The organism is Kitasatospora sp. Xyl93 (assembly GCF_055383135.1).
Map to the genome: position 1 here is coordinate 3,743,881 of NZ_AP029185.1, position 55,069 is coordinate 3,798,949.

Sequence of the window (55,069 nt, forward strand, 5' to 3'; positions counted from 1 at the left end):
GCTCGACGGTGGTGTTGCGGGCGGCAGCCAGTTCGACGAGCAGTTGCTCGCGGCGACGGGCGGCGGCGGCCACCTCCACCTGCTGGGCGGCGAGCCGCTGTTCGGCGCGGCCCCGGGCCGCGCCGACCTCGGCGGCGGCCCTCCCGGCGGCCTCGGTGGCGGCCCGGGTGGCGGCGGAGGCACTGCGGGCGGCGGCGGCCGTGGAGGTGGCCGCGTCCAGGATCTGCCGGGTGCGCTCGCCGACCTGGCCGACCGCGGCGGCCCGGTCGCCCGCCTCGCGCGGGCCGTGGGCGCCGAGCAGCGCGTCGAGGGCGGACAGCTCGGCGCCCGCGCCCTGCCGGTACGTCTCGGCCGCGAGCCGGGCCGCGTCCTCGGCGGCGGCCGCCCGCTCGGCCTCGGCGGCGGCGGCGCGCTGCGCGGCGGCGTCCTCCTCGGCGCGGGCCCGGGTGAGGGCGAGCTGGGCGCCGTTGTAGGCCTCGACAGCCTGTTCGGTGGTGCGCGCGGCCCGGTCCAGCTCGGTCCGGGCGGCGGTGAGCGCGTCCTCCAGGGTGTCGGCCGAGGAGGCCTTGCGCTCGGCGTCGGCCCGGGCCCGGTCGATCTCCTCGGTGGTCGGGTACGCCTCCTCTCCCCCGGCCCGGCCGGTCGCCGGATCGACGGCCCGGCCGGTCGCCGGGTCGACGGCCACCGGTTCGCCGGGCGTCGGCACGGCCTGGGCGGCGGGGAGCAGCCCGAGCAGGACGGTGAGGGAGAACAGGACGGTCGGCAGGAGCCTGCGCGCCACGCGACATCCCTTCTGACGGGTCCGGAGGGGACGGCGTCGGACGGTGCGCGGCGTCCGGGCGGGCGGCGGCCCGGGGATCGGCGGGGTCCGATGAATCATCCCATCACGTGACAGAACGGTCACATGAGGATCATGTTCTCAATTCCGGCTGGCTCCATGCCTGGAAAGCGCTCCGCCGGTCGGGTGACCATCGGATGATCCGACCCATCCTCGACCGTGGCCCGCACCCCAGGTCGGGCGCGGGAGCAGGAGCAAGTGCAGGAGCAGGCGGAGCGGCGGGCTACCGCCCTGTCCGGCGGGTGTGCGTCCGCAACCGGGGGTGCCGCGCGGGCCGGCTCTCCAGCCCGGTCGGAGCGACGGCGACGGCCCGGCTGCGCCCGGCCCGAACGGTACGGCGGCGCTGCTGCGCCAGCCGGGAGCGGACCGGAGCGGCCTCGACCACTCCGGACGCCGGGTCCGCCGCACCCCCGGCCCTTCCGACCGCCCCCGCGGCGGCGGCCGAGCGGCGGTCGGCCAGCCGGGCCTGACGGCGGGCCAGCGCCCGGGCGGCGTGCGCGTCGAGGTGGGCGGTGGCCCGGGCGGCCATCCGCTCGGCCACCCGGTGCGCGGCCGGGTGGTTGGCCGGGACCTTGTCGGGCGCCCCGGCGATCAGGTCGAAGAGCCAGGTGCGGGCCCGGTCCGCGCGCCGGTGCAGCAGGCGCTCGCGCCGCAGCGCACGCGCCCGGCGGCGGGGGCGCGCGGCGTACCGCCAGCGGGCCCACGGGCTGCTCGGGCGGCCCAGCCGGATCGCACCGATCCAGGACAGGCCGGGGACCATGATCCCGAGCAGGCCGGTCCACACCTTGCCCTTGAGCAGGGTGATCACCGAGGCCAGCGCGTTCACCGAGATGACCGTGATCAGGCCCCACCTGGTCTCCTCGCCCGGCACCACGCCGAGCGGCACGTACCCGACCAGCAGCAGGGAGGTGAACAGGATGCCGAAGATCACCGCGTCCACCGACTTGCGGCCCTGTTCGCTCCAGTACACGTCGTCCAGGTGCAGGATCAGCGCGAACTCGTCCAGCACCAGGCCGCAGCCGATGCCGAAGGCCAGCCCGAACCAGTCGATCCACGGGTGCCCGCCGTAGGTGGCGAACACCCCGATGCCGCCGAGCAGCAGGAAGCCCAGGCCGAACACCATGTGGTGGATGTGCAGGCCGCCCGGGGTCACGTTGCCCGGCCACCAGCGCACCTGGGCGCGGATCATCCGGACGCTGAAGCGGATGAAGACGAAGGAGGTGATGAATCCGACCAGCAGCAGGAACAGCGGTTGCTTGTGGGCGGCGACGATGTGGTCGCGGTAGCCGTCCAGCAGTGTCGTCATGGGTCTTACCTTCGTTCCTGGTGCTGCGTGCTGGCTGCCGTGACGTGGCCCGGGCCCGGATCGCCCCCGGCGGCGGGCCGGCGTCCGGTCAGAAGCCCCGGGTGCGCTTGGCCGCCCGGCGCGGCATCACCGGGTAGAGCGACGGGCGCTCGGCGCCGACCGGCAGCTTCAGGAACAGCCGGGCTATCTCCCCGCCCAGGTTCACCCCGACGGCCAGCGCCATCGCGATCGCCGCCGCCCGGAAGACCGACACCAGGCCGGCACTGGAGTGCCCCTGGGCGAAGGCGAGCATCCCGAGGTAGAGCGCCGAACCGGGCATCAGCGGGCCGATCGCCGCGGTCACGTACGGCAGCGCCGAGCCGTTGCGGTAGCGCGCCATCAGCTGGCCGAACAGGCCGACCAGTCCGGCCGCCACGCCGGTGGCCGCGATCGGGTTGACCCCCGCGTTGTACACCAGCGCGCCGTAGCTGGCCCAGCCGATGCCGCTGTTGACGGTGACCAGGGCCAGCGTGCGGCGGTCGGTCTGCAGCAGCGTCGCGAAGGCCAGGGTCAGCAGCATCGCGGCGACCATCTGGACCGGCGGGTAGCTGACGCCCGCGAGGCTCTCGTCCGGGCGCAGGTTCGCCTCGAAGCCGACCCCCAGGTAGAGGATCACCATCACCCCGATCACGATGCCCGCGACCAGGTAGACCACCTCCAGCAGACGGGCCGCGGCGGTGATGTAGAAGCCGGTCAGACCGTCCTGCACGGCGGCGACCAGGGCGCGCCCCGGCAGCAGGGCGAACAGCCCGCCGGTGATCACGACCGACCCGCGCAGGCCCCAGTCGTTGAGCGACAGGACGATGCCGGACGCGGCGGCCGGCATCGCCGCCGCCACGAACTGGTAGAACTCCGGCAGCCGGCGCCGGGCCAGCGCCGAGGCCAGCCGGTCGCCGAGGACGGCCGCGACGAAGGCGCTCGCGAACACCAGCCAGGCCTTGTCGTCCATCCGCCCGCCGACCAGGAAGGTGGCCGCGCCGGCCAGCAGGCCGGTGGTCAGGGCGAGGAACCAGGCCGGGTACGGGTGCCGGTTGCGGCGGATCGCCGCGAGCCGGCGGTAGGCGTCGTTGACCGTCACCTTCTCCGCGGTGATGTCCGCGACCAGCTCGTACACCGCGTCGAGCCGGGTGTAGTCGGAGGTGCGACGGCGCACCACGCGGTCGGCGGTGACCGGCGGCTCGACCAGCGACGGCTGGTACGAGATGCCGATCAGGGTGAAGGTGACCTGGGGCTCGCAGCGGTCCAGCCGGTAGGCGTGGGCGATGCCGAGCATCGCCGCCTCGACGTCCTCGGCCGCCTCGCCGCTGGCCAGCAGCAGCTCGCCGATGCGCAGCGTCAGGTCGAGGATGCGCGGGACGTTGCGGGTGACGGACGCGGAGGGGTGCATCTCCCGGGCGGTGCGCTCGAAGGCGGGCCGCTCGGACATCGGGGTGCGCAGCAGGGTGCGCATCCGGTCCGGCCAGGGGACCTCGCCGGGGGCGCCGGCGGTCAGGTCCGGGACGGGGATGCCGGTGGGCGGGGTGTAGCCGGCCGCCCGCCACTCCTCGGGGGTGAGGGTGTCCTCGGCGACCGAACGGCGGCGCACCGGGCGCTCGGCCTCGGCCCGCCCGGTGTCGAGCCGTCCAGCGTCGGCCCGCCCGGTGTCGACGCGTCCGGTGTCGGCCCGGCCGGTGTCGAGCCGGGCCGACGACGCGGGCACCGGCTCGGGAGTCCGCTGCGGCTCGGGGGCCAGCAGGCCCTTGGTCTCCGGGACGGGCGGGGCGAGCGGGACGACGACGGTGGGTTCGACCGGCGGGGCGGGGTGGCCGAGCAGGCCCTCGGTGGGCGGGGCGTCGGCAGGGTGCACCGGCTTCGGGGGTGCCTGCCGCGCCTGTCGGACCGCCCGGCCTCCCCTCGCCCGCTTGCCCGCACCCGGTCGGCCCCGCTTAGGCACTTCCGCTCCTTGCCGCCCCTGGTGGCCGCCGGCCACCGCTCGATCTCGGGTTACACCTTGCCTGATCGAACAGCCGGACGCACATGTACGCGGCGTCACGTGGCCGGAGCGGCGGACGCCTACCCGGCGCGGTGGCGGGCGGTGCCGGCCGCGCCGGAACGGCGGGCCCGCAGCAGCTCGATCGCCACCGGGATCACCGAGACCAGCACGATGCCGACCAGGATGGCCTCGATGTTGTCCCGGACGAACGGGATCTGCCCCAGGAAGTAGCCGAGCACGGTGACGCCGCCGCCCCAGAGCACGCCGCCGATCACGTTGAACAGCACGAAGGTGCGGTAGTTCATCCTGCTCACCCCGGCGACGATCGGGGTGAAGGTGCGGACGATCGGCACGAAGCGGGCCAGCACGATCGCCTTGGGGCCGTGCCGGTCGAAGAAGGCGGCGGCCTTCTCGACGTTCTCCTGCTTGAAGACCCGGGAGTCGGGACGGCGGAAGAGGCTGGGGCCGACCTTGCGGCCGAAGAGGTAGCCGACCTGGTCCCCGGCCACCGCGGCGGCCACGATCAGCACGCAGATCAGCCAGAGCGGCTGGTGCAGGTAGGTGCCGCCGGCCACCAGCAGGCCGGTGGTGAACAGCAGCGAGTCACCCGGCAGGAAGAAGCCGATCAGCAGACCGGACTCGGCGAAGACGATGGCCAGGATGCCGATCGGGCCGAAGGTGGAGATCAGGGTGGTCGGATCGAGCCAGGACGGGCCGAGGGCGAGGCTGGTCACGGTGCGGGCACTCCGGGAGGTCGAGTCTTGGCAATGAGACAGTAAAGCATTGACAAAGACTCGGCTCGGGGCTGGATGGTTCCCGGCCGGACGTGCGGGCGGCCAGGGGCGGGAGGCCGGCGGGTCCCGGGCCGCGTACGCGCGCACGGCCCCGGCGGGGCCGGGAGCCCGCCGGGGCCGTGCGGTCGTCGGTCGGTCAGAGCCCGTAGCGCTCGACGGTCTCCTCGTGCCGGGCGAGGTCCGCGCCGGCCGCCTTGGCCAGCTCCGGCCAGGCGAGCGGGTGCGCCCAGCCGTCGGTCAGCCGCCGCAGCAGGGCGTCGGCCTCGGCGGCCGAGGCGGTCGGCGGGACGCCGAGGGCGGCGTAGACGCCGGGCAGGGTGTCGCCGCCGTCCGCCGGGTCGGTGATCCGGTACTCGTCCCCGCTGTACACCCAGACCGCGTACCCGGCGTCGTGCAGCTCCTCGCGCAGTGCCGACCACGCCTCGTCGCCGGGCCAGCCGCCGTCGATCCAGTAGGTGGTGTACCCGGCCGGGTCGAGCAGGGTGAGCAGTTCGAAGACCGGGCGCCAGCGGTGCCGCTCCTCCTCCGGGGCGTCCTCGGCCGGCGGGCGCTCCAGCAGGGCCGGGGCGAAGACCACGACGTCGCCGTGGTTGAGCGTCAGGTCGTCGCCGAGCACCGGCAGGATGCGCGCGGTGGCCGGACCGGTCCGCAGGGCGGGCAGGTCGGACGTCGCGCCGTTGGTGCGGGTGGCGCGGACGGTGACCAGCTGCCACTCCTCGTCGACCGGGCCCTCCGGTTCGTCGAACTCGATGTCGAGCAGCGCGCCGGTGGAGCGGACCACGGCCCAGTCCCGGTTGGCGGTGGCCGCGGTGATCAGGTGCCACAGGTCCGGCTCCTGGACCGTCCGGTGGCCGTCCTCCTCCTCGCCCTCCTCCTCGGCGGCGCCGGCCGGTGCCGCGCGCTCCAGCAGCTCCTGGTACATCCTCTGCGCGGTGGCGTGGTCGCCCAGCTCGGTGGCGGCGTGGGCGGCGAGGCGGCGGGTGTTGAGCACCTCGTCGTCCAGCGCCAGGATCGCCCGGCACTGCTCCAGCGCCTCGGCCCAGCGGCCCTCGGCGGCGGCCCAGCGGGCGCGTATCCAGTGCCCGTCGGCCGGGGCGGAGACGGCCACCCGGTCGGCGAGGCGGCGGATGCCCTCGGCGTCCCGGGCGTCGATCAGCATCTCGCCGAGCGCGCCGGTCAGCTCGCGGTCCTCCGGGTCGTCCTCCAGGTACCGCCACAGCACGTCGGCCGCGGCCCGGGCGTGGCCGAGGCCGCCCAGCACCGTCGCCAGGAGCACCGCCAGTTCGGTGGCGCCGGCCTGCACGCCCTGGTACCGGTCCAGGGCGACGGAGAGCAGGTCGGCGCCGGTCTCGTAGGGCACCCGGAGCTCGGCCAAGTGCGCCGCCAGCCTGCCCGGCGGGACGGGCAGCTCGGGCTCCGGCAGTGCCTCGGCGGCCGCGCGCAGGGCCGCGACCTGCTCCGACACGCCGTCGGTGCGCCGCAGCCGGGTGAGCTTGCGCTCCCCGGTCGCGGCGAGGGTCAGCGCCACCGTGCGGGCGCCGCGGGCGAGCGCGAGCCGACCCGCCGCCAGCAGCAGGTCGACGCACGGGCGGTGTGCGCCGACGCCGTCCAGGTACCCGACCCAGCCGGCCAGGACGGCGCCCAGCTCGGCGTCGTTCTCCTGGACGCCGGCCGCGACCAGCAGCTCGACCGTCTGCGTCCAGGCTCCGCGCAGGTCCGCGTGCCGGTCGGCCTCGGCCCGCTCGGGCAGCAGGGCGAGCGCCTCCTCGGTGCGGCCGAGCGAGGCGAGGGCGCGGGCCCTCAGCAGGGCGCCCCAGCGCTGGTCGCGCTCGTCCAGCCGGCGGCCCTGCGCCTGCTCGGCCCGCTCGGCCGTCGCGAGCAGCTCCAGCACCTCCTCGTGCCGGCCCAGCAGGTGCAGGGTGCCGGCCCGGGCGTGGTGGAAGCGGAGCGAGACCTGCTGGCCGGCCGCCCGCATCCGGTTGGCCGCGGAGTCCAGGTAGTCCAGCGCCTCGGCCGCCCGGCCGTCGTCCTCCAGCGCGTCGGAGTACTCGCGGGAGAGGCAGTCGTAGCAGGCCCGGGCGGGCTCGATCCGGTCCAGCGTCTCGCCGACCACGGCGAGGCGCTCGGCCACGTACCCCGGCCCGTCGACCCGGGCGTGGCAGATGGCGAAGTCCTGCACCACGCAGACGGACTGCGGGCAGCCCGCCGTCTCCTCCCGGTGCGCGAAGTCCAGCAGGTCGACCGCCTCGGGAAGCACCGCCTCGCCCTGCTGGCGCTTGTTCAGCAGGTTCTGCATCCGCCAGTGCCGCAGGTAGACCTCGACCCAGGGCAGCCCGAGGGCCCGGGCGGCGGCCACCGCCTCCGGGTAGAGCGCGTCCAGCTGCTCGTTGCGCCCCGCGGTGGCGTGCTCGGGCAGCTCGACGATGGCGTCGGCCAGCCGGTGGTGGCCGGCCTCGGCCAGCTGCCGGTGGGTGTCGCGCACCCAGGCCCAGATGTCGGCGGTCATGTCCGTTCCCCCTGCGTCGTGCTGATGAGTTGTCTACCGCACCCCACTGACAATCCGCCGGTCACGGCTCCTCCGAGAGGGCGCCGGGGCTGTCCGGGACCTCCGGCAGGCCGGCCGGGACGGCGGCGGTCAGGGCGGAGACCGCGGTGCCGATGCCGGCCAGCGCGGCGGTGAGGTCGCCCTCGGCCGGGCCGGACGAGGCCGCGGCCATGATCACCTTGATCGAGCGGAGCAGCCCGGCCGCGGTCGCGCTGCCGGTGTGCCCGGCACGGTAGGCGGCCAGCAGGTCCTGCACCGCCGGACTGGCCAGGTTGAGGTACAGCCGGGCCCGGACCCCGCCGTCGGTGCGGGCGGTGAAGGCGCGGGCCAGCCGCAGGGCGGCGGACGGTATCCGGGCGTCCGCCTGGTCATCCTCGATCCGGGCCTTCAGCTCGGCCTCGCGGTCCGGCACCAGCACCAGCGGCAGGCCGGGCGGGTCGAAGCGGGCCGGGACGAGCTGCTCGCCCGGGTCGGCGAGGGCGCCGGCCAGCCAGGCCGACTCGTGCGCCGGCAGCGGGCGCTCCGGGTCGCGGAACAGCTCGCGGTCGCCCTGCTCGCTGCCCAGCTCGACCACCCGGCAGCCGCGCAGCTGGGCGTAGCGGCGCAGGAACGGCAGGACGGCGTAGCGGTCGCCGCGGGCGATCGGCACCCGCATCGCCCGGTACAGCATCTCCTCGAAACCGCCGCCGCTGCCGAGCGCGACGTGCACCGCGCCGCCGCCCGCCGCGCGCAGCGCGCCGGCCGTGAGGTCGCCCTGCGAGGTGGGCACCGGGACGTCGTCGGCGAGCAGGGTGAACAGCCGCTCGTCGCAGAGCGCGGCTCCGAGCAGGTCGTTGCCGTGCCGGGTGAGAATGCGGCGCCAGGCGGCGGGCCGCATCCGGGCGGTCTCGTACAGGCCGTCCACGATGGCGTCGGTGAGGGCCTGCCGGAGCGCGTGGTAGTGCTCGTCGCGCTGGAGGTCCTCGCGGCTGGCGGTGGGGGTGAGCCGGTTGGACTCGACCACGCCGCCGATGAACCCGGCCCAGCGGGGCAGCAGGTCGCGGGCGTCCTCGGCGAGCAGCATGCCGCGCAGGTAGACGGCGAGGTCGCGGTTGTCGCTGCTGCCGTAGGTGCCGCCGTCCTGGACCCAGAGCAGGCCGACCGCGTCGGTGCCGCCCCCGACGGCCCCCTCCCCCTCGGCCTTCGCCTCGACGGGCAGCACCGGGAAGGCGGTGAGCGGCTCGAAGCGGCGGCCGAAGGCGGTGGCGAAGCGCATCCGGGCGGCGTACTGGTCCCCCTCCACGGCCTGCCGCCAGGGCACCTCGACGGAGTTGACCGGCTGGTCGTCCTCGCCGACGTAGACCGGGATCGGCAGCAGCACGCAGTAGCGGCCGAGCACGTCGCGCAGGACGTCCTCGTCGGCGAGGTGGCCGTGCTCGGCCTTGAGCGCCAGCTCGACCACCGTGCCCGGGCGGGGCCGGGCGGGCACCGGCTCGACCCGGTACTGCTCGCCGCCGCGGCTGCGGTAGCGGTGGCCGAGCCGCGGTTCGCGGTGCGAGGTGGTGGTGACGGTGACCTCGTCGGCGACCGAGAAGGCGGAGAGGAAGCCCAGGCCGAAGGCGCCGATCAGCTCCTGGTTGCCGGTCAGCTCGCGCAGCATCCGGGTGTAGCCGGTGCCGACGGTGGCCAGGTAGGAGTGGATCTCGGGCTCGGTGAGGCCGGCGCCGGTGTCCTCGATGGCGACGGTCCGCCGGGCGGCGTCGGCGCGCACCCGGATCAGCGGGTCGTGGTCGCCGTCCGGGTCCTCCAGGAGCCGGCGGGTGTGCGAGTCGTGCGCGTTCTGGACGAGTTCGCGCAGGGCGACCAGCGGGGTGGAGTAGAGGTGGGTGGCGAGGACGTTCACCAGGCCGCCGAGATCGACCTCGGTCGTGCGCAGTTCCTCGGCGGGGGTGGGCTCGGGCGGGGCACCGTCAGACATGGGGCCCCAGTGTGCCAGTGCGACTATCCGGCGACCATTTCTTTCTTCCGGACCTCGCCCCGGCGAATGACGGGGAACGACGGGGAATGACGGAATGCGGTCAGCTCCTCATTGACCAGCCCTCCACCATCGGGGGAATTGCCATCCGTCCGGTGGAGTTCGTCCACCCCACTGGTGAATGCTGAAGCCGCGACGTCAGGCCTTGGCGCCCCGGAGCGGCCACTCCGGACGACGCCACCATTCGCACGTCCAGTTCAGGAGACCAGCGTGTCCCGTATTCGCACAGCCGCCGCCGTCACCGCCCTCGGGGCGTTCCTCCTCGCCGGTCTCGGTGCCGCCACCGCGCACGCCGACGACGGCGCCGGTGCGATCGACCGCTCCAACGGCAGCGCGGTGAACAACGCCGGCTCCGGCAACATCATCGGCGACGTCCACGGCAACGTGGTCGGCACCCAGCAGACGGCCACCGGTTCGGGCGCTAGCAACCAGCACAACGGCGTCGCGGTGACGGGCAACAGCGGGAACGTCGGCGTCCTCCAGGGCAACGGCAACGGCGACGCCGGCGCCCAGGCCCCCCGCCCGGTCCGCTAGCCGGGCCCGTCCCCGGGGATCCCCAGCACCGCCCGGCCGAGCCGCAGCAGGCAGTCCCCCAGGTCCGGCCGGGCGCTGTGCGGGCGGTTCCGCACCCCGTCGTTGACCAGCGCGAACAGCGCGTGCACCCGGATCCGGGCGGCCGCCGGGTCGCAGTCCGGGTGCACCTGCCGCAGCAGCCCGACCCAGGTGCGCAGGAAGTCCCGCCGGAAGTCCACCGCGGCCCGGCGGTCGGGCGGGGCCAGCCGCTCCGTCTCGCTGAGCATCGCGCCCAGGTAGTCCCCGTTGCGCAGCGCGAAGCCGACGTACGCGCCCAGCCCGGCCCCGAGCGCCGCCCCGGGCCCGGCGGCGGCCGCGATCGCGCCGTCCACCTCGTGCCAGAGCCGCTCCCGGCTGCGCACCAGCGAGGCGGCGAGCAGCTCGGCCTTGCTGTCGAAGTGCCGGTACACACTGGGCCCGGAGATGCCGACGGCGGCGCCGAGCTGGTCGGTGCTGACGTTGTCGAAACCGCGTTGGTGGAACAGCCGCACGGCCGCCGCGAGCAGTTCCTCCCGGCGCGCCCGCGGCCTGGCCCCCGGCGCCGGTACGACGACTGGCCCCGCGGCCGTACCGTCCAGGGAGACCGCGAGGACGGCCGCGACCAGCTCGCGCAGCAGCGCCTCGGCCCGTCGGGGCTGCGGCGCCGCCGACTGGTAGGAGAGACCGGCGCAGGCCGACAGCGCCGACCAGCACAGCAATTCGGCGTCCCGGTCCGCGAGTTCCGGCCGTTCCGCGCGCAGCACCGCGACCATCAGGGCGACGTCGGCGCGCAGTTCGCGGCGCAGCGCCGCCCGCCGGGCCGGCGGCAGCAGCCGGGCGTCGCGCTGCACCAGGGTGCCGAGCGGGCGGTGGCCGACCGCGACGGCGGCCAGCGCGGCACCGAGGTCGGCGGTGGTGCGGGCCGGACGCAGGCCTTCGGCGAGCGCGTCCAGGCCCAACCGGACGGCGCGGTCGAGCAGTTCGGGCTTGCCCCGGAAGTGCCGGTAGAGCGCGGGCGCGGTGATGCCGACGCCGGCGGCGACCTCGGTCATCGAGACCTGGTGGTAGCCGCTCCGGTGGAAGCGGTCGGCGGCCACGGCCAGGATCTGGGCGCGCCGCCCGGGCGGCCGTCGGACCACCATGACGAGCCTCCCTCCCCTTCGGCCGGGTGCCTGGCCGGTACCGGGCGCCGGTACCGGGCCGGCACCGGAGCGACGCCGGGACCGGCCTGGGCCGGCGTCGACGGAAGGCTAGCAAGGATTCACTTCGCACCCCCGCCGGCCGTACTCCGCACGGCGTTCTTGCCCCTGGCCGACTCTGGACAGCCGAAGCTACCCCGGATTAACTTGTGGGGCCATCACCAGGCATGTTCCGCCCCGGCCGGCAGCCCCGGCCGGTGCCGTCGAAGGGAGCGCCGCCGTGCGCCGCACCGTGTTCAACGAGGACCACGAGGCCTTCCGGGAGACCATCCGGGACTTCATCGCCAACGAGGTCGTCCCGGTCTACGAGAGCTGGGAGGCCGACGGCCACCCGCCGCGCGACTTCTACCGGCAGCTCGGCGCGCTCGGCGTCTACGGCATCGAGGTGCCGGAGGAGTACGGCGGCGCGGGCGAGAGCGGGTTCAAGTACCAGGCGGTGATCGCCGAGGAGACCGCCCGGGCGGGCGTGAGCTTCGGGTCCTCCGGCGTGCACACCGGCCTGGTGCTGCCGTACCTGCTGGAGTACGCGAACGAGGAGCAGAAGCGTCGCTGGCTGCCCGGCTTCGTCTCCGGCGACATCATGACCGCGATCGCGATGACCGAGCCGGGCGCCGGCTCCGACCTCGCGGGCATCACCACCACCGCGCGGCTCTCCGAGGACGGCACCCACTACGTCCTGAACGGCGCCAAGACCTTCATCACCGGCGGCGTGCTGGCCGACCTGGTCCTGGTGGTCTGCCGCACCGCCCCCTACGACCCGGACAACCGCCGGGCCGGGCTGTCCATCCTCTGCGTGGACACCACCTCCGAGGGCTACACCGTCGGCCGCAAGCTCCAGAAGATCGGCCTGCGCACCTCGGACACCGCCGAGCTGGCGTTCAGCGACGTCCGGGTGCCGGTGGAGAACCTGCTCGGCGAGGAGGGCCGGGCCTTCTCCTACCTGACCCACAACCTGGTGCAGGAGCGGCTGGCGATCGCCGTCGGCGCGTACGCGGCGGCCGCGGCGGCGGTGCGGTTCGCGGTGCAGTACGTCAAGGACCGCAAGGTGTTCGGCAAGGCGGTGGCCGAGTTCCAGAACACCAAGTTCACCCTGGCCGACTGCGAGGCCCAGGTGGTGGCGCAGCAGTCGATGGTGGACCGGGCGCTGGAGCTGTACCAGGACGGCGAGCTGACCGTCGCGGACGCCGCCGCGGCGAAGCTGTTCTGCACCGAGTCGGCCTCCACCGTGATCGACAAGTGCCTGCAGCTGCACGGTGGTTACGGCTACATCCTGGAGTACCCGATCGCCCGGCTCTACACCGACAACCGGGTGTTCCGGATCTACGGCGGCACCAGCGAGGTCATGCGCAGCATCATCGCCAAGTCGCTCGGGCTGTAGGCCCGTTCGGGTCGCCGGGGAGACGGCGGGGCGAGCCCTTGGGCCCGCCCTGCCGGGGCCGCCCGGTCGGGCCCGGCCGTGTCGGGCCCGGCCCTGTCGGGCCCGCCTAGTTGGGCGAGCCGTGCTCGGTGCGCCAGGCCTCCCAGCCGGCCGTGGACGCCACCCGCGCCTCGTGCAGGGCCCGTTGGGCGAGGGCGGTCGGCGGGGTCTCCAGGCCGCGCAGCCAGCCGCGGCCCGCGGTGACCAGCGCCACGCAGACCATCGTCGCCCCGGCCGCACTGAGCGCCGTGCCGATCGCGGTGAGCACCGCGCCGCCGGCCAGCAGCGAGCGGTTGACCTGGAACCCGCTGAAGATTCTCTGGTTGGTCGCCATGCCTCCACGATGCGGGCAGTCGGCGGGGCCTGCACCTCGGGCTGCTCGGATGGGACGGCCCGGCCCACGTCGCACGGCTCCCCGCCCGCGCCGGCGACCTCACCCCGGAGTCACGCACGCGCCGGACGGCTCCGGCGCCTCCGGGTGCGGGGCGCCCGGGCGTCCGCGACCCTGGGCACACGGAGCGCCCGCGGAGCGAGGAGGAGGCGCGATGCCCGATCTCGAACAGCTCGCCGTGGAGCACGCCGCCCTGGCGGCCGAGAGCCCGCACGGGCGCAGCGCCCATCTGGTCCTGCACGACGGGATCCTGCGGCAGACCGTGATCGCGCTGACCGCGGGCACCGCGCTGGACGAGCACAACCCGCCCACCGCGGGCAGCGTCCAGGTGCTGCGCGGCCGGGTCTCGCTGACCATCGCCGGCCGGCGGCTGGAGCTGGCGGCCGGCCGCCTGGAGCCCGTCCCACAGGAGCGGCACGGGCTGCTGGCGCACGTCGACTCGGTGGTGCTGCTGACCGCGGTCACCGCGTAGCGGGCGCGGCCTCCACGGGGTTGAGGACGCTGTCGCAGACCAGCCGCAGTCCGCGCAGGAACTCCTGCCCGCTGGGCGCGAGTTCGGGTGCGGCCAGCCACTGGGCGCAGTACCCGGCCAGCAGGGTCTGGTAGAAGGACCCGCGGGCGACCTCCTCCGCGGTGTCCGGCACCTCCGGCAGCCCCTGGAACAGCGCGGCCAGCCCGAGCCGGCCCTCCTTCTGGGCCGCCGCGAAGGCCTGCGCCAGGTCGGGGGCGTGCCCGGCCTGGGCGAGCGCCTCGAACTGGGCCGCCCAGAGCCCGCGGTGCGTGACGAAGACGTCCCGCAGGCCGTCCCAGACGGCCGCGAAGCGCACCTCCGGGTCGTCCGACACCTGGTTGGCGGCGATCACCACCGCGCCCAGGGCGTCCCCCATCTCCCCGATCGCCTCGATCATCGCCGCGTTGAGCAGCGCCTCCTTCGAGCCGAAGTGGTAGCCGATCGCGGCCAGGCTCACCCCGGAGGCGGTCGCGATGTCACGGGCGGTGGTGCGCCCGTAGCCCTTCTCGTACAGGCAGGTCTTGGCACCGGCCATCAGGTCTTCGCGGTTTCCCATGCCCCGATCCTACGGAAGTACTGGACGAATGTCTCGCACGACCGTCTGATGCTTTCGTCTTGCACGAGCGATTTACACATATGTACTAGACAAGCGTCTGACTCATCCGTACGGTCTTGCCCATGACCGCAACCACCGGCCGCGCAGGCCGTCGCGAATGGATCGGCCTGGCCGTCCTCCTGCTCCCGACCCTCGTCCTCACCATGGACATGGGCGTGCTCTTCTTCGCCGTCCCCTACATCTCCACCACGCTGGCGCCGAGCGGCACCCAACAGCTGTGGATCATGGACATGTACTCGTTCGTCCTGGCCGGACTGCTCATCACGATGGGCGCGCTGGGCGACCGGATCGGCCGCCGCCGACTGCTGATGATCGGCGCCGCCGGGTTCGCGGGCGCCTCGCTGCTGGCCGCCTGGTCGCACGACGCCGGGCAGCTGATCGCGGCCCGGGCCGCCCTCGGCGCCGCCGGGGCCACCGTGATGCCCTCGACCCTCGCGCTGATCCGCACCATGTTCCACGACCCCAAGCAGCGGCAGATCGCGCTCGGCGCCTGGGGCGGCATCCTCACCGCCGGGGCCACCCTCGGCCCGGTCGCCGGCGGCCTGCTGCTGGAGCACTACTGGTGGGGCTCGGCCTTCCTGCTCGCCGTCCCGGTGATGGCCCTGGTGCTGCTGACCGCGCCCGTCCTGCTCCCCGAGTACCGCTCCGCCGCCCGCGCCGGCCGCTTCGACCTGCTCGGCGCCGCGCTCTCGCTGGCCGCGGTCCTGCCGCTGGTCTACGGCGTCAAGACGGTCTCCGTCGAGGGCTGGAGCCCGCTGCCCGTAGTCGCCGTCGCCACCGGACTGCTGCTGGCCGGCGCCTTCGTGCGGCGCCAGCGCACCGCCGCGAACCCGCTGATCGACCTGGGCCTGTTCCGGATCCGCACCTTCAGCGGCGCGATCAGCGTCAACACCGTCGCGATGTTCGCGATGATGGGCTTCACCCTCTTCACCTCGCAGTACCTCCAGCTGGTCAAGGGCATGAGCCCGCTGACCGCCTCGCTCTGGTCGCTGGTGCCGAGCGTGGGCGTCGGCGCGGCGGTCGGGATCAGCTCGGCGCTGGCCGGGAAGGTCCGCCCGGCGGTGCTGATGGGCGGCGGCTTCCTGGTCGGCTCGGTGGGCTTCGCGATGATGACCCGGGTCGGCGCGCACTCCCCGCTGCCGCTCGTCCTCACCGCGGCCGGCGTGCTGGCCGCCGGGACGGTCGGCACCATGACGATGACCGCCGAGATGGTCGTCTCCGCCGCTCCGGTCGAGCAGGCCGGCGCCGCCTCCGCCACCTCCGAGACGGCCGTCGAGCTCGGCAGCTCGCTCGGCATCGCCCTGCTCGGCGCGGCCGGCGCCGCGGTCTACCGCCACCGGCTGGACGGCGCCCTGCCGGCCGGGGTCGACGGCGAGGCCGCCACGGCCGCCCAGGACACCCTCGGCGGCGCGGTCACCGTCGCCGCCCAGCTGCCCGGCCGGCTCGGCACCGAGCTGCTGGAGACCGCCCGCACGGCCTTCACCGACGGCCTGCACGTCGCGGCCGTGGTCGGGCTGGTCGCCACCCTGGGCGCCGCGGTCTTGGCCTACCGCCTGATGCGCCACCTCCCGGCCGCCGCCCCCGCACCCGCTCCCGCCCCGGAGACCGTCGCGGCCTGACCCGTCCCGGCCCGATCCACGCGAGTCATCGAGAGCCCCCGTCCACCCCGGGCGGGGGCTCTCCGCCGTCCCCGGCCGGGGCTCTCCGCCGTCCCCGGCCGGGCGGCAGCGCGGCGGGCCGTGGAGTGGCCGGCCGCGCGGCGGGAGTGGGTGGGCCTGGCGCACATGCGGTGTGCGGGCCCGGAACGGCGGGCACCGGGGCGGTCCGGCGTGCCAGGGTGGCGGCATGGGTGCTGACCACGGGCGGGTACGCGGGAGTTACGACACGGTGGCCGAGGAGTACCTGGGGCGGATCGGGGGCGAGCTGGCGCACAAGCCGGTCGACCGGGCGCTGCTCCGGGTGGTCGTCGAGGAGGCGGCCGGCGGGCCGGTGGCGGACCTGGGGTGCGGCCCCGGGCACGTGGCCGGGTGGCTGGCCGAGCAGGGCGCGCGGGTCGTCGGGATCGACCTCTCGCCCCGGATGGTCGAGCTGGCCCGGCGCGAGCAGCCCGGGGCCGTCTTCCGCGCCGGGGACCTGCTGGCGCTGCCCGCCGCCGACGGGGAGTTCGCCGCCGCCGTGGCGCTCTATTCGGTGATCCACCTGGAGCCGGCGGAGCTGACCCCCGCCTTCGCCGAGATGCGCCGGGTGCTGCGGCCCGGCGGGGTGCTGCTGGTCTCCTTCCACCTGGGTTCCGAGGTGCGGCGGATGGAGGAGTGGTGGGGCCACCCGGTCGACGTGGACTTCCACTTCCTGGAGGCCGACACCGTCGCCGCCCACCTCACCGGGGCCGGGTTCACCGTCGAGGCCCGGCTGGAACGGGAGAGCCTGCCCGAGGAGGCCGCCACCCGCCGCGGCTACCTGCTGGCGCGCCGGCCCCGCTGAGCGCCCGGGCCCGCGCCGTTCGTCCACCGAGCGCACGGGCCACGGTCGGCGGGTGTGAGCTTCGGCACCCGGATTCGGCCGTTCGGACGTCGCGTTGCTCGCGATCCGCCCGAACGGCACCTGGTTTTTGGCCAGCGTTTCCCGGCTGGTGTATCCGTTCGCCGTAAGGGCCAGGCATACTGGCCAGCACGGGCGCCAACGCCCGCCATGACCCTAGAGACAAGAAGGGACCGGTGGCCAGGGATGCTGCGTAACGGTCTTGAGCCCTGGCACATTCTCGTGGTGCTGGCGGTCGTCATCCTGCTGTTCGGATCGAAGAAGCTGCCCGAGATGGCCCGTGGTCTGGGCAAGTCCATGCGCATCCTGAAGGCCGAGACGAAGGCCATGCGCGAGGACGACACTCCGGCGGACGCCGCGGCGGGCACCGCGCAGAGCACCGCCGCTCCGCAGCAGAGCGCCGACCGCCCGGCCGCTGTCACGCCGACCAACGTGACCAAGGCCACCGAGACCAAGCGGCCCGAGACGACCGCCTGAGTCCCCGTCTTCTCCGGAGAGCCCCTGGTGAACCACCAGGGGCTCTCCCGCGTTCCGGCGCCCTCCGTGACCGCTCCCGTCGACCGCACCGTCCATCGCTCCGTCAGCCGCTTTGCCCGCCGACGGCGCCGGAGCTGCTGGGCGGGCCGGGCCGAGTGCCCTCCACCGAGCGGGAGGGAGAGGTGCTGGGGCACCTCGCCGACGGGTCGTCCAACGCGGAGATCGCCGGGCGGAGACACCTGGGGTGACATTCGGTGAAGACCCACGTGTCCGGCCTGACGACCAGGAGCGGGCCCCGAACCGGATACGGCCGGCGGTACCGGACGTCCAGCGCGGGCCGGCCTGAGCGGAGCAGTTCGACGGGCGGGCGGCGGCAGCGGCGGGCAGGCTGGGCGGGATGTCCGGGAAACCGCTGCCGCCGGCCGACCTGAGGGCCTGGTTCTGGCTGATCGGCGCGTCCGCGCTGCTGATGGCCGGGTACTTCACGCTGCCGCTGGAATGGCTGGGCGAGCGCCGGCCGCTGGTGAGCTGGCTGGTCTTCGCGGGGGCGCTGGTCGGGATGAGCTGGCTGATGCTGGCCAAGATCGTCGGAGTGCTGCGGGGCACCGCCAGGCGGCCGGTGGTCTGGCTGGTCTTCCTGATCATCCTGGCGCTGACCGTCTTCGCGGGCACGTACTACGTACTGGGCGCGCACAGGGCGGAGTTCGCCGGGCTGGAGACCCGGCTGGACGCGCTGTACTTCACGGTCGTGACGATGGCGACGGTGGGGTACGGGGACATCACCCCGGAGGGGCAGACGGCGCGGCTCGTGGTGACGCTCCAGATCGGGTACAACTTCGTGTTCCTGGCGGCGGCCGCCGGGACGGCGTCCCGGGCGATCCGCGGGAACGTCGAGCGGAGGATCCGCGGGCAGGACTGAGCGCCACCCGACCGGAGCAGCTCGGCCACATTCTTCGCCAGCCCGCCATCAAAGGGTTTTGCTCGACAGCGAGTTGGCGGACGGCCCGGCGCACGGCCGAGGGCTCCGGGCCGGCCGCCGGCACCCGGCCCGCACCGCGGTACGGCCGCCCGGGCCGTTCTGATCCGCGGCGACGCGGTACCCGTAGAGTGGCCTCACGAAATTCTCATGTGCTCGGTCGATCGGACGATGCGTTCCGCGGGCGGCCAGGGAGACCAAGAAGTCCGGGAGGATCCGTGGAAGGCCACGAGGTGCGCAAGCTCGCCGAGCTCGAGGACCGGCACTGGTGGTACAAGGAGCGGCGGATACTGCTGGCGCGGGAGCTCGCCAAGTTCAGCAAGGCGGGCACCGCCCTGGACATCGGCGCCGCGGGCGGGGGCAACACCCGGGTCCTGCGGGCGCACGGTTGGAAGCCGATCGCGGTCGAGTACGGGGCGGAGGGCGCCGAGGTGGCCCGCGACCGCGGACTCGCCGTGATGCGGGCCGACGCCCGCAAGCTCCCCGTCGCCGACGGCGCGGTCGACCTGGTGGTCGCCTTCGACGTGCTGGAGCACATCGAGGAGGACGACGCGGCGATGGCCGAGATCCACCGGGTGCTGCGCCCGGGCGGGGTCGCCCTCATCGCGGTGCCGAGCGACATGAAGCTCTGGTCGGCGCACGACGTCGCGGTCGGCCACGTCCGCCGCTACACCCGCAGCACCCTGCGCGAGGTGGTCGTCGACAGCGGCTTCACCATGGAGACCCTGGACAGCTGGAACGTGCTGCTGCGCCCGGCCGCCGCCTGGCGCCGGAAGAAGAGCACCGGCAGCGACCTGGACGACGTTCCGCCCCTCGTCAACAAGGCGCTGAGCACGGTGATCGCCGCCGAGCGCTACCTGCCGGTCAAGAAGCTGCCCGGCGTCTCCCTGCTGACCCGGGCCCGCAAGCCCCTCACGGCCGCCAAGTAGCAGGCGCCGCCGCGTGGGGACGCCGCCCTGCCGCGTTCCGCCTCGCGCCGCATCGCGCTCCGTCGCGCTCCAACGGCCCCTCGTCTCGCGAGGGGCCGTTTGGCGTGCGCCCGCACCGCTCCGACCCCCGAGGGGCCGACCCGGCCGGCGCCCGCGTCCCGCGTCCGGACGCCGGGCCACCCCACAGTGCTGTCCACAGGCTGTGGACAGCGCTGTGCGTTCAGGAGCGGCTGGTGTCGATGACGCAGAAGCGGTTGCCCTCGGTGTCGGCGAGGACCACGAAGTCCGGGTCCTCGGGGTAGCGGTCCCAGTCGACCCGCTCCGCACCGAGGGCGAGCAGGCGCTCGACCTCGGCGGCCTGGTCGGCGGCGTCCCCCGCGTAGAGGTCGAGGTGGACGCGCGGGTGCTCCTGGACGGGCGACTCGCTGAGCCCCAGGGCGAGTTGCACGCCGCCGCGGCCCGCGGCGGGAACGAGGACCGTCCAGTCGTCCTCGACCAGGCCGCCGCGCGGGACGCAGTCGAGGGCGGCCCTCCAGAAGGCGACGGCGCGGCGCATGTCGGAGACACCGAGGACGAGGGAACCGATCGTCAGCATGGCGCCATTGTGGCCTTCGAGGGGCGCGCACGGACCCGGAACGCCCCGGAACAGGCCCTCCGTCAGTCGTCCTGGAGGTCGGCGGCGGTGTGCAGGGTGGCGAACAGGGCCGACAGCCTGGCGTTCCAGTTGGCGTACGTCGCGACGTCGACGGCGTGCTTCTTGCCCAGGTCCCTGACCACCTTCTGGGCGCTCCTGAGTTCCTGGGCGGCGTCGTCCGGGTTGCCCTCGTTGACGCGTGCCGCTGCGGTGTCGAGGATCTTCAGCAGGTCCGTCTGCTTGTCCCGCTCCTTGCCGACGTGCGCCTGGGCCACCGCCTGGCGGAAGGACTGGATCTGGAGCGCGGCGGGCTGGTTGCGCGGGACGGGCTGGGTCGACGCCGGGGCCGCCGAGGGGGTGGTGGGCGCGGCGGAGGTCACCGCGGAGGACGCGGTGGCGGTCGGCGTCGGAGCGGTGGCGGCCGTGGAGGCCGGGGCGGTGGCCGCGGCCGGCTTTGCGGTGGCCGCCTGGCCGGCCGGTTCGTCGAAGGCGGTGAGGGCCAGCGCGGCGACGCCGGCCAGGCCCACCACGCCCAACGCCCCGAGCACCAGCGGCTTTCGGCGGCTCCGGGCGGGAGCCGGCGCGGATGCCGACGCGGGACCGGGAGCCGGCGCCGCGACGGGGACCGGCGCCATCACCGAGGTGGCGGCGGCCGGCGGCTGGGGCGGCAAGACGGTGGTGTGCTGCTGGTTCGGCACCGCCGCGTGGGGCACCGGCGGCAGCAGCCGGGTAGCCGCCCCGGCCGCGCTCGCGAGCAGCTCCGCCGTCGGGTCACCGACCATCAAGCCCGGTACGGTGCCGAGGAGTTCGGCCCGGGCGGCGGCCGCGTCGGCCGGGCGGTCGGCCGGGTTCTTGGCCAGCAGCCGCAGCACCGCCGCGTCCAGCGCGGGCGGCAGGCCCGGGCGGTGGACGGACGGCGGCAACGGCTGTTCGCTGACGTGCTTGAAGGCGATCGCCACCGGGGTATCGGCGGTGAACGGGGTCGCGCCGGTGAGCATCTCGGTCAGCACGCAGCCGACCGCGTACAGGTCCGTCCGCCCGTCCAGCGCCGAGGCGGTGGCCTGTTCGGGCGAGAGGTAGGCGGCCGTACCGAGCACGCTCGCGGTCTGGGTCAGGTTGCTGGAGGAGCCAGCCCGGGCGATGCCGAAGTCGACGACCTTCACCCCGCCGTCGTCGGTGATCATGATGTTCCCGGGCTTGATGTCCCGGTGCACCAGCCCGGCCGCGTGCGCGACCGACAGCGCCTCGCAGACCGCCGCCGCGATGCCGACGGCGCGCTCCACCGGCAGCGTCCGCTGCTCCGCCAGCAGTGCGGCCAGCGAACGGCCGCTGACCAGCTCCATGACGATGAACGGGGTGCCCTGGTCCACGCCCGAATCGAAGACCATGACGATCCTCGGGTGCACCAGCATGGCCGCGTGCTGGGCCTCCCGGCTGAAGCGCTCGGCGAAGCGGGGGTCGTCGGCGAGGCCGCCGTTCAGGACCTTGACGGCCACCTGGCGTCCCAGCACCCGGTCCACCCCGCGCCAGACGGTGGCCATGCCGCCGACGCCCAGCATGCCGACGAGTTCGTAACGCCCGTTCAGCGCCCGTCCGATCACCTGGAGCTCCCCTCACGTGCCCTGCCCGGGGTTCCGGGCCGCCTCGTGCACCTGTGCACGATAGCCGCACTGCCGAACGGGCCGACCGGGGCGGAGGGCGCGGAGGGTGGCGGTCGGGGGACCGGGCAGCGGTCCCCCGGCCGCCGGCACGGGGGTGCGGCCCGCCCTGACTGCGGGAGGGCGGGCCGCACGTTTCCGGGCCGGCCGGACCGGCGGGCGCGTCCGGGGTGCGCCCAGCGGTCCGGCCGGGGCCGGCCGGGTGGTCGGCGGGCACGGGGGAGCCGACCGGCCACCCGGGGTCTTCGGGTGGTACTGCTACCCGCTGGTGGTGCGGGTGGTGCTGTTCCGGGTGGGCGCCGAGCCCGGGGGGAGTCGCCCGCCGCCCACCCGGAGTTCTGGGGGTTACCTCGCGGCCGACTGTTCGTCGTCGGACCGGTCGGACTTGCTCGGGTGGACGTCCTGGGTGGCGGGAGCGGTCGGTACGGGCGCGACGGTCACGCCGGTCTTGCCGCCCGGCCTGGCACCGGTGCCGCCCGTGTCGTCGCCGTTGCCACCGCCGCCGTTGCCACCGCCGCCGGTGTTGCCGCTCCCGTTGCCGCTCCCGTTGCCGCCGCCGTTCCGGCCGCCGTCGGTGTTCCCCTTGCCGGCTCCGGCGTTCGCTCCGGAACCGGCACCGGTGCCGGTTCGGGCCGGGTCGCGGCCCGGGGTGGTGGCGCCCTGGTGGTCGCCGTCCCCGTCACCGATCGCGGCCGCGCAGTAGTCCGCCACCCGGTCCGCGCCGCCGGCCGCCGCGACCAGCGGGCCGTACAGCGCCTCGCCGGTCAGCCGGGCCGGGCGCTCGCCCTTGGCCGTACGGTCGGCGAAGCCGGTGCAGAGGCCGAGCAGCGCGGGCGGGACGGCCGACCGGCCACCGCGCCCCTCGGCCGACGGGGTGCCGGGCGTCGCGGGGTCGGACGGGACGACCGCCTGCGGTCCGGCGGAGGCGGTGCCGGACGGACTGGCGGAGCCGGACGCCACGGCACCGAACGGGGCCACGCCGACGGACGGGCCGGCGGCCGCCGGGCCCGACGCGGAGCCGGTGGCCGCGCCCTGGCCCGAGAGCCTGCGCTCCGGCGCGGACGGACCGCCGCCCAGCGCGGACGGCAGGTTGCCGGTGCCGGCGGCGACGGCCACACCGCACAGCGCGGTGGTGCCGAGCACGACGGCGGTGGCCTTCGTGCTGAAGGCCCTGGCCAGCGCGGCGGTTGCCATCGGTCGTCTCCGGACGGGGGTCGGTGTCGGTTCGGGCGCGAGACTCGCCTTCCGGAACGCGGCCAGGGCGGCCTCCTCCCCAGCCAGTTCCTCGGCCGTCGCGGGGGCGGCGGCCGCGGCGAGCACCCGGGCGAGCTGCCCGGGACCGCCGTCCGGTCCGGTGAGCGAGGCGTCCTGCCCGGCCGACGGGCCGCCCACGGCACCGCCGAGCAGCTGCTCGGCGGCATCACGGTCGATCCGACGGGATCGGTTGGTGCTCATCTCATGTCCTTCAGCGTCGCGGCCCGGTGTTCTGTCACACCCTGCGGAGAACTTTTTTTCGCGGGTTTCCCCGCGGGTCGCCCGGCGGCCTCTCCCCCGCTCGCTCCGGTGGCGTCTCCGCAGGCTCCGGGGCCCGGTCCGACCCCGGTTCCGGCCGCCGCCGCGCCACCCCGGGCGGCCGGGATGCCGACCCCGGACCCCAGCGGTTCGACCAGCTTGGCCAGCCGCCGCAACCCCCGGTGGGCGGCCATCCGGACGGTGCCGGCCCGCTTGCCGAGCACCCGGGCGGCGCTCTCCGCGTCCAGTTCCATGACCACCCGGAGCAGCACGGCCTCGGCCTGGTCGCGCGGCAGCCGGGAGATCAGGGCCAGCGCGTCCGCGGTGCCGACCGTGGTCAGCGCCGCCCGCGCGGTGTCGTCGCCCGCCGCCAGTTCGACCAGCTGCTCGAAGGGCAGGTCGGTGACCGGACGGCGGCGGCGGGCGCGCAGGTGGTCGAGGGCGCGGTGGCGGGCGATGGTGGCGGCCCAGCCGCGGAAGCCGTCCCCGTCGCCGGAGAAGCCGTGCAGGTCGCGGGCGATCTGCAGCCAGGTCTCGGAGGCGATGTCCTCGGCGTCCTGCACGTCCTCCGGCCGGCCGCCGACCAGGACCCGCAGGTAGCGCAGGAGGGCCGGCTGGACGGTCCGGAACAGCAGCCGGAACGCCTCCTCGTCCCCGCCCTGCGCGTTCCGGACCGCCTCGGTCAGGTCGGGGGGAACGGGGGCCGGGCCCGGTGGCGGGTCGGCGGGTGGTACTGGTCCGGACCGGCCGACGGGGCGGTCGGTGCCCGCTCCGGGGCGCTCTGCACTCTGCACCCCCCACATGATGCGCCATTCGGCGACCACTTCGGCGCCGGCCGAAGGACCGGCCCGGCCGGGGCCAAGGTCCCGGGGACTGCTGCCGTTCGCCCACGGCCCGGCGGGACCCGCCCCGCCTAGGTTGTCGGTAGGCGAAGCAGTCCGGCCGCCGATGTGCGCCGGACGCCGGGTCCGCCGCCGCGTCCGGCCCGCCGCCGCACTCCCGCCGTGACCGATGGCACACGCACGACCCCTGTGGGCCCCGGACGCACGACCCTGCCTGGTTTGAGCCGTCCCGCCGGGGACCAGCACCGACCGGGGGCCGTCTACGACGGGGGCCACCACCGGCGGCCCGATCAGCGGGAGGACCGGCACCCACGACCGGCCGTACGAACGACCGGACCGTACGAACGACCGACCCGACCGACCGGCACGACCCGCATGCACGAACCCACACGACCGACCGGCAGGGAAAGAGCACGATGACGACCGCCCACGAGCTCCACGCGGAGGGCCTGCGCGAGCACCTCGCGCCCGCGCTGCGCGCCCTGGGCCTCACCGGGTGGCGCCGGACCTTCAGCCTGCCGGACGAGTCCCACTGGCTGCTGCTCGGCGTGGTCGAGCGCCCCGCCGCCGACCGGGTGTCCTTCACCTTCGACCTCAGCGTGGTCCGCCGCACCGACTGGACCGTCATGGACCTCCCCGGCCACCGGCCCGATCCGCGCACCCGCTACGGCATCGAGACCTGGCGGGCCCGGATCGGCGAGGTGCTGCCGGTCGGGGAGGACGTCTGGTGGGAGGTGCTGCCCGGGCCGCGCCGGTGGCTCCCGCTGGACGACGCCGTCGCCGCCGTCCGCCACTACGGCCTGCCGGAACTGCGGCGCCGGGCCGAGGCGGACCGCGCCCCCGCCGGGGAGACCTACCTCCTCCCCGCCGAACTGGAGGCGGTCAACGCCGCGCTGCTGACCGCCGCGGTGGCCCGGGTGCAGCGGGCCGAGCTGGCCGACAAGGCGCTGGTGCTGACCGGCGCCTGGACCCGGGGCGACCGCGTCGCCCGGACCGTCCTGGACGGCGTCGCGCGGGGCTTCCTGTCCGCCGGGGACGAGCGCTTCGGCACCGTCCGCTGCCTGGACACCCTGGGCCGCGAGCTGTGGGCCTTCCCCGACTGGGAGTAGCCCCCCGCCGAGAGGCAAGGAACCGCAGGTCGGAGCCGGTGTCACGGCGCGCACCATGACAACTGTCACGCGGATGAGGCAACGGACGGCACTGCTCTGACGGAGGGTCGGACGGAAAGACTGGAGGCACGACGCGGGCAGCGGCCCGCGGCCACCAGTCGGGGAGGAACCACCGTGAGCCAGACCGTCAGCGCCGCTGCCACCAGCACCGCCGCCACCAGCACCGCCACCGCGGGCGCCGCTCACGCCGGGGCGCCCAGCCCGATGGCCTCCGGGCTCCGCCCGCTCGCCCTCGACGTGGCCGCCCCGCTGGCCGGCTACTACCTGCTGCACTCGGCCTTCGGCCTGAGCGAGTTCGCCGCGCTGGCCTGGAGCAGCGCCTTCCCGGCCGCCCGGACGATCCTCGGCCTGCTGGGCGAGCGCAGGCTCAACCTGTGGGCCGCCCTGATGCTGACCGTCAACCTGGCGGGCCTGGCACTGACCTTCGTCACCGGCGACGCCCGGCTGATGATCGCCAAGGACGGCGGACTGAGCGGCACCGTGGCGCTGGCGATCCTGGTCTCCGGCCTGATCGGCCGGTCGGTGATGACCCCGATGCTGATGCCCTTCCTCACCAAGGGCCGGCGAGAGCGCACCGCCGCCTGGCACCGGCTGGTCGAGGGCCGGGCGGCCGGCTCGCGGGCCTTCCGCCGCCACGAGCGCCTGTTCGCGGGCGTCTGGGGCACCGCCCTGCTGGCCGAGTGCGTGGCCCGGGTGGTCGGCGCCTTCACCCTGCCGGTGTCGACCATGGCCTGGCTGTCCACCGTCCTGCTGATCGGCGCGATCGTGGCCGGCTCGGTGTTCGGCCGGATCGCGACCGACCCGATGGAGCGGCTGGTCCGCGCCGAGGCCGAGGCCCCGACCGCCGCCTGACCACCCGGTTCGCCCCACCCCGGCCCGCCCATCCGGCCCGACCACCCGCCCCGGCCACCGGCCCGCCGCCCCCATCCGGGCCGCCACCCCTGAACGGCCGGGCCGCCACGCCCTGAACAGCCGGTTCCCAGGGCTCGAACGGCGAGGAACCATCCGGATCTCCCGGGAGTCGTTACATAACGACGGGGTAACGGGACCCCTGACGAGGAAACGGGGAGCCCCATGAACCGGACGACGCACGCGCCGAGCAGGACCGAGGACCGCACGCTCGTCTGGGACGGCTGCCTGAACGTCCGCGACCTGGGCGGGCTGCCCACCGCCTCCGGCCGGCCCACCGCCCGCAGTGCGATAGTCCGGGCGGACAACCTGGACCGCCTCACCGCCGAGGGCTGGGACGCCCTCCTCGACCACGGGGTCCGCACCGTCGTCGACCTGCGCAACACCGAGGAGTACCGGCCGCTCCTCCCGCTCCCCGAGGACGTCGAACTGCTCCGCGTCCCGCTGGACGAACTGGCCGGCCCCGACTGGTGGGAGGCCCACGGCCGGCTGGACGGCACCCCGCTCGCGCTCCGCCCGTACCTGGACCACTGCCCGCACGCCGCCGCCGCGCTGGTCTCCGCGATCGCCGGAGCCCGCCCCGGCGGCGTGGTCGTGCACTGCGGCGCCGGCCGTGACCGCACCGGCCTGGCCGCCGTACTGCTGCTCGCCCTGGCCGGGGTCGAACGGGCCTCGATCGCCGAGGACTACCTGCTGAGCGGCCCCAACATCCGCCCGCTGTACGGGATGCTGGGCCTGCCGGACCCGTACCGCCGGATCGACGCGGTGCTCGCCGAGGCCGGGACCACCGCCGAGGCCGCCCTGGCCGACGCGCTCGACGGGTTCGACCCGGTCGGCTACCTGCTCGCGGCGGGCGTCGCGCCCGAATCGATCGCCGCCGTCCGGGAGCGGCTGCTGCCCGCCGGGTAGCACGGGCCGCCGAGTTCTCCGCGATCATCGTCAACTGATGGTTGACGACCTCCGGGTCGACAACCTACGGTTGACGCATGGAGAATCCCGTTGTTCCCAACACCACTCCGTTGCGCCTCGACGACCTGATCGCCGCGATCAAGAAGGTCCACGTCGACGCGCTCGACCAGCTCTCCGACGCGGTCATCGCCGCCGACCACCTCGGCGACCTCGCCGACCACCTCATCGGCCACTTCGTCGACCAGGCCCGCCGCTCCGGCGCGTCCTGGACCGACATCGGCCGCAGCATGGGCGTCAGCAAGCAGGCCGCCCAGAAGCGCTTCGTCCCCAAGGACCCGGGCACCCCGAACGACCTCGACGTGAGCCAGGGCTTCAGCCGGTTCACGCCCCGGGCCCGCAAGGTCGTGGTGGCCTCGCAGGAGGAGGCCCGCAAGGCGAACAACGCCGAGATCACCGCGGAACACCTGCTGCTCGGCCTGCTCGCCGAGCCCGAGGGCATCGCGGTCAAGGCGCTCGCCGCCCAGGGCGTCACCCCGCAGGCCATCCGCACGGCGGCCACCGCCGCGCTGCCGACCGCCGTCGAGCAGACGGTGCCCGCCCTGATCCCGTACGACGCCCAGGGCAAGAAGGTCGTGGAGCTGTCCTTCCGGGAGGCGCTCAAGCTCGGGCACAACTACGTCGGCACCGAGCACATCCTGCTCGCGCTGCTGGAGCTGGAGAACGGCCAGGGCGTGCTGGCCGGGCTGAACGTGGACAAGGCCGAGACGGAGACCTTCGTCGCCGAGACGATCGCCGCCATCATCGCCGCCCGGAACCCGGAGTCCGAGCCCCCGCAGTGAGGCCCGACACCCTGCTCCGGACGGAACCCCCGTCCGGAGCAGGGCACTTCCGCCCGCGACCGCCGTGCGGAACGCCTCGGCGCAGGGCGCGCCGACACGGATCTCCCCCGCTCAGAACCCGGAGACGTGGGTGGTGACGATCCGGACCCGACCGTCCCCGGTCGGGTCCAGCGCCTCCAGTGCCGCCCGCAGCCGGGCCGACCGGGCCGGGCCGAGCAGTTCCAGGGCGTCCTCGATCGACGCCCAGCGGTAGTCGTCCAGTTCACCGGCCGGGACGGTCACGGGGGTGCCGTCCGGGACGGTGCCGAAGTCGAACATGAAGTGCTGCGCGGGGTGGTCGAGTTCGGCCGAGGCGTGGGTCCAGGAGATGGCCAGCAGCGCGCCGGCCGCCTGGACGATGCCGGTCTCCTCCGTCAGCTCCCGCGCGGCGCACTCGACCGGGCCCTCCCCGAGGTCGATCGTGCCGCCCGGGAACTGCCAGTGCTCGCGGTACCCGGCCTTCACGATCAGGATCCGGCCCGACTCGTCCCGCAGCAGGCAGCCCGCCGCCGCGTAGATCCGGGGCAGGGAGGCCAGCCACTCCTCGCGGGACTTCAGGGGCTCAGCGGTCACGGTGCTCCTCCTGGGCAGGTCGGTTCGGTCGCCCCCACTCTGCCACCCGCCCGGCCACCTGCTCAGCCGTCCGCCCGGCCACCCGCTCAGCCGCCCGACCGATGAGTCGGAGCCGCCCCGGCGGTCCTATCGGTATGGACACTGTGGAGACCACACCGGGCGGCCCCGTACTGACCTGCGACCTGGGCGCGCTCACCGCCCCCGACCTGGCCGTCGTCGACGCGCTCGCCCGGCTGCGGCTGGCCGCCGCCCGGCAGGGGGTGGCCGTGGTGCTGCTGAACGCCGGCGGTCCGCTGCGCGAACTGCTGGCGTTCAGCGGCCTCTCGGCACTGCTGCCGGGGGCGACCGACCCCCTGGGCCTCGCCGAGTTACTCGGCGACGGAGACGAAGCCCGTGACCGGCGCGGCGTGGGGCTCGGCCCCCGACTCGGCTTCGGCCCCGGACGCGGCCTCGGCCTCGGCCTCCAGCCGGGGCGGGAGGCCGAAGAGCGGGAAGAGCACGTCGGTGTCCAGGAAGTTGGTGAAGCCGGTGAACCGGCCCCCTGACACCTCCGGGACGATCAGCGCCCACGGCTCGTGCCCGCCGGCCGGGCTCGGCCGGTACTGCCCGAAGGCCGGGCCGCCGTTGGCCGTCACCGGAAGCAGCCGGGAGCCGCGACAGCCGTGTCCGGGGCCCAGCATCCACGCGCGGATCTCGTCCCGCCCGCGCAGCCACATCGCGAACGGCGGCATGTTGAGCGTGACGTCCTCGTGCAGCAGCGCGGCGAGGCCCGCCATGTCGTACGCCTCGAAGGCGCGGACGTAGCGGTCCAGCAGCGCGCGGTGGTCCTCGTCCAGTTCCGAGGCCGGCCCGGCGTCCGGGGCGTCGGCGGCGAGCACCGCCCGGGCACGCTGGAGCGCGCTGTTGACCGAGGCCACCGTGGCGCCGAGCAGTTCGGCCACCTCGGCGGCCTTCCAGCCGAGCACCTCACGCAGGATCAGCACCGCCCGCTGCCGGGGGGCGAGGCGCTGGAGCACGGCGACGAACGCCAGCTTCACCGACTCGCGCTGCGCGGCCACCTCGGCCGGGTCCGCCGTCTCGGGCAGCACCCGGCCGTCCGGCGCCGGACCGATCCACGTCACCTCGGGCAGCTGGGTGTCGTGCGCGGCGGCCACCGTCACCGGGCCCGCGAGGTCCATCGGCCGGGCCCGGCCGTTGCGGCCGTTCAGCGCGTCCAGGCAGACGTTGGTGGCGATCCGGTACAGCCAGGAGCGCAGCGCGGCCCGCCCCTCGAAGCCCTTGTGCCCCCGCCAGGCGCGGACCATCGTCTCCTGCACCGCGTCCTCGGCCTCGAAGACCGAGCCGAGCATGCGGTAGCAGTACCCCGTCAACTCGGTGCGGTACCGCTCCAGCTGGAGCTCGACCGGCTCCTCCGTGATCACGTCGGCCATGCTGCGCCCGCCCCCGTCGTCCTGCCGAATGCCCTGGTGAACGGCACGAACCTAGCGCACGCCACTGACAGCCGGCCGGGGGCGGTCGGCTCAGTGCTGTCCGTACACCTGGCCGGAGCCGAAGGCGGCGGTCACCAGCTTCCACAGGGTGGGGAACTCCTCGCCGGTGATGCCGGTCGGGTTGAGCCCCACGACCGCGCTGCGGGAGAAGTCCCGGGTGGCGAAGACGCCGGTGGTGTAGCCGGGCCGGGAGCCGTTCTTGCCCCACACCTCGGTGCCGTTCGGCAGGACGGTGCGCAGCAGGCCGGCGGTGCTGTAGCAGGCGTGCCCGGCGGTCGGGCCGATCTCGCAGTTCTTGTTGTGGTCGTTCGGCAGGTCCGGGACGGCGAACACCTCGGCCTGCTGGGCGGGTGGCAGCAGCCGGCCGCGGTAGAGCGCGCCGAAGAAGCGCTCCAGGTCGGCGGCGGAGGAGACCATGCCGCCCTCGCCCCACGGGTACGGGCTCTGCTCGGTGACGTCCACCCGGGCGGTGCTGCCGTCGGCGTTCCGGACGTCCACGTAGCCGGCGGCGTGCGGGCCGCGGATGGTCAGGTCGTCGGCGGCCGGGACGTAGGTGGCGCGCAGGCCCAGCGGGCCGGTGATGCGCCGCCGCACCTGGTCGGCGTAGTCGTCGCCGGTGACCTCCTCGATCACCAGCGCGGCGACGAAGTAGTTGTTGCCGTTGTACTGCTGTGCCGTGCCGGGCGCGAAGTTCATCGGCTGGGTGAGCATGTCCGCCACCACCTGCCGGGGGCTGAAGTACGTCGCCCGGTGCGCGGCGAACCACGCCGTGCTGCCGTCCCCCGAGGTCATCCCGCCGCCCCCGGGCAGGCCGCTGGTGTGGTTGAGCAACTGCCGCACGGTGACCGGCGGGTAGCCGGCCGGCAGCAGTCCGGGCAGGTACTGCTGGACGGTGCCGTCCAGGTCGACCCGGCCCTCGGCGGCGAGCTGGAGCAGCACGGTGGCGGTGAACACCTTGGTGACGCTGCCGATCCGGAACCGGGCGTTGGCCGGCACGTCCTCCCCCGAGGTGCCGCGCCACCGGGCGTCCGGACCGTCGGCCCGGACCAGTGCGCCGGTGATGTCGGCGGGCAGGGAGCGGAGGGTCTCGGCGAGCGCTTCCCGGTCCAGCGGGCCGGGTTGGGCCGCGGCGGACGCGGCGGGCACGTGGGGCGCGGCGGGCTCGGCGGGCTCGGTCGAGAGGGTCACGGCGGCGGCCGGGGAGGCTTCCGCGGCCAGGGCCGGGGTCGCGACACCGACCGTGGCGGCGGCGAGCAGTGCGCCGGCCGCCGCGAGGGCGGGCCAACGACCGGGGCGGATACGGGTGTTCATGCGGAGTCCCTCCAACGTCGGCCCGACCGGCGGCAGTGGGGACGCCCCGGTGGGCGGCCCGCCGGGTCGGCGGCTCTGACAGGAGAGAGTCTTCGGGTCCGGGCCGCGCCACGGCATCCGGGAGCGCCCCCGAACCGCCCCCGAGAAAGGCCCTGACCGCACGTCAGGGGCGGGCGGCCGCGATCCGGCCGCCCGCCCCGCGCGCCGCGGCTCAGTGGGCGGAGTGCTTCTCCGCGCCGCGGTGCCGGTGCCCCTTGAGCTCGGCGTGCATCGCCGGGGCCGCGTGCATCGTGGTGCCCGGCGCGTCCCGTCCGCCGTGCCGGAAGGCCTCCCCGGTGCCGTACCCGGCGGAGGCGCTGGACATCGCACGGGCGCTCGGCATCGGCGCGAGCCGGGTGGGCGGGCTCGCCATGCCCCGGCGCTCGAGCAGTTCCTGGGTGCCCTGGCGGAGCTTGGCGGTGCTGCCGGGCGTTCGCTTGGTCATCGTCGGCCTCCCTTCGTCGACCGCCGGCCGGACGGATGCCGACCGGAGGGGCCGCACGGGCGTTATGTCCGGATTTTATCCGGGCTGCGGGCTCGCGCCACCGCGGGAAGGCCACCCGTTTGCGGGCGGGCCGCATCGCGGAAGGCCTCCGCGGACGGCCTACGCGGGTCGGCTGCGCAGGGCGCGTCCGCGGTCGCCTCCGCGGGTCGCCGCCGCAGGTGGCCTCCCCGGGGGGACCGTCTCAGCCCATGACCTCGTGGACGAAGCACCAGCGCCAGTCCTCCCCCGGCTCGTACGAGCGGATCACCGGGTGGGAGGTGTTGTGGAAGTGCGCGGTGGCGTGCCGCTGCGGGGAGAAGTCGCAGCAGCCGATGTGGCCGCAGTCCAGGCAGATCCGCAGGTGCATCCAGTCCCGGCGGCCCTGCGCCAGGCAGTCGGCGCAGCCGTCGGCGGGCGGCCGGGGCTCGATCTCCTGAGGAGCCAGAGCGAGGTCTTCGCAGGCGCTCATGACTGAAAGGCTATGCCGCCCCGGCGCGGAGCGCCCGCTCAGGACGCTTCCGCCCCCTCGGCGGCCGCCGCTCCGCCTGCCGCCCCTCCGGCCGCCACCCCGTCCGCCGCCGCCGCTCCGCCCGCCGCCGCCTCCTGTGCCACCGCCCCCGGCGCCGTCCAACTCGCCAGCAGCGCCAGCTTCTGGGCGGTGGGCGAACCCGCCGGGGCGGTGTAGACGACCAGCAGCTGGTCCGGCGAGCCGTTGACGCCCAGGGTCTCGTAGCCGAAGTCGAGTTCGCCGACCAGCGGGTGGTTCACCAGCTTGACCCCGTGGGTCTTCTCCCGCACCAGGTGGTCCGCCCAGAGCCGGCCGAACTCCACGCTGCGCAGCGACAGTTCGCCCACCAGGGCGCCCAGCGCGGGATCCTCCGGGTGCAGCCCGGCGTCCCGGCGCAGGAAGGAGACGGTCTCGGCGGCGACCGCGTCCCACTGCCGGTAGTATTCCCGGGCGGACGGGTCGAGGAAGGCGTGCCGGGCCTGGTTGGGCAGGCCGTCCGGGCCGGCGTCGGAACGCGTCGAGAAACCGTTCACCGCGTCGCCCAGCGCGTTCCAGGCGAGCACGTCCATCCTGCGGCCGAGCACGAAGGCCGGCACCTCGGTCATCAGGTCCAGCAGCAGCCGCGTCCCCGGGCGGACCGGCTGCCGCCCCCGCCCCCTGGCTGTGGAGGCCGCCGGGGCCGCCGGGGCCTTGGGCGGACGGACCAGCGAGCGCAGGTGCGCGGCCTCCACGCCGTCGAGCCGCAGCACCCGGGCCACCGCCTCCAGCACGGCGTCCGAGGCGCTGCCGCCCCGGCCCTGCTCCAGCCGGACGTAGTAGTCGACGCTGACGCCCGCGAGCTGCGCCACCTCCTCCCGGCGCAGCCCCTGCACCCGGCGGCGGCCGTGCGAGGGCAGGCCCACCTCCTCCGGCAGGATCCGGGCCCGGCGCGAACGGAGGAAGTCCCCCAGGGTGTTCTCCATGCCCGGCAGGTTAGCCCCGGGCTGGTGCGCCGAGGGTGGTACTGCCGTTCCCAGGCTCCGCCGTCCCGGGAAGGGCCGTCCCGGGAACGCGGTTCCCGGGAGACGCGCAGCCCTGGGTAGCCGCCCGCGGCCCGCGCAGAGTGGTCGACGTCAGCCCGACCGCACCGTCTGGAGCCCCCGATGAGCTACCCGTCCCTCGCCGCCCGCACCGCCGTCGTCACCGGAGCCGCCAGCGGCATGGGTGCCGCCACCGCCCGGCTGCTCGCCGCCTCCGGCGCCCGGGTCGCCCTGCTCGCCCGCCGCACCGAGCGGCTGGACGCCCTCGCCGCCGAGATCGCCGCCACGGGCGGACAGGCCCTCGCCGTCACCGCCGACATCACCGACCAGGCCTCGGTGGACGCCGCCGCGAAGACCGTCCACGGGACGTACGGCCAGGTCGACCTGGTGGTCAACAACGCCGGGGTGATGCTGCCCAACCCGCTCGCCGACGGCCGGATCGACGAGTGGACCCGCATGGTGGACACCAACCTCACCGGCGCGCTGCGGATCGTCCGCGCCTTCGGCTCCGACCTCACCGCGGCCGCCGCCGAGGGCCGCACCGCCGACCTGGTCAACGTCTCCTCGATCGCCTCGCACGTGGTCTTCCCCGACTACGCGGTGTACGGGGCCACCAAGGCCGCGCTCACCCAGCTGTCCGCCGCCCTGCGCAGCGAGTTCGGCCCGCGCGACGTCCGGGTCAGCGCGATCGAGCCCGGCCTGACCGACACCGAACTCGGCGGGCACATCGACAACCCGGTGCTGCGCGAACAGCTCGGCGGCATGTTCGACGCCATCCCGGCACTCGGGGCCGAGGACGTCGCCGACCTCATCGCGTACACCGTCAGCCGCCCCCGGCACGTCAACCTGCGCCACCAGGTCGTCCTGCCCACCCGGCAGGCGTAGGGGCGGTCGCCGCGTCGTACCGGCACGGCCGAATCCCCGCTCCGCGCCCACGGGCGGCATGGGAGCATGCCACCCGTGGCGATCGTGACGGGGAGAACGAACGGCGACACCGACGGGGGCGACCCCGGCGGTGCGCCCGCGCGGCGGGAACGCGGCGCGGGGACGCGGGACAGTGGCGGCGGGAACGGCAGTGAAGGCGGCAGAGGCAGCGACACCGGCGGCGGGGCACCGGCCGACCGCGGCGGGGCACCGGACGACCGTGAGGCGGTGACGGCCGACCGTGAGGCGGCGACGGCCGACCGTGAGGCGGTGGCGGCCGCCGCCCGGATACCCGGGCAGGCCGGCCCCGGTCGGTTCCGGGCCCGCCCGCTGCCCGCCACCGACCGGGTCCGGCAGCCGGTCGCCCTGATCCGGCTGCTCGGCGGACTGTTCGCCATCGCCCTCACCCTGCTGCTCGCCGACTACGCCCGGGCCACCGTGGGCGGCATCGCCGCCGACGTCGCCGAGGCCGCCGCGCTGGTACCCCGCCCGCTGGGCGGCCTGGCCGGCGGGCTCACCACCGCCGCCGTCCTGCTGCTCCCGGTCGGCCTCGCCGTCCGCCGGCTGCTGGGCCCCGACCGGCGGCGCGCCCTCCAGCAGGTCTCCGACGGGCTGCTCGCCGCCGTCCTCGCGTACGGCGCCACCCTCGGACTGGACCTGTGGGCCGACGGCCTGGCCCCGCTCTCGCTGCTCACCGCGCTCACCCAGCCGCTGCCCGGCGGCGGGCTGGGGCACACCGAACCCGTGTACGGGTACCTCGCGCCGGTCCTCGCCTTCATGACCGCCTCCGGCAGCCGGGAACGCCGCCTGTCCTGGACCGTCCTCGCCCTCTCCGGCCTCGCCGGACTGACCGGCGGGTACGCCACCCCCACCGCGCTCCTGCTCGGGCTGCTGATCGGCTGGACCGGCGCCCACGGCACCCTGTACGCCGTCGGCACCCCCGACCCCTGCCCCCGGCCCGGCGAGGTCCTGCGCGCCCTGCGCGACAGCGGCCTGCACCCGGTCGAGGCCCGGCCGGCCGGCCCCGACCGCTACCGGGTCCGACAGGCCGACGGTCGCCCCGACCTCGACGTCCAGCTCCTCGACCGGCAGGCCGTCACCGCCGCCGCCGTCCAGCGCGCCTGGCGCCGGCTGCGGCTGCGCACCGCCCCCGACCCGCGCGTCCTGCGCTCCCCCCGCACCGGGCTGGAGCACGAGGCCCTGGTCACCTACGCGGCCCTCGCGGCCGGCGTCCGCACCCGCCGCATCGCCGCCACCGCCGGCATCGGCCAGGACACCGCCCTCATCGCGTACGAGCGGCTCGCCGGACGCACCCTGGACGAACTCGCCGACGAGGAGATCACCGACGAGCTGCTCACCGACGCCTGGCGGCAGTTCGCCCTGCTCCAGCGCCGCGAGATCGCCCACCGCGCCCTCGTCCCCTCCTCCCTGCTGATCGACGACTCGGGCGCGGTGCACCTGGTCGACTTCGCCGACGGCGACATCGCCGCCACCGAGCTCGTCCTCTGCTGCGACCTCGCCCAGCTCCTCACCACCCTCGCCCTGCGCGCCGGGGCCGCCCGCTCCGTCCGCACGGCCACCGCCGTCCTCGGCCCCGACCCCATCGACGCCGCCCTCCCGCTGCTCCAGCCCATCGCCCTGACCCACACCACCCGCCGCGCCCTCAAGCAGCACGCGAAGCGCACCGCTCCGCGGGCCGCCGGGCCGGCCGGGAACGGCGGCGGGGGCTCCGGCGGGGCCGGGTCCGGAGGCGGGGCCGAGCCCGGGCCCGGGTCCGGAGGCGACGCCGGTGCTCGCCCCGCGGCGGACTCCCGGCCCACCGTCGACCCGGGCGCGCCGGGCGGTGGCGACGGACCCGCCACCGGCGCGGACCCCGGGCACGACGTCCCCGCCCCCGGCGGGCTGCTCGACGAGATCCGCGCGGAGGTCCTGCGCGCCCGCCCGCAGGCGGTGGGCCGGCCGGTGCGGCTGGAGCGGCTGCGACCGCGGACCCTGCTGGTCGTCGTGGGCGGGGTGGTGGCCGGGTGGCTGCTGATCCCGCAGCTGTTCGCGGCGGAGGACAACCCGGTCTCCGCCCTGGCGGACGCCGACCCGTGGTGGCTGCTGCTGGCACTGGCCGCGGCGGCGGCGAGCCACGTCGCGGCGGCGATGGGCTTCGTCGGCTTCGTGCCGGAGCGGCTGAACTTCCGCAACGCGGTGCTGGCCCAGGTGGCCGGGTCGTTCGTGAAGCTGGTCTCGCCCGGCGGCGTCGGCGGCGTCGCGCTGAACACCCGCCTGTTGCAGCGGGCCGGCATCCCCACCGCGCAGGCGCTGTCCAGCGTCGGCGTGGGGACGCTGATCGGCCTGGTGCTGCACCTGCTGCAGCTGGGGGCCTTCGTCTACCTGCTGGGCTTCGAGCCCGGCGGCTCCGAGCTGGACGCGCTGCCCGCGGTGGTCGGCGGCCTGGCGGGGGCGGCGGCGCTGCTGGCGGCGGTGTCGGCGATCCCGGTGGCCCGGCGGTGGCTGGCCACGCGGCTGCGGCCGCTGACGGCCGAGGTGCTGCCGCGGCTGCTGGACCTGCTGCGCAGCCCGGCCCGGCTGGCGGTCGGGGTGACCGGGCAGCTGCTGGTGTCGATCTGCCTGATCGCCTGTCTGTACTGCTGTGCCCGGGCGATCGGCCGGGAACCGTCCTTCGCCTCGGTCGCGGTGGTGTTCCTGGTGGGCAACGCGGTGGGCAGCGCGGCGCCGACCCCGGGCGGGGCCGGCGCGGTGGACGGGATGCTGATCACGCTGCTCCAGCAGACCGCCTCGATGGAGCGGGGCGGCGCGCTGGCCGCGGTGGCGCTGTACCGTCTGCTGACGCTGATCCTGCCGGTGCTGCCGGGCTGGGCGGCCTTCGTCTGGCTGCAACGCCGCCGGGCCCTGTAGCCGGGGCGGCCCCCGACCCCCCGCGCTCGGACCCCGGGGGGTCGGACTGCGGGGGGTCGGACTGCGGGGGGCCGGGGGCCGGGTGGCCGGGGCGTCGGGGCCCCGGGCGTGGGGCCCGGGGCGTGGACCGGACCCGACGCCCACCGGCTACTCCCGGTACTCCTCCTCGTCGTGGCGGACCGCCCGGGTCTGCTCCACGACGTCCGCGACGTCGGTCGCGGGGTCCGCACCGACGGCCCGGCGTTCGGCCACCACGTCGTACGTGTCGCCCTCGGCCGCCTTCTCGTCGGGCTCGACGGTCTCGGCGGTCTCCTCGATCAGGTATTCCTCGTGCTGTTCCTGCGGCATGGCATCCGTCCTCACTGTTCGGAGGCCTTCACGGGCCCGGCTGGCGTACTGGCAGTATCCGCCGCCCGGCGCCGGGACGCGAAGTGCCGACGGCGCTCCGGCGTGTTGCCGGGCCTCCTGCGGATACCCTGGCCGGTGCCTCGCATGCCCGCTCGATTGACCCGTGAAACAGCACCCTCAATGACCCATGGACGGGGTGCATTCCGCGCCTAGGGTCATAGCCATGACGACGAACGAGAACACCCGGACCACCGAGTTCCCGCAGACCGCCGAGGCCGCTCGGACCGCCGACGCCGTCGCGGCTCCCGCCCGCCTCGACTACGCCCGCACCGCCCCCAAGGTGTTCCGCGCGATGATCGCCCTGGACGCCGCCGCCCGGGACGGCCTGGACCCTGCCCTGGTCGAGCTCGTCCAGATGCGCACCTCGCAGCTGAACGGCTGCGCGTACTGCCTGGACATGCACGCCAAGGACGCCCGCAAGGCCGGCGAGACCGACGAGCGGATCTACCTGCTGCCGGTCTGGCCGGAGGCCCCGGTGGGGGTGTACACCGAGCGCGAGCGGGCCGCCCTGGCGCTGGCCGAGGAGATCACCCGGATCGGCGGCGGCGTCTCGGACGCGGTGTACGCCCGGGCCGCCGCGCACTTCGCGGAGGCCGAGCTGGCACAGCTGATCTCGGTCTGCTTCACCATCAACGCCTGGAACCGGATCAACGTGGCCACCCGCAAGACCCCCGGCACTGCCTGATCGCGCCCCGTCCGGGTCGCCGCCGGGCAGCGCCGGCTCCGCCGGCGCCCGGATCGGCGCCCGGACCGCCGTCCAGGCCACCGGGGTACGATCGGTGCCGTACGAAGGGCTAACCCACACCCACCCGGTGGCCCCGAGGCCCATACGAACGACGGGGAAATCATGTCCGGCTCGCACTACTTCACCGGTGCACCCGAGGTCGCCAGCGACCGCCGGCCGATCACGGTCTCCCTGCCGGACCTCACCCTGGAACTGACCACCGACACCGGGGTGTTCTCCCGCAGCCGGCTCGACCCGTGCACCCGGATCCTGCTGGAGCACGCCCCGCAGCCGCGGGTGCGCGGCCCGATCCTGGACATCGGCTGCGGCTACGGTCCGATCGCGCTGACCTGGGCGAGCCGTCGCAAGCGCCTCCCGGTCTGGGCGGTGGACGTCAACGAGCGCGCCCTGGAGCTGGTCCGGCTGAACGCCGAGGCGCTGGGGCTCGGCAACGTCCAGGCCGCCCTGCCCGACGACGTCCCCGAGGACGTCCGCTTCGCCACCATCTACTCCAACCCTCCGATCCGGATCGGCAAGGCCGCGCTGCGCCGCCTGCTCACGCACTGGCTCGACCGGCTGACCCCGGACGGCTCGGCGTTCCTGGTCGTGCAGAAGCACCTGGGTTCGGACTCGCTCCAGAAGTGGCTGAACGAGCAGGGCTACCCGACCACCCGGGTCACGTCGGTCAACGGGGTGCGGATTCTGGAAGCGCGGCCCCGCCCCGAGGTGGGCGAGGGCTCCGAGAGTGGACGAGGTACGACGACGTGAAGCAGCTGCGCGGGACCGAACTGAAGCGTCTGCACCGCTCGTGGCGGCGCAGCAACGAGTTCCGGCTCGCGATGATCCTGGAGAACCTCCAGTCGCCGTTCAACGTCGGCTCGGTGGTCCGCACCGGCGCGGCGATGGGCGCGGAGAAGCTGTACCTGACCGGGGACACCCCGTCGGTGCGCTCCTCCGGTGCGCAGAAGGCCGCGATGGGCACCGACAAGTACCTGAAGGTGGAGCACTTCCCGACCGTCGCCGAGGCGGTCGCGGCGGCCAAGGCGGACGGCTTCAAGGTCGTCGGCCTGGAGCTGGCGGACGAGGCGGTGCCGATGTTCGCCGCCGGACTGACCCCGGCGGTGGCCTTCGTGCTCGGCCACGAGGACCGCGGGATCACGCCCGAGGCGCTGGCCCTGTGCGACCAGGTGGTGTTCGTGCCGCAGCTGGGCCGGGTCGGCTCGCTGAACGTCTCGGCGGCCGCGACGGTGGCCTGCTACGAGGCGCGCCGGCAGGGCTACGCGATCAGCGGCACCCCGGACGGCGACCTCGCGGGCGACCTTTCGGGCGACCTCGGCGACGACGAGTAGCACCTCCTCTGTCTCCACGGGAGCCCGGGTCGTCCGCCGATGACCCGGGCTCCCGGCTTCGGGCTCCCGGCTTCGACCAGCCCGTGACGCCGGCCCCGTGCTCGGCTCGCGTGGCTCGGCCCGCGACCGCGCCCTCGGCCAACTCCTCCTCGGCCGACTCCCCCTCGACTCCGCCCTCGGCCCCCTCCCCACTCAGTCCTTGACGTTCCGTCGGGCGGCGCCGACCAGGAACACCACCGCGAGCATCGCCGCGGACAGCGCTCCGACCAGAAGCGGCCCTGGACCGGCCGGGCTGCCGCCCACGCGCACCGCCCCCATGAAGTCGACCGCGGCGACGTTGTTGACGAGCACCCACCAGAGCGGCAGGTAGACCGCCTGGAAGAGCCGGTGGCTCCGGCTCACCACACCGAGCACCATGGCCAACGAGGGGACGAACAGCGCGCCGCCGACCCAACTGGCCGTCCCCGCGCCGTCCCCCGCCACCAGCATGCGTATCAGCGGGGCGACGCCCGTCACCGCCGTGAGCACCAGCCCCGACGCCCACTCGGCGAGCAGCCGGCGCCGGGCCGACGGGTAGGCGCCGAGCAGCACCTCCAGGCCGTTCTCGACCTGCTGGCTGCCGAGCCTGGACCAGACCAGGACCGGCCACAGCCAGACCAGGGGCAGCAGCAGGCCGGTGACGGCGTTCATCGGCAGCACGAACCCGGCCACCGTCAGCGCGGCCGCGGTCGGCCACCACCAGCGGGAGACGCCCTGCACCAGGATCCGGACCTCGCCCGCCAGCAGCCGGCCGAACGCCCCGGCCCGCCGCGGTACGGTCCGCGGCAGTGTGGTCCGCGGCAGTGCGCCCGGCGCGGTCGCCCAGCGCGCCCCGGCGGGCTCGGCCCCGTCCGACCCGTACGGCGCTTCGGCCACCGCCTCGGCACCGGAGCCACGCGCGGGGTCGAACCTGCCGAACCACAGGGCCGGCAGCAACGCCACCGCGAACGCCGCCAGGAACAGCGCCAGCCGGGCGAGGACGAACCCGGAGGACACCTCGAGACCGTCCCACCGGAAGGTGCCCAGCGGGCTGTCGACCTTCGTCAGGCCGAGGCTGAACTGCCCGAGGTCGGCCGTCCCGCGCTGGGCCTCCAGCGCCGTGCCCATCGACCGCGCGACCTGGTGCACGCCGAGGCCGTCCAGCGGCGCGGAGGCCGACTGCCCGCCGATCGCGAGCACCATGGCCAGCACGAACCACACGACGTTCCCGAAACCGCCCCGCAGCGGCGGCACCGTCTCGAACAGGAGCGCCGCCGCCGCGACGAGCGCCATCACGGGCAGCGAGAGCAGCAGGAACGGCTCCACCAGGGCGAGCGGATCGACCGCGCGGTCCTCACCGCGGGCGAGCTGCATCAGCAGCGCCGTGCCGGCCAGCGTGCCGACCATCGAGGCGAGCACCAGCAGGTTGCTCAGGAACTTGCCCACCAGGTAGCGCGAGGTGGACAGCGGGGCGGCGGCGAGGATCTGCCCGACCCCGGTCGTCACGTCCCGCGCGATGCCGCTGCGCACCACGTAGAAGCCGCCGAAGGTGAGCCAGAGCGCACCGGCGAGCGCGGTGACCGCGCCGACGTAGGCGCTGTTGTAGACGCCCCGGTTACCGCCCACGTCCATGATCGTCCAATGGCCGCCCGCGTCCGGCACGGCCAGGTAGCCGAGCCCGACCGCGGCGAGCAGCGTCACCGCGTACACCGGCCGGCGCACCCGGTCCCGGAAGTCGCCGATCACCAGCCCCCCGATCACCGGCTCACCGCCCGCTGCCCGGCCTGGCCCCGCTCCCCCGCTCCCCGGATGACGCCCAGGTAGGCGTCCTCCAGATCGGGTGTCACCGGGACGGCGTCCGCCCACGGCCGCCCGGCGGCGATCACCCGCAGCCGTACGCCGTTCCCCGTCCGCACCATCCGGCTGACCACGTGGCGGGCCTGCGCGGCCGGCACCTCGCCCGGATCGACCACGGCCTCCCACACCTGCCCGTCGATCTCCCCGAGCAGCTCCTCCGGCGCGCCCCGGCGCAGCAGCCGCCCCTGGGCGACCACCGCGATGTCGGAGGCGACCGACTCCACGTCGGAGACGATGTGGGTCGACAGCAGCACGACCCGCTCGGCCGCGAGCTCGCTGAGCAGGTTGCGGAAGCGCACCCGCTCCTCCGGGTCCAACCCGGCGGTCGGCTCGTCGACCACGATCACCCTGGGGTCGGCCAGCAGCGCCTGCGCGATGCCGACCCGCCGGAGCATGCCGCCCGAGTACGCGCCGAGCGGGCGCTTGATCGCCTCGGTCAGGTTGACCAACTCGATCAGCTCGTCGATCCGGGCCTTCGCGGACCGGGCACCGATCCCCTTGGCCGCCGCCAGGTAGGACAGGAACTCCCGCGAGGTCAGGTTCGGGTAGACCCCGAAGTCCTGCGGCAGGTACCCGAGTTCCCGACGCAACCGGTCCGGCTCCGCCACCACGTCGACACCCTCGTACCGGACCTGCCCGCCCGTGGGCCGGGTGACCGTCGCCACGATCCGCATCAACGACGACTTCCCCGCCCCGTTCGGCCCCAGCAGCCCCACCATCCCCGGCCCGAGCCGCATCGTGATGCCGTCGACGGCCCGCTTGCCGCCCTTGTAGACCTTGGTGACACCCACCAGTTCGAGCATGCTCCCCGTCTCCCCGCCCCAACTCACCGAACCACCGCACCCTCCGGAAGGCTGCAACCGGGCCCGCCCCTCGGGCCCACCGGTAGCCTCACCGATCCCCGGCCTCCTGCCATCTGCCGTTCGGCAGATATCCCGTTGGACCAAGGACAGAGTTTCGCCCCGCCCAACCCCGCCAGCCCCGGCCCAGCCGCCCCGACCCACCTCGACCGGCAACCCCGCCAACGCAAGAGGCCCGGGTCATCGACAGATGACCCGGGCCTCCGACAGGTCGACGGCGGACGGCCGCCCGGCCCGCGGGCTGGACGGCCGCCCGTGTGTCTGCGGTGCTTCAGCGCTTCAGGGTGAGGACACCCGGGCGGTACGGCAGCTGGTCGTAGGCACCGCCCGCGTCGCGGGACTTGCCCTGGTAGAGGAACTGCAGGTTGCAGGGATCGATGGTCATGGTCTGGTCGGGGTTCTCGCGGACGAGGTCGCCGTGGCTGATGTCGTTGGTCCAGGTGGCTCCGCTGTTGGCCTTGCCCGCGAACGGGTTCGCCTCGGAGGCGGCCTGCGGGGTCCAGGAGCCGTTCAGGCTGGTGGCCGTGAAGGAGCGGAAGTAGCGGCCGCCGGCCCCCATCGCCTCGACGATCATCAGGTACTGGTTCTGGTCCTTGACCTTGTAGACCTGCGGGGCCTCGAAGAGGTTGGCCGTGGTGTCGCTCATGACGGTCGTGTAGGAGGAGCCGAAGCTGCTCGGGAAGTTCCCGATCGGCATGCTGGCCCGGTAGATGCTGCCGTTGTCGCCGGCGAAGAACAGGTACATGTTCTGGTCGTCGGCGATCAGGGTCTGGTCGATCGGCCCGGTGCTCGACTTGGGGATGCTGCCGGTGAACAGCGGCTGCGGCTCCGACCAGCCGTTGGGGTTGGTCGGGTCGCTCGAGGTGCGGTAGACGAACGGCCACTGGCCCCACTGGTACGCCAGCACCCAGATCTTCTTGGGCGCGAAGTAGAACAGGGTGGGCGCCACCGCGGACTGGCTCATCCCGGTCTGCTTGGCGGAGGCCATGTCGGACCAGTTGGCGAACGGGCTGAACGCCATCGAGCCGTACGAGGACCCGTTCGCGTTCGAGGCGTAGACCAGGTGCTTGCCGTTCACCGTCACACTGGTGAAGTCCTTCACCGAGGTCCACCCGTTGGCGGGCTGCGCCAGCGCACCCGTCGAGCTCCACTGGTACGTGGACGGGAGGGCGCAGGTGCCGCCCGGCGCAGGGGCCGTCGGGGTCGGCGCGGGCGTCGGGGCCGCCGAGCCGGTCGGCTTCAGGTTCCAGTGCTGATTGGCCGCGCCCCAGGAGTCCCAGATCTGGACCGGGGTGCCGTTGGCGGTCTGGTTGCCGGGGGTCTCCAGGACCCGGCCGCTGGCGACGTTGGTCAGCGTGTACGAGCCGTCGCTGTTCCGGCTCGCCTTCCAGTGCTGGTTGCTGCCGCCGTTGGAGTCCCAGATCTGCGGCTTGGTGCCGTTGGCGGTCCGGTTGCCCGGCTCGTCCAGCACCCGGCCGCTGGCGACGTTGGTCAGTGTGAACGAGCCGTCGCCGTTCCTGGTGGCCTTCCACTGCTGGTTGGCGGCGCCGCTGGCGTCCCACACCTGGAGCGGGGTGCCGTTGCCGTTGTACCCGGCGGGCTGGTCGAGGACGCGTCCCTCGGCCGCCACCGCGGAGAGCGTGTAGACGGTGCCGGAGTTGATCTCGGAGCCCGGCTTGCCGCCTCCCCCGGCGACGCCGAGGGCGGCGAGGACGGCGGCGTGGGCGGGCTTCCGGTTGCCCTTGTCGTCGAACAGCAGCGCGTTCTCACCGGTGCGCCAGGAGTCGCTGTCGCGGATGCCCCACACCGTGATGCCGGTGCAGCGGGCGACGTTGAGGCAGGCCTGGACGGCACTGGAGTACGCGGTGGTGGAGGCCTGGGCGATGTCGAGCTCGGTGATCTGGACGTCGACGCCGAGCGCGGCGAAGTTGGCCAGCGTGGTCTGGAAGCCGGCGGGCGGGCCGCCGTTGCCGAAGTGGCTCTGGAAGCCGACGCAGTCGATGGGCACGCCGCGGGACTTGAAGTCCTTGACCATGCGGTAGACGCCCTGGGTCTTGGCGTCGTTCCAGTTCTCGATGTTGTAGTCGTTGTAGCAGAGCTTCGGAGCGGGGTCGACGCTCCGCGCGGTGCGGAAGGCCTCCTCGATGAAGCCGTCGCCCAGCACGTCCTGGAACACCGAGCTGCGGTGCCGGCCGCTGCCGCCGTCGGCGAAGGCCTCGTTGACCACGTCCCAGGCGTAGATCCTGCCCTTGAAGTGGCTCATGGTCTGGGTGATGTGCTGGTTCATCACCCCGCGCAGGGTGCCGGCGTCCTTGACGGCGCCGACCCAGCCGGGCAGTTGGGAGTGCCAGACCAGGGTGTGGCCGCGCAGCCGCTGGCCGTGCGCGGCGGCACGGTCGGCTATCGCGTCGGCGCCACGGAAGGTGAACGAGCCGCGGGACGGCTCGACGGCGTCCCACTTCATCTCGTTCTCCGGGGTGATCATCTTGAATTCCCGGTCGAGGATGCCGGTGTACGTCTGGTCGCCGAGCCGGCCCGCGGCCACGGCCGTGCCGAAGTAGCGGCCGCCCGCGGCGGACGCCGCCTCGCCCAGCGTGGTCGGCGAGGCGGCGTCCGGGGTGAGCGCGGCCTGGGCGACCAGCGGTACGGCGGCGCCCACGGCGGCGACGGCCAGGGCGATGGCGACCACCCGACGGGTCGGCTTGCGGCGGCGGTGAGCGCGGTTCTGTTCTGCCAACGGATTGTCCCTCCGGCGATGGGCCCCGTTCGGGGCCCAGATCATCCGTCAGTTGCCGTCGGTTGGGAAAAGGTTGCCGCGGCCGAGGAAATGATTCGCGGTGATCGTGAAGGCCGGCCGGCACGGCGGGGCCGCGGGCAGGTGCGCACCCGTGGCCCCGCTGGTGAGCGGGTGTCAGGAGGGGTCGCCGACCTGGAGGCCCCGTCCGTTGGTCCCGATGTAGACGCGGCCGTAGGTGTCGGGGTCGCCGGTGATGATGCCCATGCCCGCGAAGTTGCCCCACTGGTGGGCGTCGTCGTTGACGCGGACCCAGGTGGCGCCCTGGTCGGTGGAGCGGAAGACCCCGGCGACGTTCTTGACCGTGCCGATCAGGTACAGGGCCTGGTAGGAGGCGCCGGGTGCGGCCTTGCCGAACCCGAGACCGGAGGCGGACTGCACCGAGCTCAGCGTGGTGAAGGTGCGGCCGCCGTCGGTGGAGTGCAGCAGGCCCTTGCCGCCGCCGGAGATCCACAGGTCGCCCGCGATGCCGGGGACGGCACTGAGCTTGCCGGTGGGCAGGTTGTGGGCGCGGGCGGAGAAGGTCGCGCCGCTGTCGGTGCTGGCGTACAGCGTGCCGTTGGACAGCGAGTAGAAGGTGCTGCCGGTCGACCGGTCGGCGACGACCTCGGCGTCGTTGCCCAGGCCGCTGACCTTCGTCCAGCTCGCGCCCCGGTCGGTCGAGCGGTACGGGGCCTGGCCGGCCTCGGTCCAGACGAAGCTGGAGCCGTCCGCCGCGATCGCGATGCGGCCGCTGTCCGCGCTGGGCACCGGCTCGCCCTTGAAGCCGCTCCAGGTGTGGCCGCCGTCGGTGGAGAGGGCGCCGTCCTGCTCGCCGCCCCTGCCGACCCGCACCACCAGCGAGGGGTTGGACTGGGCGAAGTCGACGGAGGTGCTGTTGTGGATCGTCGGGTTGACCAGCCGCCCGGTGGGCTGCTTCGTCAGGTCGTCGTACACGAAGCCGCCCTGGTCGCCCATGGAGGTGACGAGGGCGACGGCGCCGGGCGGGGAGACCGCGTCGTACAGCGCCGTCTCCTCCAGCCCGCGGGCTCCGACGGTCCAGTGGCTGGTGCCGCCGTTGTCGGTCGCGTTGGCGTCCCTACTGGCCCAGATGCCGTTGCCGGTGCCGTACATCACGTGCCCGGAGTCGAACGGGTCGATGCTCAGGGCGGTCATCCAGTGCCCGATGCCGGTGCCGAGGTAAGGGGCGAGGGAGGCGTCCCGCTCGGACCGGTCGGACTGGGTCTTCCAGGACGCACCGCCGTCGGTGGAGCGGTAGAGCTCGTCCTGCGGCCACCAGCGGTCCAGGGTGGTGACCATCACCGTGGACGGCTTCTGCGGGTCGACGGCCAGACCGGAGAACCCGTAGCCGCCCTGGGACGGCGAGATGTTCTTCCACGCCCCGCCGGAGGTGGTGTACTTCCACACCGAACCCGCCGTCACGTCGTTCGGCCCCGGCTTGTCGGAGTACGTCAGGTACAGCGAGCCGTCACCGGAGAGCACACCGTGCTGCGGAACCTGGCCGGTGGGCTGCCCGGAGACCGCGTGCCAGGAGTTGCCGCCGTCGGTGGACCGGTACAGGTTGGCGGACCTGTCGGCGACGCCGACGTAGACCGTGTTGCTGCCGGCCGGGCCGTACGTCACGAAGGAGATGCCGGTGCCGAAGCTCGCGCCGTCCTTGACCGGGAACGAGGAGACCTGGTTCCAGGTCTGACCGTGGTCGGTGCTGCGCCACAGGCCGTTCTTGCGGGTGCCCAGCAGCAGGTTGTCGTGGTTCGCGGGGTCGATCACCAGGCGCTCGCCCGCCCCGCGGGCGTCCTCGTTGCCGCCCAGCTTGAACGGCAGGTCGGTGCGCTGGAACGTGCGGCCGCGGTCGGTGGAGCGCAGGATCGAACCGTTACCGGCCCAGTCGTTGGTGTAGGTGCCCGCCGCCAGGTAGAGCCGGTCGGGGTCGACCGGGTCGGTGGCCAGCGACTCGATGCCCAGCAGGTTCCAGTCCTTCTCGCCGACCCAGTCGGTGAGCGGGATCCACTGCTCGGCCCCGGGATCCCAGCGGTACGCGCCGCCCATGTCGGTGCGCGCGTACAGCAGGCCCTTCTCCTTCTGGTTGAAGACCAGGCCGGTGACGTAACCGCCGCCCGCCACCGGGGCGTTGCGCCACGTGTACGAGCCGTTCCCGGCGGCCGGGGCGTCCCCCGACTTCACCAGCTTCCACTGCTGGTTGGCCCCGCCCGTGCCCGGCCACTGGATGACCTGCGCGCCCCGGGCCGTGGAGTACCCGGAGACGTCCAGCGCCTGACCGCTCCGGCGGGAGGTGAAGGTGACCGTGTCGGAGCCGCTCACGGTGTCGACCCGCCACTCCTGGGAGGCGGCGGAGCTGTCCGTCTGCTGCTCGGCCACCGCGCCCCGGGCGGTCGAGTCGCCCGCTATGCCCAGCACCTTGCCGCTGTTGCGGTTGACCAGCTCGTAGTAGCCGCCCCCGGTGGACCGCAGCCGCCACTGCTGGTTGGCGGTGTTCTGATCGGTCCACTGCTGGATGCGGGTGCCGTCGGCGGTGGAGAAGCCGTTGACGTCCAGCACCTGACCGCTGCGGACCGAGACCAGCCGGTAGAAGGCGCCGTCCTCGACCACCGCGGCCCGGGAGTCCTCCTGCGTCAACAGGTACGCCCCGGCGGCGAGGGGCACGGCGAGCAGCAGAGCACTGGCGCTCCAGCGACGGCGGTGGCGCCCGCGGCGCCCACCGCTCGTGGGGTTGCTCATGGGTAGGCGTTCTCCTTGCGACTGATCACGAGAGAGGCGTGGGCCCGGTACCGCCCGGACCTGCTCCCCAGTGGTCGCCGACGCCGCAAAGGTTGCCGCGCGCCGGAAGAATTTCGCCCCTGCCGCTCCGACGCCGAGCACGCCGCTCCCCGGCTCGGGATCCAAGGCCGACCAAAACAAGAAACCCCAGGTCAGAGGCCTGACCTGGGGTTTCACATGGAGCCGCCTGCGGGATTCGAACCCGCGACCTACGCATTACGAGTTTGCCCAATCACTGTCCGTGACCGTCCGCGCTCGTCCGCACCGCTGGTCAGTGGACTACGTAGCACGGTCGCGGACCGTCACAGACGCGGTGGACTGAGACCAGGACTGAGACCGGACGCCTGACCGGCCTCGGCCTCCCGCAGGACCACCGCGAGGGCGGACAGCCCGGAAGCTGGCAGCCCTCCCCTGGAATCGTTCATCCTGTCTAGGTATCGACCTAGAGAAGGGAGCGGCCAGTGCCCGAGCGGAGCCCGCGCGGTACCTACCTGCGGATCGCCGATGCGCTGCGAACCAAGATCAGTGGAGATTCCACAGTGACGTCGCTTCCCTCCGAGGCGGAGCTGATGGAGGAACACGGCGTCGCCCGCACCACGGTGAAGCGCGCTCTCGATGTCCTCGCGGCCGAGGGCCTGATTCGGTCACAGCCCGGCGTCGGATGGGTTGTCGGACGCGCCAAGCCCAAGATCCCGGTGCTCGACCAGCTCACCGCTCTTGCTCGAAAGCTCGACGTCGGGGCCGACTTCCCATCAGAGAAGGAACTCACCGAGACCACCGGTGCAGCGAGAGGTACCGTCCGACGCGCCCTCGCGCAGTTGGAGGGCGCCGGGGTTCTCGAAGTGCGCCACGGAAAGGGCCGAACCATCCGCGCCCTGCCCGCCAATCACACCTAGGAGCAGATGCCCGTGTGGGCCTACGACCTTGCCGAGTCCCTGCTGTCCACCGATCTGCCCCGCCGCTGGGCCCACTCCAAGGGGGTAGCGGGCAGGGCGCGCGCCCTGGCCGGAATCCTCGGCCCGGACGCCGAGCTGCTGGAGTCCGCAGCCGTTCTGCATGACGTCGGTTACTCGCCGCAGATCGTCGACACCGGGTTCCACCCGCTCGACGGCGCCCGGTTCCTCCGCGCGGAGAACGTGGACGAGCGCATCGTGCGGCTGGTCGCCCACCACTCGTGTGCGCTGCTCGAAGCGGAGGAACGCGGTCTGCGGCGAGAGCTGGAAGAGGAGTTCCCGCTGGAGGAGCCGCACCTGGTCGACGCGCTGATCTACTGCGACATGACCACCACGCCGGACGGCACCCCGACGACGACGCCGGACCGGATCGCGGAGATCGTGGGTCGGTACGGACCGGACAGCATCGTCGGGCGGTTCATTCGCCGCGCCGAGCCGGAGATCGACGCTGCCGCACGCCGGGTCGAAGGTCGTTTGGTCCAGGTCGACACCACGGCCTAACCGATGTACGGCTGCACTCGGTCAGGCTCCAGGCCGTGCTTGATCCGCAGTCGCATGGACGGGTGAATGTCCAGGTCATCGAGGTCCGCTGGGTCCACCCAGCGGACCTCTTTCGACTCCGAACTCGTCCGCAGCGCGCCGCCGACCGGCAGGGCCTTGAAGCAGATGGAGAACTGCTGCCGGACCTCTCCGTCGTCGTACGCCATGACGTGCGCCGGGTCGGTGTACAGGCCGACGACCGAGGCGACCTCTACGTCGATCCCGGTTTCCTCGCGCACCTCGCGAACAACCGTGTCCGCCACGGACTCCCCGATGTCGTGCCCGCCTCCGGGAAGCGCCCACAGGTCGTTATCCGTCTTGTGGATCAACAGCAGCCGCCCCACGTCGTCCGTCACCACGGCGGTGACAGACGGAACAACGGAGTTCGCCGGCGGAGCAGCCGGGTCGTGGAAGTAGTCGGTCCGACTCATGCTGCGGCCTCACTTTCGAGCTGGGGCGAGGTGATGGTCCGGGCGTTCTCCCAGATCCGTTCGATGCTCGCCGCGTACGTGCTGAACAGCTCACCGCCAGGCACCTGGGACAGATGCAGGACCGGGGCCAGGTAGGCCCCGACGCCAAAGACGTGCCCGTTGACGAGCAGATCGTCATCAGCCCGGTAGAGCGAGTTGTAGAGCGTGGTCGAGTGGAGCCGGAACTCGACCCCGGGGACGCTGAACAGCGGCCCATAGTTGGCCAGCGCATTTCGGATCTTGCCTGCCATGGCGGGCCCGATCCCCTCGTCTTCGCCTCGCTGGGCCACTCCGGGGCAGTCCGGATCGCCCAACATGAGCCGCACGGGCACGCCAGCCTGCGCCTTCTCCCGGATCAGCCGGAAGAACAGCGGATCCTCCGAGAGCCAGAAGCCGGCGTACACCACCAAGTCGAAGTGGTGCGTGGCCTTCGCGTAGAGGGAGGTCCACAGCTCCTTCGGCACGACAGCGCGGTGCGGGTAGAGCTTCACCAGTTCCGCGCGGCCAGCCTCGGCTGTCGCGCTGCTGGTCTGTTCGTCCGACCAGAGCTCTGACAGATCGCGCTGCAAGAGGTTCGCGAGCGCGTACTGGAAACGCCGATATGGACGTCGGCCGTCCTTGGCCTCCACCCAGCGCTCCACCGTCCGGGGGCTCGTTCCTAGCCGTTCCGCGATCTGCTCGATCGTCAACTCGCTGGCGAGGATCGCCCCTCGCAGCCTCTCGTTGGCCATCTCGCCCTCCCCTGGACGATGTTGCGGCGCTTGGACGTTCTGGGACGACTTTGACGGTAGCGAAGTCGAACCGCAGCCGTCCAGGCACGCCGTGTTCCGACAGGGCTGGAGAGCCGAATCTAGTGATGCGCGGTCGGGAATCTCCGACCGAACCAAACGAAGGACTTGACGCAGCGTCGGCTTCTCGGCATCGTAAGAGACATGTTCAACATGTCTCGCATCGCGAGGCGGACGAACTGACAGCCCTTCTTTGGGTTGCTCTGAGCTGCACAAACGCGCCCGTGAATGGCCGGCTACTGCCGCGCCCAGGGCGAAGGGGCCCGGGACAAATCGGGCCGAGGTACCCGGCGCCTGGTCAGTCCGGAGGGCAGAGATCGAAAGATCACGCCGTCCACGCCTGAACGGGAGCGCGCTCCCCGAGAGGACGGCATCACGGGCCTGCACCGCTGCGGCGGGGCGGGCCCGTGCGCGTGAACGAGTGACTTTGGCCCGGTCCATCCGCCCTGCGGGCGGACCGAGGCCATGGCTGCTCGTGCACCACGAGTAGCTGGGCCCGCATGCATCGGGTCGCCGCGCATTCCTTGGCCGGGCGCGCGGCGACCCTGCGGGCTCACCCCCCGATTGGACGAGGTGAACCCATGAAACTGTACGTCGGAGGCCAGGAGGCGTTGACGCCCCTGGAGTTCGCGGAGCTGGCGCTCGGCGTCGGCATCGACGTCGAGCTGTTCATCGGCAGCGAGGACGAGACCGCCGAGGACCGGCTGGTCCGGCTCGACGCCGCGCGGGACATCCTGCGGGACCTGGACGGCCCGGCGGCCGGCTTCGGGTCCGCGCTCATGTACACCGCCGAGCGCTGCCGGGCGCGGACCTGGAAGGCGGCGGCGTGATGACTCAGCTCCACACGATCATCAGCGGCGCGACCCGCACCCCGCACCGCACCGCCCGCCCGGCGGCCACCGTGCTCGCCGAGTACCGCCCGGACGGAGACGGCGACCTGCGCGGCGCCGCCTGCGCGGGCAGCGACACGAACCTGTTCTACCCGGACCCCGAGGAGATGGGGCCCGAGACCGCCGAGTGGGCCGAGCGCCGCGCCAAGATGATGTGCGCGGGCTGCCCGGTGAAGTCGATGTGCCTGGCCGACGCCTTGGAGCGCAAGGAGCCGCACGGCATCTTCGGCGGCCTGAACGAGCGCGAGCGCAACAGCCTGCTGCGGCGGGCGGCCCGCTCCCGGGCCCGGGCGAACACCGGGGGTGCCGGGTGACGACGATGGCCGCCCCCGGGGGCGTTTCAACCACGGCCGCCGCTGCTTCAACGGCGCGGCCGACCGCTTCAACCGCGCGGGACAGTGCCTCGGGTGCGCTGATGCTGGGTCTGACGATCCTGGCTGCGGTCGGCGGCGCGGTGCTCGCCGGCATCGGGTTCAGCGGTTCCTACTCGGCGCTGCGGGACCTCGGTTTCAGGCACGGGTTCGGGGACTTCAGCTACGCGTTCCCGGTCGGTGTGGACGCCGGGATCGTGGCCCTGCTGGCGATGGATCTGCACCTGATCCGCAAGGGCACCCCGTGGCCGATGCTCCGCCTGTTGGCCCACGGTTTCACCGCCGCGACGATCTACTTCAACGCCGCCTCCGCCGGGCCGCTGCTGAAGAACCCGACCGGCACGGCGATGCACGCCGTGATCCCGATCATGTTCGTCGCGGTGGTGGAGGCCGGGCGCCGCCTGGTCATCCGCATCACCCGGATCGAGGCCGGCCACCAGCACGACGGGGTGCCGCTGCACCGCTGGCTGCTCGCCCCGTGGCCGTCCTTCCGGATGTACCGGCGGATGCGCCTGAACGGCATCGCCTCCTACGACCGGGCGGTCGAGCTGGAGCGCGAACGGCTCGTCTACCGGGTGATGCTGGAGCGCGAGTACGGCGGCGACTGGCGCAAGGCACCCGCTGACCAGCGACTCCCGCTCACGATGGAGCGCTTTGGGCTGTCCGTGGACGAGGCGCTGGCCCTGCCCATGGAGGCCGAGGAGAGCGCCCGGCTGCGGGCCGACCGGCAGGCCGCGTTCGAGGCCGAGGTCACCGCCCGCGCCGAGGCCCGGGACGCCGACGCCCGGATCTCCAGCCTGCGCACGGCGGGCCGGGTCGAGGCGGCCGGGTACGAGGTCGGCGCCGAGACCGCCGCCGCCCGGGCGCAGGCGCAGGCCCGGACGCTGGCCGCCGGCCGGGAGGCCGAGGCCGCCGAACGGCTCGACCAGGCCGAGGAGGAGCTGAAGGCCGCCGCCGCCGAGCAGGAGGCCGCCGAGGCTCGCCGACGCGCCGCTGAAACCGACCGCACCGCCGCTGAAACGGAACAGGTCGCCGCTGAAACGCGGCGCCGTGCCGCTGAAACGGACCGCGAGGCGGCGGCTGTCGAGCGGGCCCGGGCCGAGGACGAGCAGGCCGCGCAGGCCGCCCGTCTGAGCGCGGCTGAAACGGCCAAGGCCGCCGCTGAAACGGAGGAGGCCGCCGCTGAAGCGGGCCGCCGCGCGGCTGAAGCCGAGCGCGACACGGCCGCCGCCAAGCGCGCCCAGGCGGACACCGAAGAGGCCACCGAAGCGGCCCGGCTGCGTGCCGCTGAAGCCCGCCACCGCGCGGCTGAAGTCGAGCTGCACGCGGTTGAAGCGGAGGACGAGGCGAAGCTGACGCCCTCCGCCCGGGCCACCCGCCGCGTCGCCCGGATGATCCTCGCCGATGGCGCCGGCAACCCGGACGCCGTCGATCTCCAGACCATCGCCGAGACGCTCGGGGTCTCCCTCGCCACCGCCTCCGGGCGGCGGGCCGAGGCCGCCGAACTGCTCGCCTCCGGCTACAACCCCGGAAGGACCCTCGCGTGATCACCACCACCGAGACCACCCCCGCCGCCGGCAACCAGATCAACGCCGCCGGCGCCCTGCTCGCCATCCTCACCACCCACCATGCCCTGCCCTCCCCGGCCGTTGAGCTGCGGGAGGTGGCTGTCTCCGGCCCGGGCTGCTGGGAGTGGGGCGTGCGCATCGCCCTGCACAACGACCTCGCCGCGTTCGAGCAGTGGCGCACCGCCCTCGGCCTGGACCCGGCCGCCGTCGACCACAAGCACCGTCGCGGCACCACCCTGGCCTGGCTCATCGTCCCCGGCCTGCTGCACGGCGTCCCGGTCGAGCTGGTCGGCTACTACACGCTGCCCGAGCCCGCCGACGCCCCCGGGGAGTAGCCATGGGCCGCCCCCGTCACTGGGACCCCGAGGGTGCCCGCCACGGCGGAACGCCCACCTATCCGTGGCGCATGGCCCCGGTGGGCTACTTCACCCGCCGTCAGCTCCGCGCCAAGGGCCTGCGCCCCGGCGGGCAGGACGTCGCCGCTCAGATCATGTGGCGCTCCCGCTTCGGCGGCACCCGCCCCGCCTACCTCTACCGGCTCGACCGGGCCAAGCCCGTGCGGCCGATGACCCCCGCGAAGGCCGCCGCGCTCGCCAAGGCGAACGCCGCCCGCCGCACCTGCCCCACCTGCGGGCGGGACGCCGGCTACGTCCTCCCCGCGCACCTCGGCACCTGCCTGACCTGCGCCGACCACACCGCCCTCGCAGCTTGAACTCCAGGGAGACCGCCATGAACACCGACCACATCCCGGCCCCGCCGCCGGAGTTCGCCCAGACCCGCGTCATCGACGTCTTCCCGCTCCACGGCTTCACCTGCGCCCACACCAGCAACGACGACGGCACCGCCCACTGGTGGCACCTGTTCACCACCGCCGGCCGCTCGCTCGGCTCCACCAACCGCCCGGAGCTGCTCGGCTCCCTCATCCAGCAGACCCGCTGACCATGAACGGAGCCAGCATGACCAGCGTCCGCGCGGTCCGCTTCGCCGCCGCCTACGCCCTGCTGCGGTCGGCGGCGGACGTGGCGGACCACTGGGTCCAGTCGGACCACCAGGCCACCACCAAGGGACAGAGCGGGGCGGCCGGTCGCCGGGCCTGCGCGACGCACGTCGCCTCCTACACCGCCGTTCAGGCCGGCGTGCTGCTCGGCGGCGCCCGGCTGCTGGGCCTGCGGCTGCGGCCCGCCCCGGTCGCCGCCGCGCTCGCCCTCTCGGCGACCACGCACTACGTCGCCGACCGGCGCGAGCCCCTGCACAAGCTGGCCGACGCCACCGGCAAGGGGCGGTTCGTGCGCCTCGCCGACCACGGCATGAACGGCGCCTACGCGCTGGACCAGGCGTGGCACCACGCCTTCGAGACGGCCGCCGCCGTCATCGCTTCCATCTGACCGCCTCGGAGGTCCGCCATGGCCCGCATCCGCACCACCAAGTTGCAGATACCCGCTCAGCGCGGCCGGCGGGGAGCGCCCGCCGCGCACGTGGTCAACCTCGGCCGGGGCACCGCCCCGGTCGTCCTCGTCGTCCCGCAACAGCCCTCCCTCGCCGGGCGGTTGGCGCTCGCGACCGGTCGCGCCCTGTGGCGTCGGCGGGTCGCGTGGGCGCCCACCTGGTTCGGGATCGGCGTCTTCGCGGCGGCCGGCGTGCTGTCCGTCGCCGGGACGCCCATCGCGCTCGTCTTCGCCGTCCCGGCTGTGCTGCTGCCGGGCGGGTGGACGCTGATCGTCCACCGGCACCCGCGTTCCGCCGTGCGGCGCAAGGCCCGCGCCCGCACCCGGGCCGTCGCCGCCTGGTCGGCCGGCCTCGCCTGGTCGGCGCTCGCGGTCT

53 protein-coding genes (2 of these 53 running past the window's edge) are annotated in these 55,069 nt (G+C 74.2%); 27 read left to right on the forward strand and 26 right to left on the reverse strand.

Features of this window, described 5'->3' with window-relative positions; translation table 11 throughout:
- The 6 genes from ACZ5GH_RS16655 to ACZ5GH_RS16680 form a co-directional block, all read right to left on the reverse strand.
- On the reverse strand, positions 1–781 hold the 5' portion of the coding sequence (locus tag ACZ5GH_RS16655) for a C40 family peptidase (protein ID WP_464334601.1). It extends 497 nt beyond the left edge of the window; 781 of the gene's 1,278 nt are visible here — the first part of the coding sequence; its start codon is at positions 779–781; its stop codon lies beyond the left edge, outside the window.
- Positions 782–1,061: 280 nt separating this feature from the next.
- Positions 1,062–2,144, reverse strand: coding sequence for a hypothetical protein (locus tag ACZ5GH_RS16660; RefSeq protein ID WP_464334602.1), 1,083 nt, complete (start codon positions 2,142–2,144; stop codon positions 1,062–1,064).
- A gap of 88 nt (positions 2,145–2,232) precedes the next feature.
- Entirely contained in the window at positions 2,233–4,029 is a 1,797-nt protein-coding gene (locus ACZ5GH_RS16665; RefSeq protein ID WP_387752725.1) for a threonine/serine exporter family protein, read from the reverse strand.
- Positions 4,030–4,235: 206 nt separating this feature from the next.
- On the reverse strand, positions 4,236–4,889 hold the full coding sequence (locus ACZ5GH_RS16670; protein WP_387752723.1) for a DedA family protein: 654 nt from the start codon (positions 4,887–4,889) through the stop codon (positions 4,236–4,238).
- A gap of 196 nt (positions 4,890–5,085) precedes the next feature.
- Complete coding sequence (locus ACZ5GH_RS16675) at positions 5,086–7,455, reverse strand: hypothetical protein (RefSeq protein WP_464334603.1); 2,370 nt, start codon at positions 7,453–7,455, stop codon at positions 5,086–5,088.
- 61 nt (positions 7,456–7,516) lie between these two features.
- Complete coding sequence (locus ACZ5GH_RS16680) at positions 7,517–9,451, reverse strand: ATP-binding protein (protein ID WP_464334604.1); 1,935 nt, start codon at positions 9,449–9,451, stop codon at positions 7,517–7,519.
- A 267-nt stretch (positions 9,452–9,718) separates the two neighbouring features.
- Here ACZ5GH_RS16680 and ACZ5GH_RS16685 point away from each other — a divergent pair, with 267 nt between their 5' ends.
- Positions 9,719–10,042, forward strand: a complete 324-nt coding sequence (locus ACZ5GH_RS16685; protein WP_464334605.1) for a hypothetical protein — start codon at positions 9,719–9,721, stop codon at positions 10,040–10,042.
- Here the strand turns inward: ACZ5GH_RS16685 and ACZ5GH_RS16690 are convergent.
- Positions 10,039–11,202, reverse strand: coding sequence for a TetR/AcrR family transcriptional regulator (locus ACZ5GH_RS16690; protein WP_464334606.1), 1,164 nt, complete (start codon positions 11,200–11,202; stop codon positions 10,039–10,041). The two genes, ACZ5GH_RS16685 and ACZ5GH_RS16690, sit on opposite strands and share 4 nt — an antisense overlap.
- Before the next feature lie 277 nt (positions 11,203–11,479).
- On the opposite strand from ACZ5GH_RS16690, the gene ACZ5GH_RS16695 reads away from it, so the two are divergent.
- Complete coding sequence (locus tag ACZ5GH_RS16695; RefSeq protein ID WP_387752709.1) at positions 11,480–12,637, forward strand: acyl-CoA dehydrogenase family protein; 1,158 nt, start codon at positions 11,480–11,482, stop codon at positions 12,635–12,637.
- Between the two features lie 106 nt (positions 12,638–12,743).
- Here the strand turns inward: ACZ5GH_RS16695 and ACZ5GH_RS16700 are convergent, their stop codons facing one another.
- Positions 12,744–13,010 (reverse strand): hypothetical protein, encoded by a 267-nt coding sequence (locus ACZ5GH_RS16700; protein ID WP_387752706.1) that lies wholly within the window; start codon positions 13,008–13,010, stop codon positions 12,744–12,746.
- 211 nt (positions 13,011–13,221) lie between these two features.
- Here ACZ5GH_RS16700 and ACZ5GH_RS16705 point away from each other — a divergent pair, with 211 nt between their 5' ends.
- Positions 13,222–13,539 carry a cupin domain-containing protein gene (locus ACZ5GH_RS16705; RefSeq protein WP_387752703.1) on the forward strand — a complete coding sequence of 106 codons (318 nt, stop codon included), beginning with the start codon at positions 13,222–13,224 and terminating at the stop codon, positions 13,537–13,539.
- On the opposite strand, the gene ACZ5GH_RS16710 is transcribed toward ACZ5GH_RS16705, so the two are convergent.
- The gene (locus tag ACZ5GH_RS16710) at positions 13,529–14,134 is read right to left on the reverse strand and encodes a TetR/AcrR family transcriptional regulator (RefSeq protein WP_387752700.1); all 606 of its coding nucleotides are present in this window, start codon (positions 14,132–14,134) and stop codon (positions 13,529–13,531) included. The genes ACZ5GH_RS16705 and ACZ5GH_RS16710 overlap by 11 nt on opposite strands.
- 122 nt (positions 14,135–14,256) lie before the next feature.
- Here ACZ5GH_RS16710 and ACZ5GH_RS16715 point away from each other — a divergent pair, with 122 nt between their 5' ends.
- The 5 genes from ACZ5GH_RS16715 to ACZ5GH_RS16735 all read left to right on the forward strand — a co-directional run bounded on the left by ACZ5GH_RS16715 (position 14,257) and on the right by ACZ5GH_RS16735 (position 19,114).
- Entirely contained in the window at positions 14,257–15,813 is a 1,557-nt protein-coding gene (locus ACZ5GH_RS16715; protein ID WP_464334607.1) for an MFS transporter, read from the forward strand.
- Positions 15,814–16,039: 226 nt separating this feature from the next.
- Positions 16,040–16,675, forward strand: a complete 636-nt coding sequence (locus tag ACZ5GH_RS16720) for a class I SAM-dependent methyltransferase (RefSeq protein ID WP_387752695.1) — start codon at positions 16,040–16,042, stop codon at positions 16,673–16,675.
- Between the two features lie 243 nt (positions 16,676–16,918).
- Positions 16,919–17,209 carry a Sec-independent protein translocase subunit TatA gene (gene tatA / locus ACZ5GH_RS16725; protein ID WP_359825912.1) on the forward strand — a complete coding sequence of 97 codons (291 nt, stop codon included), beginning with the start codon at positions 16,919–16,921 and terminating at the stop codon, positions 17,207–17,209.
- Between the two features lie 397 nt (positions 17,210–17,606).
- Positions 17,607–18,128 (forward strand): ion channel, encoded by a 522-nt coding sequence (locus ACZ5GH_RS16730; protein ID WP_387752692.1) that lies wholly within the window; start codon positions 17,607–17,609, stop codon positions 18,126–18,128.
- Between the two features lie 275 nt (positions 18,129–18,403).
- Positions 18,404–19,114: a class I SAM-dependent methyltransferase gene (locus ACZ5GH_RS16735; RefSeq protein ID WP_387752690.1), complete on the forward strand. Its 711-nt coding sequence runs from the start codon at positions 18,404–18,406 to the stop codon at positions 19,112–19,114.
- Positions 19,115–19,334: 220 nt separating this feature from the next.
- Here ACZ5GH_RS16735 and ACZ5GH_RS16740 read toward each other — a convergent pair whose 3' ends face one another.
- From ACZ5GH_RS16740 to ACZ5GH_RS16755, 4 genes are all read right to left on the reverse strand, one after another.
- Positions 19,335–19,709, reverse strand: a complete 375-nt coding sequence (locus tag ACZ5GH_RS16740) for a VOC family protein (RefSeq protein WP_464334608.1) — start codon at positions 19,707–19,709, stop codon at positions 19,335–19,337.
- Positions 19,710–19,771: 62 nt separating this feature from the next.
- Positions 19,772–21,349: a protein kinase domain-containing protein gene (locus ACZ5GH_RS16745; RefSeq protein ID WP_464334609.1), complete on the reverse strand. Its 1,578-nt coding sequence runs from the start codon at positions 21,347–21,349 to the stop codon at positions 19,772–19,774.
- A 402-nt stretch (positions 21,350–21,751) separates the two neighbouring features.
- Positions 21,752–22,861: a hypothetical protein gene (locus ACZ5GH_RS16750; protein WP_464334610.1), complete on the reverse strand. Its 1,110-nt coding sequence runs from the start codon at positions 22,859–22,861 to the stop codon at positions 21,752–21,754.
- Positions 22,858–23,721 (reverse strand): RNA polymerase sigma factor, encoded by an 864-nt coding sequence (locus tag ACZ5GH_RS16755; RefSeq protein WP_387752679.1) that lies wholly within the window; start codon positions 23,719–23,721, stop codon positions 22,858–22,860. The genes ACZ5GH_RS16750 and ACZ5GH_RS16755 overlap by 4 nt, the downstream gene beginning before the upstream one ends.
- A gap of 455 nt (positions 23,722–24,176) precedes the next feature.
- Here ACZ5GH_RS16755 and ACZ5GH_RS16760 point away from each other — a divergent pair, with 455 nt between their 5' ends.
- From ACZ5GH_RS16760 to ACZ5GH_RS16775, 4 genes are all read left to right on the forward strand, one after another.
- Positions 24,177–24,869, forward strand: coding sequence for a hypothetical protein (locus ACZ5GH_RS16760; RefSeq protein ID WP_387752676.1), 693 nt, complete (start codon positions 24,177–24,179; stop codon positions 24,867–24,869).
- 174 nt (positions 24,870–25,043) lie between these two features.
- Positions 25,044–25,781, forward strand: coding sequence for a VC0807 family protein (locus ACZ5GH_RS16765; protein WP_387752674.1), 738 nt, complete (start codon positions 25,044–25,046; stop codon positions 25,779–25,781).
- A 222-nt stretch (positions 25,782–26,003) separates the two neighbouring features.
- Complete coding sequence (locus ACZ5GH_RS16770) at positions 26,004–26,747, forward strand: tyrosine-protein phosphatase (RefSeq protein WP_387752672.1); 744 nt, start codon at positions 26,004–26,006, stop codon at positions 26,745–26,747.
- Positions 26,748–26,824: 77 nt separating this feature from the next.
- On the forward strand, positions 26,825–27,586 hold the full coding sequence (locus tag ACZ5GH_RS16775; protein WP_464334611.1) for a Clp protease N-terminal domain-containing protein: 762 nt from the start codon (positions 26,825–26,827) through the stop codon (positions 27,584–27,586).
- A gap of 111 nt (positions 27,587–27,697) precedes the next feature.
- Here ACZ5GH_RS16775 and ACZ5GH_RS16780 read toward each other — a convergent pair whose 3' ends face one another.
- From ACZ5GH_RS16780 to ACZ5GH_RS16805, 6 genes are all read right to left on the reverse strand, one after another.
- Positions 27,698–28,198 carry an NUDIX domain-containing protein gene (locus ACZ5GH_RS16780; protein ID WP_387752667.1) on the reverse strand — a complete coding sequence of 167 codons (501 nt, stop codon included), beginning with the start codon at positions 28,196–28,198 and terminating at the stop codon, positions 27,698–27,700.
- Positions 28,199–28,566: 368 nt separating this feature from the next.
- Positions 28,567–29,628, reverse strand: coding sequence for a sigma-70 family RNA polymerase sigma factor (locus ACZ5GH_RS16785; protein ID WP_387752665.1), 1,062 nt, complete (start codon positions 29,626–29,628; stop codon positions 28,567–28,569).
- Positions 29,629–29,718: 90 nt separating this feature from the next.
- Positions 29,719–30,999, reverse strand: coding sequence for a serine hydrolase domain-containing protein (locus ACZ5GH_RS16790; protein WP_464334612.1), 1,281 nt, complete (start codon positions 30,997–30,999; stop codon positions 29,719–29,721).
- Between the two features lie 211 nt (positions 31,000–31,210).
- Positions 31,211–31,483: a hypothetical protein gene (locus ACZ5GH_RS16795; protein ID WP_464334613.1), complete on the reverse strand. Its 273-nt coding sequence runs from the start codon at positions 31,481–31,483 to the stop codon at positions 31,211–31,213.
- Between the two features lie 241 nt (positions 31,484–31,724).
- Complete coding sequence (locus ACZ5GH_RS16800; RefSeq protein ID WP_464334614.1) at positions 31,725–31,991, reverse strand: UBP-type zinc finger domain-containing protein; 267 nt, start codon at positions 31,989–31,991, stop codon at positions 31,725–31,727.
- A 38-nt stretch (positions 31,992–32,029) separates the two neighbouring features.
- Positions 32,030–32,992 carry a helix-turn-helix transcriptional regulator gene (locus ACZ5GH_RS16805; protein WP_464334615.1) on the reverse strand — a complete coding sequence of 321 codons (963 nt, stop codon included), beginning with the start codon at positions 32,990–32,992 and terminating at the stop codon, positions 32,030–32,032.
- Between the two features lie 180 nt (positions 32,993–33,172).
- Between ACZ5GH_RS16805 and ACZ5GH_RS16810 the strand changes: the two genes are divergently transcribed.
- Positions 33,173–33,934: an SDR family oxidoreductase gene (locus ACZ5GH_RS16810; RefSeq protein WP_464334616.1), complete on the forward strand. Its 762-nt coding sequence runs from the start codon at positions 33,173–33,175 to the stop codon at positions 33,932–33,934.
- A gap of 267 nt (positions 33,935–34,201) precedes the next feature.
- A complete protein-coding gene (locus ACZ5GH_RS16815; protein WP_464334617.1) occupies positions 34,202–36,880 on the forward strand; it encodes a lysylphosphatidylglycerol synthase transmembrane domain-containing protein in 2,679 nt (892 codons plus the stop codon).
- A gap of 147 nt (positions 36,881–37,027) precedes the next feature.
- On the opposite strand, the gene ACZ5GH_RS16820 is transcribed toward ACZ5GH_RS16815, so the two are convergent.
- On the reverse strand, positions 37,028–37,228 hold the full coding sequence (locus ACZ5GH_RS16820; RefSeq protein WP_401105710.1) for a hypothetical protein: 201 nt from the start codon (positions 37,226–37,228) through the stop codon (positions 37,028–37,030).
- A 223-nt stretch (positions 37,229–37,451) separates the two neighbouring features.
- Between ACZ5GH_RS16820 and ACZ5GH_RS16825 the strand changes: the two genes are divergently transcribed.
- From ACZ5GH_RS16825 to ACZ5GH_RS16835, 3 genes are all read left to right on the forward strand, one after another.
- Positions 37,452–37,973, forward strand: coding sequence for a carboxymuconolactone decarboxylase family protein (locus ACZ5GH_RS16825; protein WP_464334618.1), 522 nt, complete (start codon positions 37,452–37,454; stop codon positions 37,971–37,973).
- 162 nt (positions 37,974–38,135) lie between these two features.
- Entirely contained in the window at positions 38,136–38,780 is a 645-nt protein-coding gene (locus tag ACZ5GH_RS16830) for a class I SAM-dependent methyltransferase (protein ID WP_387752641.1), read from the forward strand.
- A complete protein-coding gene (locus ACZ5GH_RS16835; RefSeq protein WP_464334619.1) occupies positions 38,777–39,361 on the forward strand; it encodes a TrmH family RNA methyltransferase in 585 nt (194 codons plus the stop codon). Before ACZ5GH_RS16830 ends, ACZ5GH_RS16835 begins: the two co-directional genes overlap by 4 nt.
- A gap of 192 nt (positions 39,362–39,553) precedes the next feature.
- Here ACZ5GH_RS16835 and ACZ5GH_RS16840 read toward each other — a convergent pair whose 3' ends face one another.
- The 4 genes from ACZ5GH_RS16840 to ACZ5GH_RS16855 form a co-directional block, all read right to left on the reverse strand.
- Positions 39,554–41,140 (reverse strand): hypothetical protein, encoded by a 1,587-nt coding sequence (locus ACZ5GH_RS16840; RefSeq protein WP_387752636.1) that lies wholly within the window; start codon positions 41,138–41,140, stop codon positions 39,554–39,556.
- The gene (locus tag ACZ5GH_RS16845) at positions 41,137–42,039 is read right to left on the reverse strand and encodes an ABC transporter ATP-binding protein (RefSeq protein WP_464334620.1); all 903 of its coding nucleotides are present in this window, start codon (positions 42,037–42,039) and stop codon (positions 41,137–41,139) included. The genes ACZ5GH_RS16840 and ACZ5GH_RS16845 overlap by 4 nt, the downstream gene beginning before the upstream one ends.
- A gap of 328 nt (positions 42,040–42,367) precedes the next feature.
- Positions 42,368–44,878: a non-reducing end alpha-L-arabinofuranosidase family hydrolase gene (locus ACZ5GH_RS16850; protein WP_464334621.1), complete on the reverse strand. Its 2,511-nt coding sequence runs from the start codon at positions 44,876–44,878 to the stop codon at positions 42,368–42,370.
- A gap of 129 nt (positions 44,879–45,007) precedes the next feature.
- Entirely contained in the window at positions 45,008–47,629 is a 2,622-nt protein-coding gene (locus tag ACZ5GH_RS16855) for an RICIN domain-containing protein (RefSeq protein WP_464334622.1), read from the reverse strand.
- A gap of 500 nt (positions 47,630–48,129) precedes the next feature.
- On the opposite strand from ACZ5GH_RS16855, the gene ACZ5GH_RS16860 reads away from it, so the two are divergent.
- Positions 48,130–48,564: a GntR family transcriptional regulator gene (locus ACZ5GH_RS16860; RefSeq protein ID WP_464334623.1), complete on the forward strand. Its 435-nt coding sequence runs from the start codon at positions 48,130–48,132 to the stop codon at positions 48,562–48,564.
- Between the two features lie 6 nt (positions 48,565–48,570).
- Complete coding sequence (locus ACZ5GH_RS16865) at positions 48,571–49,122, forward strand: HD domain-containing protein (protein WP_380435607.1); 552 nt, start codon at positions 48,571–48,573, stop codon at positions 49,120–49,122.
- Here ACZ5GH_RS16865 and ACZ5GH_RS16870 read toward each other — a convergent pair.
- Together ACZ5GH_RS16870 and ACZ5GH_RS16875 are read right to left on the reverse strand one after the other, a co-directional pair.
- A complete protein-coding gene (locus tag ACZ5GH_RS16870) occupies positions 49,119–49,592 on the reverse strand; it encodes an NUDIX hydrolase (protein ID WP_464334624.1) in 474 nt (157 codons plus the stop codon). The genes ACZ5GH_RS16865 and ACZ5GH_RS16870 overlap by 4 nt on opposite strands.
- The gene (locus ACZ5GH_RS16875) at positions 49,589–50,362 is read right to left on the reverse strand and encodes a helix-turn-helix domain-containing protein (protein WP_464334625.1); all 774 of its coding nucleotides are present in this window, start codon (positions 50,360–50,362) and stop codon (positions 49,589–49,591) included. Before ACZ5GH_RS16875 ends, ACZ5GH_RS16870 begins: the two co-directional genes overlap by 4 nt.
- Before the next feature lie 638 nt (positions 50,363–51,000).
- Between ACZ5GH_RS16875 and ACZ5GH_RS16880 the strand changes: the two genes are divergently transcribed.
- The 8 genes from ACZ5GH_RS16880 to ACZ5GH_RS16915 form a co-directional block, all read left to right on the forward strand.
- A complete protein-coding gene (locus ACZ5GH_RS16880) occupies positions 51,001–51,249 on the forward strand; it encodes a hypothetical protein (RefSeq protein ID WP_380550887.1) in 249 nt (82 codons plus the stop codon).
- A complete protein-coding gene (locus tag ACZ5GH_RS16885) occupies positions 51,249–51,623 on the forward strand; it encodes a WhiB family transcriptional regulator (RefSeq protein WP_464334626.1) in 375 nt (124 codons plus the stop codon). Before ACZ5GH_RS16880 ends, ACZ5GH_RS16885 begins: the two co-directional genes overlap by 1 nt.
- Before the next feature lie 101 nt (positions 51,624–51,724).
- Positions 51,725–53,227 (forward strand): DUF2637 domain-containing protein, encoded by a 1,503-nt coding sequence (locus ACZ5GH_RS16890; RefSeq protein ID WP_464334627.1) that lies wholly within the window; start codon positions 51,725–51,727, stop codon positions 53,225–53,227.
- Complete coding sequence (locus ACZ5GH_RS16895; protein WP_464334628.1) at positions 53,224–53,583, forward strand: hypothetical protein; 360 nt, start codon at positions 53,224–53,226, stop codon at positions 53,581–53,583. The genes ACZ5GH_RS16890 and ACZ5GH_RS16895 overlap by 4 nt, the downstream gene beginning before the upstream one ends.
- A 2-nt stretch (positions 53,584–53,585) precedes the next feature.
- Entirely contained in the window at positions 53,586–53,960 is a 375-nt protein-coding gene (locus tag ACZ5GH_RS16900) for an RRQRL motif-containing zinc-binding protein (protein ID WP_464334629.1), read from the forward strand.
- 17 nt (positions 53,961–53,977) lie between these two features.
- The gene (locus ACZ5GH_RS16905; RefSeq protein ID WP_464334630.1) at positions 53,978–54,187 is read left to right on the forward strand and encodes a hypothetical protein; all 210 of its coding nucleotides are present in this window, start codon (positions 53,978–53,980) and stop codon (positions 54,185–54,187) included.
- A 17-nt stretch (positions 54,188–54,204) separates the two neighbouring features.
- Complete coding sequence (locus ACZ5GH_RS16910) at positions 54,205–54,633, forward strand: hypothetical protein (RefSeq protein ID WP_464334631.1); 429 nt, start codon at positions 54,205–54,207, stop codon at positions 54,631–54,633.
- Between the two features lie 18 nt (positions 54,634–54,651).
- Positions 54,652–55,069: the 5' portion of a hypothetical protein gene (locus tag ACZ5GH_RS16915; RefSeq protein WP_464334632.1), read on the forward strand. It continues 125 nt past the right edge of the window; only the first 418 of its 543 coding nucleotides appear in the window; the start codon lies at positions 54,652–54,654; its stop codon lies beyond the right edge, outside the window.

Excerpts from the sequence above, each read along its gene's own strand:
- ACZ5GH_RS16660 (WP_464334602.1), bottom strand. The coding sequence starts at position 2,144 with ATGACGACACTGCTGGACGGCTACCGCGACCACATCGTCGCCGCCCAC.
- ACZ5GH_RS16675 (WP_464334603.1), bottom strand. The coding sequence starts at position 7,455 with ATGACCGCCGACATCTGGGCCTGGGTGCGCGACACCCACCGGCAGCTG.
- ACZ5GH_RS16680 (WP_464334604.1), bottom strand. The coding sequence starts at position 9,451 with ATGTCTGACGGTGCCCCGCCCGAGCCCACCCCCGCCGAGGAACTGCGC.
- ACZ5GH_RS16690 (WP_464334606.1), bottom strand. The coding sequence starts at position 11,202 with ATGGTGGTCCGACGGCCGCCCGGGCGGCGCGCCCAGATCCTGGCCGTG.
- ACZ5GH_RS16700 (WP_387752706.1), bottom strand. The coding sequence starts at position 13,010 with ATGGCGACCAACCAGAGAATCTTCAGCGGGTTCCAGGTCAACCGCTCG.
- ACZ5GH_RS16705 (WP_387752703.1), top strand. The coding sequence starts at position 13,222 with ATGCCCGATCTCGAACAGCTCGCCGTGGAGCACGCCGCCCTGGCGGCC.
- ACZ5GH_RS16710 (WP_387752700.1), bottom strand. The coding sequence starts at position 14,134 with ATGGGAAACCGCGAAGACCTGATGGCCGGTGCCAAGACCTGCCTGTAC.
- ACZ5GH_RS16715 (WP_464334607.1), top strand. The coding sequence starts at position 14,257 with ATGACCGCAACCACCGGCCGCGCAGGCCGTCGCGAATGGATCGGCCTG.
- ACZ5GH_RS16720 (WP_387752695.1), top strand. The coding sequence starts at position 16,040 with ATGGGTGCTGACCACGGGCGGGTACGCGGGAGTTACGACACGGTGGCC.
- tatA (WP_359825912.1), top strand. The coding sequence starts at position 16,919 with ATGCTGCGTAACGGTCTTGAGCCCTGGCACATTCTCGTGGTGCTGGCG.
- ACZ5GH_RS16730 (WP_387752692.1), top strand. The coding sequence starts at position 17,607 with ATGTCCGGGAAACCGCTGCCGCCGGCCGACCTGAGGGCCTGGTTCTGG.
- ACZ5GH_RS16740 (WP_464334608.1), bottom strand. The coding sequence starts at position 19,709 with ATGCTGACGATCGGTTCCCTCGTCCTCGGTGTCTCCGACATGCGCCGC.
- ACZ5GH_RS16750 (WP_464334610.1), bottom strand. The coding sequence starts at position 22,861 with ATGAGCACCAACCGATCCCGTCGGATCGACCGTGATGCCGCCGAGCAG.
- ACZ5GH_RS16755 (WP_387752679.1), bottom strand. The coding sequence starts at position 23,721 with ATGTGGGGGGTGCAGAGTGCAGAGCGCCCCGGAGCGGGCACCGACCGC.
- ACZ5GH_RS16760 (WP_387752676.1), top strand. The coding sequence starts at position 24,177 with ATGACGACCGCCCACGAGCTCCACGCGGAGGGCCTGCGCGAGCACCTC.
- ACZ5GH_RS16770 (WP_387752672.1), top strand. The coding sequence starts at position 26,004 with ATGAACCGGACGACGCACGCGCCGAGCAGGACCGAGGACCGCACGCTC.
- ACZ5GH_RS16775 (WP_464334611.1), top strand. The coding sequence starts at position 26,825 with ATGGAGAATCCCGTTGTTCCCAACACCACTCCGTTGCGCCTCGACGAC.
- ACZ5GH_RS16785 (WP_387752665.1), bottom strand. The coding sequence starts at position 29,628 with ATGGCCGACGTGATCACGGAGGAGCCGGTCGAGCTCCAGCTGGAGCGG.
- ACZ5GH_RS16790 (WP_464334612.1), bottom strand. The coding sequence starts at position 30,999 with ATGAACACCCGTATCCGCCCCGGTCGTTGGCCCGCCCTCGCGGCGGCC.
- ACZ5GH_RS16795 (WP_464334613.1), bottom strand. The coding sequence starts at position 31,483 with ATGACCAAGCGAACGCCCGGCAGCACCGCCAAGCTCCGCCAGGGCACC.
- ACZ5GH_RS16800 (WP_464334614.1), bottom strand. The coding sequence starts at position 31,991 with ATGAGCGCCTGCGAAGACCTCGCTCTGGCTCCTCAGGAGATCGAGCCC.
- ACZ5GH_RS16805 (WP_464334615.1), bottom strand. The coding sequence starts at position 32,992 with ATGGAGAACACCCTGGGGGACTTCCTCCGTTCGCGCCGGGCCCGGATC.
- ACZ5GH_RS16810 (WP_464334616.1), top strand. The coding sequence starts at position 33,173 with ATGAGCTACCCGTCCCTCGCCGCCCGCACCGCCGTCGTCACCGGAGCC.
- ACZ5GH_RS16820 (WP_401105710.1), bottom strand. The coding sequence starts at position 37,228 with ATGCCGCAGGAACAGCACGAGGAATACCTGATCGAGGAGACCGCCGAG.
- ACZ5GH_RS16825 (WP_464334618.1), top strand. The coding sequence starts at position 37,452 with ATGACGACGAACGAGAACACCCGGACCACCGAGTTCCCGCAGACCGCC.
- ACZ5GH_RS16830 (WP_387752641.1), top strand. The coding sequence starts at position 38,136 with ATGTCCGGCTCGCACTACTTCACCGGTGCACCCGAGGTCGCCAGCGAC.
- ACZ5GH_RS16845 (WP_464334620.1), bottom strand. The coding sequence starts at position 42,039 with ATGCTCGAACTGGTGGGTGTCACCAAGGTCTACAAGGGCGGCAAGCGG.
- ACZ5GH_RS16850 (WP_464334621.1), bottom strand. The coding sequence starts at position 44,878 with ATGATCTGGGCCCCGAACGGGGCCCATCGCCGGAGGGACAATCCGTTG.
- ACZ5GH_RS16855 (WP_464334622.1), bottom strand. The coding sequence starts at position 47,629 with ATGAGCAACCCCACGAGCGGTGGGCGCCGCGGGCGCCACCGCCGTCGC.
- ACZ5GH_RS16865 (WP_380435607.1), top strand. The coding sequence starts at position 48,571 with ATGCCCGTGTGGGCCTACGACCTTGCCGAGTCCCTGCTGTCCACCGAT.
- ACZ5GH_RS16870 (WP_464334624.1), bottom strand. The coding sequence starts at position 49,592 with ATGAGTCGGACCGACTACTTCCACGACCCGGCTGCTCCGCCGGCGAAC.
- ACZ5GH_RS16875 (WP_464334625.1), bottom strand. The coding sequence starts at position 50,362 with ATGGCCAACGAGAGGCTGCGAGGGGCGATCCTCGCCAGCGAGTTGACG.
- ACZ5GH_RS16880 (WP_380550887.1), top strand. The coding sequence starts at position 51,001 with ATGAAACTGTACGTCGGAGGCCAGGAGGCGTTGACGCCCCTGGAGTTC.
- ACZ5GH_RS16885 (WP_464334626.1), top strand. The coding sequence starts at position 51,249 with ATGACTCAGCTCCACACGATCATCAGCGGCGCGACCCGCACCCCGCAC.
- ACZ5GH_RS16890 (WP_464334627.1), top strand. The coding sequence starts at position 51,725 with ATGCTGGGTCTGACGATCCTGGCTGCGGTCGGCGGCGCGGTGCTCGCC.
- ACZ5GH_RS16900 (WP_464334629.1), top strand. The coding sequence starts at position 53,586 with ATGGGCCGCCCCCGTCACTGGGACCCCGAGGGTGCCCGCCACGGCGGA.
- ACZ5GH_RS16905 (WP_464334630.1), top strand. The coding sequence starts at position 53,978 with ATGAACACCGACCACATCCCGGCCCCGCCGCCGGAGTTCGCCCAGACC.
- ACZ5GH_RS16910 (WP_464334631.1), top strand. The coding sequence starts at position 54,205 with ATGACCAGCGTCCGCGCGGTCCGCTTCGCCGCCGCCTACGCCCTGCTG.